The 57,671-nt window shown below is 47.3% G+C and carries 45 protein-coding genes and 1 pseudogene (1 of these 46 running past the window's edge); 16 read left to right on the top strand and 30 right to left on the bottom strand.

Going from position 1 to position 57,671, the window contains the following annotated elements; all coding sequences use genetic code 11:
• Positions 1-140 precede the first annotated feature (140 nt).
• Genes M2404_RS08635 through upp form a run of 3 tightly spaced genes read right to left on the bottom strand, consistent with a single transcriptional unit; the run spans position 141 to position 2,834 of the window.
• Positions 141-1,247, bottom strand: coding sequence for an META domain-containing protein (locus M2404_RS08635; RefSeq protein WP_259239325.1), 1,107 nt, complete (start codon positions 1,245-1,247; stop codon positions 141-143).
• A gap of 59 nt (positions 1,248-1,306) precedes the next feature.
• On the bottom strand, positions 1,307-2,197 hold the full coding sequence (locus tag M2404_RS08640; RefSeq protein ID WP_259239326.1) for an alpha/beta fold hydrolase: 891 nt from the start codon (positions 2,195-2,197) through the stop codon (positions 1,307-1,309).
• 10 nt (positions 2,198-2,207) lie between these two features.
• On the bottom strand, positions 2,208-2,834 hold the full coding sequence (gene upp / locus M2404_RS08645) for a uracil phosphoribosyltransferase (RefSeq protein WP_259239327.1): 627 nt from the start codon (positions 2,832-2,834) through the stop codon (positions 2,208-2,210).
• A gap of 117 nt (positions 2,835-2,951) precedes the next feature.
• Between upp and M2404_RS08650 the strand changes: the two genes are divergently transcribed.
• Complete coding sequence (locus M2404_RS08650) at positions 2,952-5,171, top strand: S9 family peptidase (RefSeq protein WP_259239328.1); 2,220 nt, start codon at positions 2,952-2,954, stop codon at positions 5,169-5,171.
• A 35-nt stretch (positions 5,172-5,206) separates the two neighbouring features.
• Here the strand turns inward: M2404_RS08650 and M2404_RS08655 are convergent, their stop codons facing one another.
• The gene (locus M2404_RS08655) at positions 5,207-6,463 is read right to left on the bottom strand and encodes a cyclic di-GMP phosphodiesterase (RefSeq protein WP_259239329.1); all 1,257 of its coding nucleotides are present in this window, start codon (positions 6,461-6,463) and stop codon (positions 5,207-5,209) included.
• A gap of 184 nt (positions 6,464-6,647) precedes the next feature.
• On the opposite strand from M2404_RS08655, the gene psrA reads away from it, so the two are divergent.
• The 5 genes and pseudogenes from psrA to M2404_RS20330 form a co-directional block, all read left to right on the top strand.
• Positions 6,648-7,334 carry a TetR family transcriptional repressor PsrA gene (psrA, locus tag M2404_RS08660; RefSeq protein WP_259239330.1) on the top strand — a complete coding sequence of 229 codons (687 nt, stop codon included), beginning with the start codon at positions 6,648-6,650 and terminating at the stop codon, positions 7,332-7,334.
• Between the two features lies 1 nt (position 7,335).
• Positions 7,336-9,651: an acyl-CoA dehydrogenase gene (locus M2404_RS08665; protein WP_259239331.1), complete on the top strand. Its 2,316-nt coding sequence runs from the start codon at positions 7,336-7,338 to the stop codon at positions 9,649-9,651.
• 74 nt (positions 9,652-9,725) lie between these two features.
• The gene (locus M2404_RS08670; RefSeq protein ID WP_259239332.1) at positions 9,726-10,223 is read left to right on the top strand and encodes a GNAT family N-acetyltransferase; all 498 of its coding nucleotides are present in this window, start codon (positions 9,726-9,728) and stop codon (positions 10,221-10,223) included.
• A gap of 134 nt (positions 10,224-10,357) precedes the next feature.
• On the top strand, positions 10,358-11,140 hold the full coding sequence (locus tag M2404_RS08675) for a PEP-CTERM/exosortase system-associated acyltransferase (RefSeq protein WP_259239333.1): 783 nt from the start codon (positions 10,358-10,360) through the stop codon (positions 11,138-11,140).
• Positions 11,137-12,012 (top strand): annotated as a pseudogene (locus M2404_RS20330) (ThiF family adenylyltransferase); the annotation flags it as partial. The gene M2404_RS08675 and the pseudogene M2404_RS20330, both read left to right, overlap by 4 nt.
• A 1,188-nt stretch (positions 12,013-13,200) precedes the next feature.
• On the opposite strand, the gene pepA reads toward M2404_RS20330, so the two are convergent.
• The 4 genes from pepA to M2404_RS08700 form a co-directional block, all read right to left on the bottom strand.
• Positions 13,201-13,962: a flocculation-associated PEP-CTERM protein PepA gene (gene pepA, locus M2404_RS08685; RefSeq protein WP_259239335.1), complete on the bottom strand. Its 762-nt coding sequence runs from the start codon at positions 13,960-13,962 to the stop codon at positions 13,201-13,203.
• 242 nt (positions 13,963-14,204) lie between these two features.
• Positions 14,205-16,961 carry an XrtA/PEP-CTERM system TPR-repeat protein PrsT gene (gene prsT / locus M2404_RS08690; protein ID WP_259239336.1) on the bottom strand — a complete coding sequence of 919 codons (2,757 nt, stop codon included), beginning with the start codon at positions 16,959-16,961 and terminating at the stop codon, positions 14,205-14,207.
• A gap of 31 nt (positions 16,962-16,992) precedes the next feature.
• Positions 16,993-18,237: a UDP-N-acetyl-D-mannosamine dehydrogenase gene (gene wecC, locus M2404_RS08695; RefSeq protein WP_259239337.1), complete on the bottom strand. Its 1,245-nt coding sequence runs from the start codon at positions 18,235-18,237 to the stop codon at positions 16,993-16,995.
• 64 nt (positions 18,238-18,301) lie between these two features.
• On the bottom strand, positions 18,302-18,544 hold the full coding sequence (locus M2404_RS08700; protein ID WP_259239338.1) for an acyl carrier protein: 243 nt from the start codon (positions 18,542-18,544) through the stop codon (positions 18,302-18,304).
• Positions 18,545-18,700: 156 nt separating this feature from the next.
• On the opposite strand from M2404_RS08700, the gene M2404_RS08705 reads away from it, so the two are divergent.
• The 5 genes from M2404_RS08705 to M2404_RS08725 are packed head-to-tail and all read left to right on the top strand — an operon-like array spanning position 18,701 to position 25,042.
• Positions 18,701-20,293, top strand: a complete 1,593-nt coding sequence (locus M2404_RS08705; protein WP_259239339.1) for an acyl-CoA ligase (AMP-forming), exosortase A system-associated — start codon at positions 18,701-18,703, stop codon at positions 20,291-20,293.
• Positions 20,290-21,549, top strand: coding sequence for a pyridoxal-dependent decarboxylase, exosortase A system-associated (locus M2404_RS08710; protein WP_259239340.1), 1,260 nt, complete (start codon positions 20,290-20,292; stop codon positions 21,547-21,549). Before M2404_RS08705 ends, M2404_RS08710 begins: the two co-directional genes overlap by 4 nt.
• A gap of 30 nt (positions 21,550-21,579) precedes the next feature.
• Positions 21,580-22,632 (top strand): SGNH/GDSL hydrolase family protein, encoded by a 1,053-nt coding sequence (locus M2404_RS08715; protein ID WP_259239341.1) that lies wholly within the window; start codon positions 21,580-21,582, stop codon positions 22,630-22,632.
• Entirely contained in the window at positions 22,629-24,020 is a 1,392-nt protein-coding gene (locus M2404_RS08720; RefSeq protein ID WP_259239342.1) for an MBOAT family O-acyltransferase, read from the top strand. Before M2404_RS08715 ends, M2404_RS08720 begins: the two co-directional genes overlap by 4 nt.
• 59 nt (positions 24,021-24,079) lie before the next feature.
• Positions 24,080-25,042, top strand: coding sequence for a sulfotransferase (locus M2404_RS08725; RefSeq protein ID WP_259239343.1), 963 nt, complete (start codon positions 24,080-24,082; stop codon positions 25,040-25,042).
• 14 nt (positions 25,043-25,056) lie between these two features.
• Here M2404_RS08725 and M2404_RS08730 read toward each other — a convergent pair whose 3' ends face one another.
• Genes M2404_RS08730 through M2404_RS08745 form a run of 4 tightly spaced genes read right to left on the bottom strand, consistent with a single transcriptional unit; the run spans position 25,057 to position 30,392 of the window.
• Entirely contained in the window at positions 25,057-26,340 is a 1,284-nt protein-coding gene (locus M2404_RS08730; RefSeq protein ID WP_259239344.1) for a hypothetical protein, read from the bottom strand.
• 7 nt (positions 26,341-26,347) lie between these two features.
• Positions 26,348-28,678 (bottom strand): VanZ family protein, encoded by a 2,331-nt coding sequence (locus M2404_RS08735; RefSeq protein WP_259239345.1) that lies wholly within the window; start codon positions 28,676-28,678, stop codon positions 26,348-26,350.
• A 48-nt stretch (positions 28,679-28,726) separates the two neighbouring features.
• A complete protein-coding gene (locus tag M2404_RS08740) occupies positions 28,727-29,569 on the bottom strand; it encodes a hydrolase 1, exosortase A system-associated (protein WP_259239346.1) in 843 nt (280 codons plus the stop codon).
• Entirely contained in the window at positions 29,562-30,392 is an 831-nt protein-coding gene (locus M2404_RS08745; protein WP_259239347.1) for a serine aminopeptidase domain-containing protein, read from the bottom strand. Before M2404_RS08745 ends, M2404_RS08740 begins: the two co-directional genes overlap by 8 nt.
• 183 nt (positions 30,393-30,575) lie before the next feature.
• On the opposite strand from M2404_RS08745, the gene M2404_RS08750 reads away from it, so the two are divergent.
• Complete coding sequence (locus M2404_RS08750) at positions 30,576-31,625, top strand: DegT/DnrJ/EryC1/StrS family aminotransferase (protein ID WP_259239348.1); 1,050 nt, start codon at positions 30,576-30,578, stop codon at positions 31,623-31,625.
• A 30-nt stretch (positions 31,626-31,655) separates the two neighbouring features.
• Here M2404_RS08750 and M2404_RS08755 read toward each other — a convergent pair whose 3' ends face one another.
• The 7 genes from M2404_RS08755 to M2404_RS08785 are packed head-to-tail and all read right to left on the bottom strand — an operon-like array spanning position 31,656 to position 39,841.
• Positions 31,656-32,660, bottom strand: a complete 1,005-nt coding sequence (locus M2404_RS08755; protein WP_259239349.1) for a GNAT family N-acetyltransferase — start codon at positions 32,658-32,660, stop codon at positions 31,656-31,658.
• Entirely contained in the window at positions 32,657-33,697 is a 1,041-nt protein-coding gene (locus M2404_RS08760) for a GNAT family N-acetyltransferase (RefSeq protein WP_259239350.1), read from the bottom strand. The genes M2404_RS08755 and M2404_RS08760 overlap by 4 nt, the downstream gene beginning before the upstream one ends.
• 22 nt (positions 33,698-33,719) lie before the next feature.
• Positions 33,720-34,664: a polysaccharide deacetylase family protein gene (locus M2404_RS08765; protein WP_259239351.1), complete on the bottom strand. Its 945-nt coding sequence runs from the start codon at positions 34,662-34,664 to the stop codon at positions 33,720-33,722.
• Positions 34,654-36,465, bottom strand: a complete 1,812-nt coding sequence (locus M2404_RS08770) for an asparagine synthetase B family protein (RefSeq protein WP_259239352.1) — start codon at positions 36,463-36,465, stop codon at positions 34,654-34,656. Before M2404_RS08770 ends, M2404_RS08765 begins: the two co-directional genes overlap by 11 nt.
• A gap of 45 nt (positions 36,466-36,510) precedes the next feature.
• The gene (locus M2404_RS08775) at positions 36,511-37,485 is read right to left on the bottom strand and encodes a glycosyltransferase family 2 protein (RefSeq protein WP_259239353.1); all 975 of its coding nucleotides are present in this window, start codon (positions 37,483-37,485) and stop codon (positions 36,511-36,513) included.
• Between the two features lies 1 nt (position 37,486).
• On the bottom strand, positions 37,487-38,392 hold the full coding sequence (locus M2404_RS08780; protein ID WP_259239354.1) for a polysaccharide pyruvyl transferase family protein: 906 nt from the start codon (positions 38,390-38,392) through the stop codon (positions 37,487-37,489).
• Between the two features lie 15 nt (positions 38,393-38,407).
• Positions 38,408-39,841 carry a lipopolysaccharide biosynthesis protein gene (locus M2404_RS08785; protein ID WP_259239355.1) on the bottom strand — a complete coding sequence of 478 codons (1,434 nt, stop codon included), beginning with the start codon at positions 39,839-39,841 and terminating at the stop codon, positions 38,408-38,410.
• A 158-nt stretch (positions 39,842-39,999) separates the two neighbouring features.
• Here M2404_RS08785 and M2404_RS08790 point away from each other — a divergent pair, with 158 nt between their 5' ends.
• Positions 40,000-40,719, top strand: coding sequence for a tetratricopeptide repeat protein (locus M2404_RS08790; RefSeq protein WP_259239356.1), 720 nt, complete (start codon positions 40,000-40,002; stop codon positions 40,717-40,719).
• A 50-nt stretch (positions 40,720-40,769) separates the two neighbouring features.
• Here the strand turns inward: M2404_RS08790 and M2404_RS08795 are convergent, their stop codons facing one another.
• The 11 genes from M2404_RS08795 to M2404_RS08845 form a co-directional block, all read right to left on the bottom strand.
• Entirely contained in the window at positions 40,770-42,119 is a 1,350-nt protein-coding gene (locus M2404_RS08795; RefSeq protein ID WP_259239357.1) for a putative O-glycosylation ligase, exosortase A system-associated, read from the bottom strand.
• 79 nt (positions 42,120-42,198) lie between these two features.
• A complete protein-coding gene (locus tag M2404_RS08800) occupies positions 42,199-43,557 on the bottom strand; it encodes a phenylacetate--CoA ligase family protein (protein WP_259239358.1) in 1,359 nt (452 codons plus the stop codon).
• Positions 43,554-44,597, bottom strand: a complete 1,044-nt coding sequence (locus M2404_RS08805) for a glycosyltransferase family 4 protein (protein WP_259239359.1) — start codon at positions 44,595-44,597, stop codon at positions 43,554-43,556. Before M2404_RS08805 ends, M2404_RS08800 begins: the two co-directional genes overlap by 4 nt.
• A gap of 58 nt (positions 44,598-44,655) precedes the next feature.
• Entirely contained in the window at positions 44,656-45,861 is a 1,206-nt protein-coding gene (locus M2404_RS08810) for a TIGR04063 family PEP-CTERM/XrtA system glycosyltransferase (RefSeq protein WP_259239360.1), read from the bottom strand.
• Positions 45,858-47,753: an XrtA/PEP-CTERM system amidotransferase gene (locus tag M2404_RS08815; RefSeq protein WP_259239361.1), complete on the bottom strand. Its 1,896-nt coding sequence runs from the start codon at positions 47,751-47,753 to the stop codon at positions 45,858-45,860. Before M2404_RS08815 ends, M2404_RS08810 begins: the two co-directional genes overlap by 4 nt.
• A gap of 2 nt (positions 47,754-47,755) precedes the next feature.
• Complete coding sequence (locus M2404_RS08820; protein WP_259239362.1) at positions 47,756-48,913, bottom strand: glycosyltransferase; 1,158 nt, start codon at positions 48,911-48,913, stop codon at positions 47,756-47,758.
• Positions 48,906-50,369, bottom strand: coding sequence for an exosortase A (gene xrtA, locus M2404_RS08825; RefSeq protein WP_259239363.1), 1,464 nt, complete (start codon positions 50,367-50,369; stop codon positions 48,906-48,908). The genes M2404_RS08820 and xrtA overlap by 8 nt, the downstream gene beginning before the upstream one ends.
• Positions 50,366-51,586: a TIGR03087 family PEP-CTERM/XrtA system glycosyltransferase gene (locus M2404_RS08830; RefSeq protein WP_259239364.1), complete on the bottom strand. Its 1,221-nt coding sequence runs from the start codon at positions 51,584-51,586 to the stop codon at positions 50,366-50,368. Before M2404_RS08830 ends, xrtA begins: the two co-directional genes overlap by 4 nt.
• Positions 51,583-52,611 (bottom strand): FemAB family XrtA/PEP-CTERM system-associated protein, encoded by a 1,029-nt coding sequence (locus M2404_RS08835; RefSeq protein WP_259239365.1) that lies wholly within the window; start codon positions 52,609-52,611, stop codon positions 51,583-51,585. Before M2404_RS08835 ends, M2404_RS08830 begins: the two co-directional genes overlap by 4 nt.
• A gap of 15 nt (positions 52,612-52,626) precedes the next feature.
• Positions 52,627-53,475 (bottom strand): XrtA system polysaccharide deacetylase, encoded by an 849-nt coding sequence (locus M2404_RS08840; RefSeq protein ID WP_259239366.1) that lies wholly within the window; start codon positions 53,473-53,475, stop codon positions 52,627-52,629.
• A gap of 5 nt (positions 53,476-53,480) precedes the next feature.
• Positions 53,481-54,890 (bottom strand): TIGR03013 family XrtA/PEP-CTERM system glycosyltransferase, encoded by a 1,410-nt coding sequence (locus M2404_RS08845; protein ID WP_259239367.1) that lies wholly within the window; start codon positions 54,888-54,890, stop codon positions 53,481-53,483.
• 186 nt (positions 54,891-55,076) lie between these two features.
• Here M2404_RS08845 and M2404_RS08850 point away from each other — a divergent pair, with 186 nt between their 5' ends.
• The 3 genes in view from M2404_RS08850 to M2404_RS08860 are tightly spaced (at most 39 nt apart) and all read left to right on the top strand, a layout consistent with a single transcriptional unit that may run on beyond the window.
• Complete coding sequence (locus tag M2404_RS08850) at positions 55,077-55,712, top strand: XrtA/PEP-CTERM system exopolysaccharide export protein (RefSeq protein ID WP_259239368.1); 636 nt, start codon at positions 55,077-55,079, stop codon at positions 55,710-55,712.
• Between the two features lie 39 nt (positions 55,713-55,751).
• Positions 55,752-57,347 carry an XrtA system polysaccharide chain length determinant gene (locus M2404_RS08855; protein WP_259239369.1) on the top strand — a complete coding sequence of 532 codons (1,596 nt, stop codon included), beginning with the start codon at positions 55,752-55,754 and terminating at the stop codon, positions 57,345-57,347.
• On the top strand, positions 57,344-57,671 hold the 5' end (the start) of the coding sequence (locus M2404_RS08860; RefSeq protein ID WP_259239370.1) for an XrtA-associated tyrosine autokinase. 623 nt of this gene lie beyond the right edge of the window; the window shows 328 of its 951 coding nt (coding positions 1-328); its start codon is at positions 57,344-57,346; the stop codon falls past the right edge of the window. The genes M2404_RS08855 and M2404_RS08860 overlap by 4 nt, the downstream gene beginning before the upstream one ends.

Raw genomic sequence — 57,671 nt, forward strand, 5'->3', positions numbered from 1 at the left:
AGAAAAGGCCTCATCTGGCCTTAAAATACAAAACGCCCGATGAAGTTCACCGGGCGTTTTAAACTGAAATAAGTGTCAACTTACTTCAGGACTAGTCACTGGCAGGATCTATTGAAGAAGTCGTGCGATTGCTGCTGCGGTTAGTTAACCGCAGGCTTGAATTGCAAAATAAGCTGATTATTTTTAAACAGCTGTAATTTATCGCCATTTACTTCTGCGCGGTCAGCCGATTGCAGTGACTGGGTAAATTGTTGCTCCAGCTCGCTGCTTTCAGCGCAGAACTTCCGCGTACTTACCAATGGTTGCACGGTTAACTGATTAGAGCGCTGCTTGTAGTTGCCGTTAAAGTTATTACAGCCGGCAAAACCATATAAACGGTCATTCTGATCAAAAATCACTCTGACATTTAGTTGCTGCGGCACATAACGCTCGGTTAGCTTTTCTGCGCGCCAGACAATACCCTGCATTTTGCCAGGTTGGATTTGATCGGGGCAGGTTGCTCCCGGCCAGAATTGTTCAAACTTATCAATAAACAGAGTATTGGTTTGCTCGTCCTGGCCTCGGCGGCCAACTAGAGTAGCAATAACGGCATTGCCATTAAAACGGGCGTCTTGTTGATACTGGCGCATTACCGGCAAGTGATGCTGGGTATTAGCCACATTTAAGTTGTCGCCACTGCGGCAACTGGTAAAGGTTGCCTGATTATTGCTCAGCATATACAAGCCAAGCATCGCCTGGCGGGTATCAAGTTTTTTAAACTCGGTAGCGCGTTGTAACTGATACTGTTGATTATTGCTGATGGGTTTGCCGCTTAAATCCAGCATCGTTAATTGGCGGTTAGATAAAAAATGAAAGGCGGGCAGAGTTTGCTGCTGATTAACCAGATGCAAGCTGCGGTTCTCCAGTAACCAGATCCCTTTTACCAGATTAACCTGATTACGCTCCAGATACTCCTGGCGCGCTTCAAAACGGCCATCACGGTACAGGTTAATATGATAGCTGATACCCGGGCAGTCGGCACAGGGCAGAGTGCCGCTGAATGTCATATCGCTATCAACAAAGATATGTTCAAAATCGGTGGCGACAGATTCTGCCGTGTCAGAATTTTCTATTACTATCTCTTCAGGCTCAGACACTGCGGCAGGCTGTGGTGGCACATTAAGAGTAGTTGTGTCTGCAGGTCGCTCAGACGGTAAATGGCTACAGGCAGACAGTAGCAGTGCGGTAACTAATAAGCGCTTTTTCATCTGGGGTTCCAGGTTAATATTTTCGCCATTATAACGGAATTCGGGCTGCGCATTAACAGCTATTTCAACCGGCAATTCAGTTCTTTAACCGCAAGCTGAATATACTGTGCTGCCGACTGCGGATCTTCCTGCATAAAGCAGTGGCCGCCGCTGACTTGCTCAACACTGACCGCTGCATTACGTTTTTGCCATTTACGTAGTGATTTGCCAATAAAGTCATAACTTTTATCACCATAAATGACATGAACCGGTGGGCATGGCTGTGCCAGTTGTTGCCAGAGTTTATGCGGGTAAGATGCAAAAATCTCGGCTTCGCGTTGCGGTAAACATTTTAAGCTCAGGCCATGCTCTGACGGTTTTAGCGCATGGTTGATATAGGCTGCCAGTGCATCGGGGTGCCAGTTGGCGAACATGCCTCTATTATTCAGGTAATGTAGTGCGGCGTCTTTATCTGGCCAGTGCTGGCGCCGTCGCAGTGCTGCTTTAGCCAGCGGGTTTTTATGGTACAGCCGTACACCGTTTAATGTGCTCATTACGGTTAGCATACCGGGAGTAAATAGCACCGGATCAAGCAAGATAGCACTGGTAAAGGGGCTGTAGGCAGAGGTGTGTATTAGTGCGGTTAAAATGCCACCAAAGCTATGGCCAACGCCATATACCGGTACATTCGGATAGTTGTTTTTGTGCGCCAGCCAGGCTTCGGCTGCTAATGTTGCGCTGTTATTCCAGCCAACAAAAGTGCCGCCGTGATCACTGTCGCCGTGGCCCTGAGCATCTGATAAAAACAAGTCATAGTCTGCTGCCAGTAATTGCAGCATAGGTTGGTACATCCGGCTGCAAAAGCCATTGCCATGCAGCATATGCAGCACTGGCTTACCGCTGGCTTTGCTGCGATAGCCGCGCAGGGTAAAGCCTTGACGGGTATGATAAGACCAGGGAATTAACTGCACTGTGTTATCCTTATTTAGTGCCAAACAGTTTATCACCCGCGTCACCCAGGCCTGGCAGAATATAGCCTTGCTCGTTCAGGCAACGGTCAACTGCGGCGGTATACAGCTCAACATCTGGATGTGCCTGGCGCAGTGCCGTAATGCCTTCCGGGGCGGCTACCAGCACCAGGGCTTTGATATGATTGGCGCCGTGCTGTTTTAGCAAATCAATGGTCGCGATCAATGAGCCACCGGTAGCCAGCATAGGATCGACCACTATTGCCAGTCGTTGATCGAGGTCTGATGCCAGTTTTTGAAAATACGGTACCGGTTGCAGGGTTTGCTCATCACGGTAAATGCCCACAACACTGATACGGGCACTGGGTAGCAGTTCCAGTACGCCATCAAGCATTCCCAGTCCGGCGCGCAGTATCGGCACTATAGTGACTTTTTTGCCCTGGATTTGCTCAATTTGTACCGGGCCACTCCAACTGTCGATAGTAACGGTTTCGGTTGCTAAATCTTTAGTGGCTTCGTAGGTTAGCAGGCTACCCAGTTCAGCAGCCAGTTGGCGAAATTGCTTGGTACTAATATCAGCGGCACGCAGTAAACCAATTTTATGCTTTACCAGCGGGTGGGTAACTTCGGTCAGTTTCATTTGTCAGGTCCTCTTTTTATCGCAGCCAGGCATAACGCAAGCGGCTTTTTCTTGCAGTTTAGCCTGAAGCATTATACAAACGGCAAGCAAAATTCAATCAAAGTCGCAGGGACAATAATGCACGTTAAATTACCACGTTTTGTACTGGCACTGTGTTTACTATTCGGAGGCAGCAACATGCTTAATGCGAAGCAACTGGAGTTAGAGCGTTTATTTGCTGATCCGGCATTAAGCGGCGCCACACCACGCTCGTTGAGCATGGCACCGGATGGCAGTCGGGTAACCTACCTTAAAGGCAAGGCAGAGGACGCTAACCGCCTGGATTTATGGCAGTATCATATTAAAGAAGGCAAGCACAGCCTGTTGGTTGACGCCGACAGCTTAATCAGCGGTGCTGAAACCTTATCTGATGAAGAAAAAGCCCGCCGTGAGCGCATGCGGTTATTCGCCTCAGGTATTATCAGTTACAGTTGGGCGAAAAACAGTGATGCGCTGTTATTTCCGCTCAACGGTGATTTGTACTACTACCAACTTAGCAACAAAACGGCAAAAAAACTCACTGATACCAGCGAGTTTGAAACTGACGCTACTATTTCACCTACCGGGCGCTACGTGGCCTTTATCCGTGGGCAGAACCTGTTTGTGCTGGACATTGCCAACGGTAAAGAAACACAGCTGACGACTGATGGCGGCGGTGATGTTAAAAACGGTATGGCAGAATTTGTTGCTCAGGAAGAAATGGGCCGTATGACAGGCTATTGGTGGGCACCGGATGATAGTAAAATTGCCTTTACCCGTACCGACGAAAGCGGTGTAGCGGAAGTCGTGCGTAACGAGATTTATGCCGACGAAATTAAGTTGTTTAACCAGCGCTATCCGTATACCGGCACTGCCAATGCCAAAATTCAGCTTGGTGTAGTAACGCTTAAAGACGGTAGTATTAACTGGCTGCCACATGGTGAGAACGAAGATATTTATATCCCACGGGTAGAGTGGACCAAAAACGCCCGCTATTTAAGTTACCAGTGGCAAAGCCGCAATCAACAGCAGTTAGAGCTACGCCTGGTTGATTTGAGCAATAATCAGCAAAAAGTATTGCTGAGCGAAAACAGCAATACCTGGCTGAACCTGCATGATGATTTACATTTTCTGGATAACGAACGGGGCTTTATCTGGGCCTCTGAGCGGGATGGTTACAAACACCTGTACCACTTTGATTTTAACGGCAAGTTGCAACGTCAGCTAACCAGCGGTAACTGGGTAGTAGATGAGCTGGATGCGGTAAACGAAAAGCAGGGCATGGTATATTTTACCGGCCGTAAAGATACACCGCTGGAGCGTCATCTGTATCAGGTTAGTTTAAAAGATGGCAATATCAGGTGTTTAACCGAAGCCGGCTTTGACCATGCTCTGGTAATGGCTAAAGATGGCAGCAGTTTTATCGACAGCTTTTCTAATGTCAGTACGCCAACTAAAGTGGCACTGCGCGGCTTGGATGGCAAGGTGCTTACCTGGCTGGAACAAAACGAGCTGAACAGCAGCCATGCACTTACGCCGTACCACGCTGAACTGACAGCGCCGCGTTTTGGCACCTTAGAGGCTGAAGATGGCCAGACGATGCACTACCGTTTGTTTGCACCAAAAACACTACAGCAGGACAAAAAATACCCGGTGATTGTCAGTGTTTACGGCGGCCCGCATGCCCAGCGTGTTACCAATAGCTGGAGCCCGCGCGACTTATATCTGCATTATCTGGTACAGCAGGGCTATCTGGTATTTCAGCTTGACAACCGCGGCTCTTATAACCGTGGTAAAGCCTTTGAAGATCCCATTTACCTAAAGCTGGGTGAAGTAGAGTTAAATGACCAAATCCGCGGTGTAGAATACCTGCGCAGCTTGCCCTATGTTGCTGCCGATAAGATTGCTATTTATGGCCACAGCTATGGTGGTTATATGGCAATAATGGCAATGTTTAAAGCCGGTGATTACTTCACTGCCGGTGTGTCCGGTGCACCGGTTACTGATTGGGCGCTGTACGATACCCATTATACTGAGCGCTACTTAGGCCACCCTGCACAAAATGCTCAGGGCTATACCGACAGTGCGGTGTTTCCTTATACCGATGGCTTAAAAGGTAATTTGCTGATTTATCACGGCATGGCTGATGACAATGTATTGTTTACTCACAGCACCAAGCTGTATAAGCAGCTACAGGATAAGGGTTTACTGTTTGATATGATTAATTACCCTGGCAGTAAACATTCGATGTTTGGTCAGCCGGTGCAAACGCATCTGCATAAAAGCATTACGCAGTTTTTTGACAGGCATCTGAAGTAATAAAACCAAGGCCGGTATTTTACCGGCCTTTTGCATCAGGGTTTGCCCTGAATATGGTAACTGACCTGAGCTCTTGGGTTTAAGTATTCTGCAACATGTTGCGGGAGCGACTGAATTTTAATGACCTTGCTGATGCTGAGTTTATCCGGCTCTAATGTCAGGATCGGCGCTTCCAGTCTTGGTACATCGGCATCATATACCAGCACATTCGGGCACAGCAGGCTCTCACTATTGACCGACATAACAATACCCAGCCGTTGATCTGACAATAAAACAATGGTGCCGGGCGGGTAAATGCCCATCATTTTAATCATCACTTTCATCTCGCGATCCGGCAGTTTGCCTTTCATACTACGGTACATATACGACAGTGCATGGTGTGGCGAGCGTGATTTGCTGATGTCCAGCGGGTGGCACAAGTTGTCAAATGTATTGACCACCGCCACAATTTTAGCTAATGCATCAATTTGTGGCTCTTTCAAAGCATTAGGATAGCCACTGCCATCAATATACTCGTGGTGTTGCTCAATAATGGGCCAGGCTTCCAGCGGAAAGGTATCGGTTAAAGCTGTTAACTCTACACCATATTTAGTATGTAGTTTCAGCAGGTTTTGTTCTGGTGCTGTCAGCTCTGTGGTTTTGCGTAAAATCTGGCTGGGTATTTTAATTTTGCCAATATCATGGAATAGAGCGCCAATGCCGACAGTTTTAATTTGTGCTGCTGGTAAATTAAGGCTTTTTGCCAGCATCATCGACAACGTAGCCACATTTAATGAGTGATAATACAGGCCTTCCTGCTCTTTAGCCGCGCCGGAAATTAAATGCAGTACCAGTGAGTCGGCGCCGAGCAGAATATCTGTCATAGCGTTAATCAGGCCGCTTGCTTCGTCTATAGCATTGAGCGGGCGGCTGGTAATTTTGCTCATCAGGTTTTTTACCTGCAACAACGACTGAGCAAAAGCTTTTTCGGTTCGCTGTAAATCACGCCGGTGTGCTTTTGCTTGCTCAATACGCTGCATTTTCTCCTGCTGCATTTTCAGCTGAGCTTCGCTGGCGGCCATATTAAAACTGGCCATATCATCATCATTTAATTCTTCCGGTTGTGTCATTTTTTTGCTCTTACCCGGATAAAAAAACACATAATCCAGGTTGAGCGAGCGGATAATTTGTAGCTGCTGGCTATTTTCTATGATCATATTACCGGACAGGAATGGGTGTTTTAGCCAACCAGCAGGCAGCTTAATGGCATAACCCAGTTTTAACGCTTCAGGTTTTATTTTCAGAACAGACAACCAAAACTCCGGCAACACAAATAAGGGCAAGCCACTAGTTTAAGTTTCAAACAGCATAATACCAATCATGTAAAACAAAAAAGTTGGTTAAACTCGTCAGGTTAGACCAGTTGTTGATTTGCCGCTTGACAGTATTTAAATTCAAACGTACATTTCAAACATGCGTTTAAATATTGGTGGAGTTATGTCAGTTAAGCACAGCACCCAACATAAAATTCTTGATGCGGCACAAACATTATTTGCCGAAACCGGCTTTACCGATACTTCCCTGCGGCAAATAACCAGCATGGCTGAGGTTAATTTAGCCTCGGTTAATTATCATTTTGGCTCAAAAAAAGAACTTATTCAGGCAGTGCTGCAACGTTATCTGGTAGTGCTAATGCCACGCCTGGATCAGGAATTTACCCGTTTGCTTGCTCTGCAACAGCCAAACAGCTTAAGCCAGGTATTGTCGGTTTTTGTAAAGCCACTACTGGAGTTAAACAAAGTACATCAGAACGGTGCCCGAATTTTTTTACAACTGCTGGGCCGGGGTTATACCGACGTGCAGGGACATTTGCGCTGGTTTTTTAACCATAATTATGGCCGGGTACTGGATAAGCTGGTGTTGTTAGTGCAACAAGCCTGCCCGGATCTGCCACCCAGCGAGCTGTTCTGGCGGCTGCATTTTTCACTGGGTACTGTGGTATTTACTATGGCCTCTAATGAAGCTCTGGCTGAAATAGCAGAAGCAGACTTTAATGAAAAGGTTGATATTGAAGGCGTAATTTTACGCTTACTGCCATACTTATCTGCAGCTATTGCTGCGCCTGTTACTACTGTTACTCAATTAAGTCATACCGCGCCTGCGTTGGCGATCAAAGGAATATAATATGTTGATTTTATTAATATTGATTGTCACCTTGGCAATTATCTTCGGCGTTGCAGATATTCGCCGTAATTTAATTACCAAACCTGTCTTTGCCATGTTTAAAAGAATTCTGCCGCCACTGTCAGATACCGAACGCGAAGCGATGGAGGCTGGCGATGTATGGTGGGATGGTGATCTGTTTCAGGGTAAGCCTGACTGGCAAAAACTGCATAGTTTTCCTAAAGCTGAGCTCAATACTGATGAACAGGCCTTTATGGACAATCAGGTAGAAACCCTGCTGAAAATGCTCGATGACTACAAAATTGTGCAGGAACAACGTGATTTGCCTGCCGAGGTATGGGATTTCTTAAAACGTGAAGGTTTCTTCGCGATGATTATTCCTAAATCTTATGGTGGCCGCGAGTTTTCAGCCATTGCAAACTCAACCATAGTATCGCGCATTGCTACCCGCAGTTTAACTGCCGCTGTAACGGTAATGGTGCCTAATTCTTTAGGCCCCGGCGAGCTGCTCATGCACTACGGTACGCAGCAGCAGAAAGACTTCTGGTTACCCGCTTTAGCCAATGGTACCGATGTTCCCTGTTTTGCCCTGACTGGGCCTGAGGCAGGCTCTGACGCGGGTGGCATTCCAGACACCGGCGTGGTGTGCAAAGGGGAGTTTGAAGGTAAAGAAGTCGTTGGTATTCGTCTGAACTGGGATAAACGTTATATTACATTGGCGCCGGTGGCAACAGTACTGGGCTTGGCCTTTAAGCTGTATGATCCGGATAACTTAATAGGTAACAAGGAAGATCTGGGTATTACCTGTGCCCTTATTCCTACCAGCCATAAAGGTGTTGAAATCGGCGATCGCCATTTCCCGATGAATATGGCATTTATGAACGGTACTACTTACGGTAAAGATGTGTTTATTCCGCTGGAGTGGATTATCGGCGGGCCAGATTACGCCGGCCGTGGCTGGCGGATGCTAGTAGAGTGTTTATCTGCAGGGCGGGGTATCAGCCTGCCTGCATTAGCTACTGCTACCGGGCACCTGGCCGCGCGAATGACCGGGGCTTATGGCTATGTGCGCCAACAGTTTGGCTTATCAATTGGTAAGTTTGAAGGTGTGCAGGAGTCTCTTGCCCGTATCGGCGGTTTTACTTACAGCCTTGAGGCGATGCGGGTGATGACTGCCGGTGCTATTGATATGAACTTAAGCCCAAGCGTGGTAACTGCCATCGCCAAGTATCATATGACAGAGATGTCACGTACCCTGATGAATGATGCCTTTGACATTCATGCCGGCCGTGCTATTCAGATAGGCCCTAAAAACTACCTGGCTCATGGTTACATGGGCATTCCGATTTCCATCACGGTAGAGGGTGCGAATATTCTGACCCGCAACCTGATGATTTTCGGGCAGGGCGCAACGCGTTGTCACCCTTATGTACTGGCTGAGCTGGAAGCAGCAGCAAACCCGGATGCAGAGCAAGGTTTAAAGCAATTTGATAACCTGTTGCTAAAGCATGTTGGTTTTGCCATTGGTAATACCTTTGGTGCTCTGTGGCAGGGGCTGACGGCAGGTGCATTTAACACTGCACCGGTATCTGGTGAAACCGCCAAATACTATAGACAGTTAAGCCGCATGAGCCGTGGCCTGGCATTAAGTGCCGATTTTTCGATGTTGATCTTGGGTGGTGAGTTAAAACGCCGCGAAATGCTCTCAGCGCGCTTAGGTGATGTATTAAGCCAGCTGTATATTGCTTCAGCTGTGTTGAAATTTTATGAAGACAATGGTCGCCAGCAATGTGATCTGCCATTTGTACATTACAGCCTACAGCGGGCGCTGTTTGAAATCGGCCGGGCTTTTGATGGCTTTTTTGCCAACTTTCCCAACCGTTTTGTTGCCGGGGTATTACGCATACTGGTATTCCCGTTTGGTATCGGTTACAAAATGCCTGATGACGAGACCGCAATTCAGATCTGTGAAGCAATGTCCAAACCTGGTGTGGTGCGGGATCGTTTAACTCATCTGTGCTACATCGGCGAGGGAGAAGACGATGCAACGGGCTTAATGGAAAGTGCTTTTGTTGCCATGTATGAAGCGCAACCTGTAATGAAGAAAATTTATCAGGCCCAGCGTGACGGTAAGCTGCCACGTAAACAACCTTTGGAGCAAACTATTGAGCAGGCCTTGCTGGCGGAAGTGATCAGCGACACGGAATCGAAACAGCTATTAAAAATGAACGCTCTGCGGTTTAGTGCCATCAGTGTGGATAGCTTTAAGGCCGGTGAGTTGGAAAGCCGGGCTTTAACCTCAGCTGACGCCGTCTAAACAACTTGCTACACTAAAACGCCGACAGAGCCTGAAGCTGTGTCGGCGTTTTTTTATTGCTTTAAGGAGCTGTTATGTCTGATAAAATTCATTTACGTTTAGCCACACCGCAAGATGTTCCTATTATATTAACTTTTATTCAAGGGCTGGCAGAATATGAAAGGCTGTCAGATCAGGTTGTCGCTACTGAAGAAAAACTACAACAGACTTTATTTGGTCACAAAGCTTATGCTGAGGTAGTTATTGCAGAATATGATAGCAAGGCTGCAGGTTTTGCATTGTTCTTTCATAATTATTCAACATTTTTAGCTAAACCAGGTATTTATCTGGAAGATCTGTTTGTACTGCCCGAGTACCGGGGTAAAGGTTTGGGCCGGGTACTGCTGAGTTATCTGGCTAAACTTGCTGTTGAGCGTGACTGTGGCCGTCTTGAGTGGTCGGTATTAGATTGGAATCAGCCAGCGATAGATTTTTACCAGGCGCAGGGGGCCACTATGCTGCATGATTGGCGGATAAACCGGGTTACTGGTGTATCGCTACAGCAACTGGCGGCCAAACATACGGTTAGTTAATATTATTGTGAACGTAATGTGATTCTGAATGGCGAGACATATCAAATTTGCATTGTTAGATAATTTTACTATGTAAAACAAACAAAGAGTGGCTACTATATTTACTGAATCTAATGTATTAACTGGATATCATCATGGATTGTGTTAGCCTGGCCGACAACTTTAGGCAGTATTTTGAAATTAAGTTTGCTGCTTCAACAGCGTTACGGGAAGAGTCTTTTAAGATCAGACACTCAGTTTACTGCGAAGAACTGGGCTGGGAGCCGTTGCGTGAAAATGGTATGGAAACAGATGAGTGTGACGACTACTCTTTTGCTTTGCTGTTGGTGCATAAAAGAACGGGCCAGTATGCCGGCACCGCCAGGCTGGTGATTCCTCCGGCACAGAATCCATCGTGTCAGCTGCCGTTTGAACAGCACTGTTTATCTTCAGTCAGAGCCGATTTAATTGACCTGTCTAAGTTTGAACGCGGATCATTCAGTGAAATTTCCCGGCTTGCTGTGCCAGAGGCATTCCGCCGCCGTTTAGGTGAAAAAAATACGCCTTATGTGATTAATGAGATTAATCTGGAAAAAGATGTATTTTCAGAAGAAGAACGCAGGAATTTTCCTAATATTGCCATAGGCTTGTATCTGAGCGTTATAGCACTGGTGCAAATGTGTCATCACAAGGCAATGTTCGTTGTGGTAGAACCCAGGCTAAAGAAACGCCTTGAGCGGCTGGGGCTGGCGTTTGAGCAAATTGGCGATGAAATGGATTATCACGGTACCCGTGCATTGTTTTACCTTCCTGAGCATAAGTACATTTCAGCACTTAATCCGGAAATTCTACAGCTGTTTGACATGCTCAAAAGCCAGTTAGCTCCGCAATTGAGGCTTTATCCTTATTTAATCCGGCAAGAAGGAATAATCGCATGATTTCAGCCGACTTTGACTATTACAAAGCATTTTCGCGCAATATTGGCTGGCTTACTTTAGCAGAGCAGCAACTGCTGGCCAGCAAGCGTGTGGCAATTGCCGGTATGGGAGGGGTTGGGGGAGCACATTTACTAACGCTGGCCCGGCTTGGGGTGGGCCGGTTTCATCTGGCAGATTTTGACAGTTTCGATATTGAAAACTTTAATCGCCAGGCTGGCGCCAGGTTATCCTCTGTTGGCCAGAAAAAGCTCGATACGCTGGTGGCAATGGCGCTGGATATTAACCCGGATCTGGACATTACTACTTTCGCAGACGGTGTGACTGAAGACAATATTGATGCTTTTTTACAGGATGTTGATGTTTATATTGATGGCCTTGATTTTTTTGCGCTAAAAATCAGAAGCCTGATGTTCAGAAAAGCCTATGATGCGGGTATTCCTGCTGTAACCGCTGCGCCTTTGGGAATGGGGGTGGCTAACCTGAATTTTTTGCCCGGCAAAATGACATTTGAGCAGTATTTTCTGCTTGATGGCTGTGATGAAAATGAACAGTATTTGCGCTTTTTTGTTGGCTTATCGCCAGCCAGATTACACAGCGCCTATTTAGTGGTGCCAGAGAGTATTAACTTACCTGAGCGTAAAGGGCCATCTACTATAATGGCCTGCGAGCTTTGTGCCGGTGTTGCCGCAACACAAGCCTTAAAGCTGATGCTCAATCGTGGGAAAGTTATTGCTGCGCCCAGAAGCTTGCAGTTTGACGCCTATCGTAATAGCTATAAAGTTAGCTGGCGGCCTTTTGGCAATGCCAATCCGATAAACCGGCTGGCACTTCATCTGGGGCGGAAGTATTTTTTGAATCAGCCTGCGCAGATAGCACCGAAAACCGCACCGGAGCAAGACCCGCTACGTTATGTATTAGATAAAGCCCGCTGGGCACCGAGCGGTGACAATGCCCAATGTTGGCGTTTTCGGCCAACATCAGCATTAAGTTGCGACATTCTGGGTAACGATACCCGCCACGATGTAGTGTACGATTTAAATGGCTTTGCCAGCAATATGGCACATGGTGCTTTGCTGGAAACGGCCCGTATTGCCGCCTCAGAACGTGGTTACCGCCTCGATATCACTGATATTGACCGTTCAGCACCAGAGCATCCGGTATACAAGGTGGCGCTGGTGCCGGATGACACTATTGTGGCTGATGTGCTGGCGCCTTACATTGAAACCCGAACTGTACAACGCCGGCCGATGGGAACCACTGCATTAAGCGCAGAAGAAAAGCGCCAGCTTGAAATGGCCTTACCACCTGGCTTTGCAGTGCACTGGTTTGAAAGTACAGCAGAGCGCTGGACTATTGCTAAGTTGCTATATGGTAATGCTTACACCCGGCTAATAATGAAAGAGGGCTATGATGTACATAGCAAAATCATTGATTGGGGTAAGCGGTTCAGCATAGATAAAATTCCTGAGCAGGCTCTGGGAGTGGATGCAGCCACGGCAAAACTGATGAAATGGGCGCTGACAAGTTGGGAGCGCTTTGAGTTTATGGCTAAGTATATGGGGGGGACCATTGCCCCCAGATTGCAGCTGGATTTATTACCGGCATTACGCTGTAGCGCACATTTTGTGCTGTATAGCACTGCTGAGGCGCCACTAACATTAGAGCAGCAAGTTGCAGCCGGTAGTGCTTTACAGCGTTTTTGGCTAACTGCAGCCAGATTAAAATTAGGTTTTCAGCCTGAGCAGACACCGGTTATTTTTTCCGGTTATTTGCGCGATAATCTGCAATTTACTACTAACCAGCAGGCTTTTGACAATGCTATCGCGATGGACAAAAAACTGGCTGCGTTGTTACCGCCACAGGTATTTGCCAACAAGGTGTTTTTTGGCCGACTGGGTCGTAGCGAGCAACCGGCTTCGCGCTCGTTGCGGTTTAGCCTGGAACAATTATTGGTAGAGTAAAGCCGGGATACAACAAAAAAACGCTTAGTTAGCAGGCACAGCATAAAAGACAATAAAAAAGGGCATCATCAGATGCCCTTTCTAATTAGCCTTGATAAATCAGGCTTTGTTACGACGGTTCAGGCGTAAACCTAACAGACCTAAACCTAACAAGGCTAAGCTTGCTGGCTCTGGTACAGTAAAGGTTTGGTTACCATCGTGACGGATTTGGAATTCCTGGGTAGAACCTGGAACGCCGTTATAGTTTGGTGATAAACCAATAATGTTTTGCACAGTAACAATCAGTTGTGAATACACAGCATTGTTGCCAGCGATATCATTACCGTTGTAGTAGAAGTAACCTGGGTTAGCGTTAAATTTCATGGTGATATCACATGCACCAACACCGGCAACACTAGTCATACAGCTGCCGCTTGCCAGAGAGAAAGTACCTAAAGCAGTCGCGGTACCTGCATCATAAGCACCGTTTACAGTAGTGTCAGCCCATAAAGTGGCAGAACCACCGGCAAATAAAACCTGTATTAAACCGCCAAAATCAGGGAAGGCTTCTGCTGTACCATTAAATTCATAGTCCAGAAATACTTCGTATGCTGATGGTAAAAAGTTTGGCATACCTGTTTGTTTGAAGTTAACCATTAATGTCTGGCCAAACTCCATAAAATCGTCCTGACCACCAAAAATTGAACCATTGCCGTTAGTGTCAGTTTGTTCAACATTCGCCAGATCCGGATCCCAGTCAATTTCGTTGAACATGGTAGAACCTGTACCGCCAAATGAGCTGTCGTCAAATGTAATTACTGACGCGCTGGCGTTAAAAGCCGTTGCTCCAGCTAGAACTAGTCCTGCAAGTAATTTTTTCATTTTCATTTCCTTAGTGAAGTTTCCACACAAGTCTGTTGGGTTGTCCTGCAGACTTATCCTCAAGCAATCGACTTATGTATAAGCACTTTTGGTGCCAACTTTTTTTATTGTTATTTATTAGCGGGTTATGTGCTTGGTGGTGGAGTTTAAAACTAAGGTTGTAAAATTACATGACAGTGGCAGAGCTATCGTATGAAGGGAAGGGAGAAGCTGTGCTGCGTTGCTGCAGCACAGCTGTGTTATCACAACATGCTATTAATGGCTTCAACCCGTTTAACAACTTCAGCATCGCGGCTTTTTACATTGGCCAATATGGTTTTAGCTTTGCTTTTATTGTCAGAGCGCACCAGTGCTTCTGCATAATTTAGCTTAACCAGATCATTATCCGGTCTTATTGCCAGCGATTGCTCAAAGGCTTTTATTGCGTCAGGCAGGTTATCCATTTTCATCAGCACTTTGCCGTAGGTGTCTAATACATCAGGATGTTTTGGAGCCTGCTTTATCGCTTTCTCAATATGTTGTTTGGCTTCAGGTAACTGGTTTTGCTCTGCCAGGATCCAGGCATAGTTATTCAGTATGATGTAATTGTCAGGGGATGCCTGCAAAATTTCGTCATAAAGTTCAAAGGCTTTTTTCTTATCAGATTCCAGCAGCAAGTTAGCATAAAACAGTTTCAGATTGCCGCTGGCCGGGTTTTTACTGAAATGACCGTCTAAAAACTCTACCGCACGCTGATGCGAGTAGTCTTTTGAATAAATTTCAGCAATAAACATGGCTGTCTGATCGGTTGGGGCTAACTGATAGCTTTGATTAAAAGCTGCAACTGCTGGTGGGATCTGGCCATTTAAGAACAGTATCCGGCCTTTTAAAAACTGCATTTCAGCCGTTGCAGCGTCAGCGTCTGTCAGGTTTTTAAAGCTATCTAAGGCTTTGGCATAGTCTTTCGATTCAGACAACGCCATGATTTTACTGCGCAGCAGCATTGGGTTTTTCGGATGTTTAATCAATAGCTTATCGGCAACCTTAATTGCTTCGGCATGGCGTTTAGCCAGGCTAAGGCTGGTTGCATAGAAGTACGCAGCCCGCAGGTTTTCCGGCTCTTGCTGGTACCAGCGCTCGCTTAATGCCAGTACCTCTTTCTGATTACCAAGCTGAGCATGGGAGTCTATTAATGTCAGCCAGTAAGCGGCGGTGGCATTAACCATATTTACTGATGGATCACCAATAACCTCTATAGCTTTTTTAAAGTCCTGTTGCTGGTAGTGCATACGGGCCAGTGTTAACCGCAGCGCGTTGTTAGCGGGGTTATCTTTTAAAATAGCACTTGCCCGTTTTATTGCGTCAGCACCTTTGTCGTCATCTTTACTCAGCGCATAATATTGCTGTAAGGCTGGCAGGTAAGTTGGATGTTTCTCTATTGATCTGATCAGAAGTTGCTTTGCTTGCACAAAATCACTCTTTGAGCCGGCAACAAGGGCCTGCAATAGCAAAGTAAAAGGCTGGTCAGGAGTAGCTTGCTGCGCTTGTTGCAGAAAGACTTCGGCTTCAGCAAACTGCTTTTGCAGCATAGCGCCGTAAGCTTTCAGATTGTAGCCAACAACAGCCAGCTTTTCGTCTGATAACCATTCGTCAACTATGGCTGATGCTTTGTCATACTCTTTTTGTCTGAGGTAACTGATAGCCAGCACCACACGGGTCTGATCATGGTTTGGGTCCAGTTGCAAAGCCTGCTCAAGATCCCTTAAGCCGCTGGATTCCTGGCCATCAATGCCCATTTTTAACAACCCTAAAGTTGTCATTGATGTGACATCTTTACTGTTTTCACTTAATTCATATTTGGCAATCAGCTCCTGCGCCGCAGTAGCCGAACCTTGTTTAATGAGTTGAAATGAGGTTGCGGCAAGTAATTTGTAGTCCATTGCCTGCGGATCCTGATTCGCCAGAATCGCTTGTGCCTGATCAAGCTGACCAGACTTTAATTGCAAAGAGGCATAAAGATTTTGTAACGGCGGATATTGCGGCAGTTGGCTTTCTATCGCACTCAGGTGGTTTAATGTCTGACTTTCCAGCCCCAGATGCAGTGATGCTAACGCCGCAATAACACGTGCGCTGGTATTACGCATGCCGTTGTTGATTGCTTTCTCAATATGCTCTTTGGCCAGAGTGTAGTTTTCACGCTCATACTCCAGCACCGCTTTTAGATAATTCGTAAACGGCTGGTTTGGAAAAGCTTTTAATAGCAAGGCTAATTCTTTATCTGCTAAATCAAATTGCTCTGTGCTGACCAGGTTTTGTGTCAGCATCAGACGGGCTTGCAAGTTATTGGGTACCATGGTCAGATAGTTGCGCATGCTTTCAATAGAAGCAGCATACTGCTCTTCTGCCAACTGGGTTCTGCCTTGCAGAAATAATGCTTCGGCATAAAGTAAGCTGTCAGGCTGCACCTGTTTAATGATTTCAAGTGCCTGGGCGTTATTGCGGTTGGCAATAAGTAAATGCGCCTGAGCATAAACTGCGGCGTCGCTGAAGTTGTTTTGAGTTGCCAGTTGGTCAAAAAGTGCTATGGCAGCATCAGCATCGCCGAGCTCTAACTGAGCCAGAGCACGGTATACGTCAATATAAGTTTGCTGTTCTGGTGGCAGTGTCTCATCAGCAAAGTGCGCCAGAACTGCCTGATAATCAGCAGCCTGATAGCTGCTGCGAACCAGAGGTAAAGCGACTTTATCTTTATCGCTGCCATAACTCAGTGCACGTGCCAGCTCTTTCTCAGCAGATACGCTGTCACCAATCTGTAACTGGAGTAAACCAAGAGCCAAACGGTACTCTGCATTCTCCGGTTCCTGTTGTACGGCTGATTTCAACTCGATCACAGCTGCACTGTATTGTTTATTCTGAATAAAACCCAGTGCATCACTATAATGCTCTGTCGCATCTTTACTGCCACAACCGGAAAGCAGCGCCAGCATAACGGCGCTGGCGAGCAGGGTAGTTTTTTTCATGGTTACACTCCTTGTAGTGAAATGGTTTTCGTTAACCGAAAATGCCCCGGGTATCAATAACAACTTTAGTTGCTACATCTACCGGATGCAGGGTTTTAAACTGCTTATGGTCGACCAGTACCACTAATATATTGGCTTGTTCTAATGCCTGTGGCAAAGAGGTTAACCGGCTATTGTGGTCAGCATATTTTTTCGGTAGCTGTTTAATATTAGGCTCTACCAGCAAAATTTCGCCAATATTGTCTTCTAATAACGACATTGCGATATCCAGCGCCGGGCTTTCACGCAGGTCGTCAATATCGGCTTTAAACGCTAAGCCTAAGCAAGCTATAACCGGCTTTTTAAACTGATCAGCGGCCTGCTTTATTTTATTAATCACGTAATGCGGTTTGCTGTCGTTAATTTCACGCGCCTTGCGGATAATCTGCGCCTGCTCTGGTGCTGAGTCAACAATAAACCATGGATCAACGGCAATACAGTGGCCACCTACACCCGGGCCCGGGGTTAAAATATTAACCCTTGGGTGACGGTTAGCCAGTTTGATCAATTCCCAAACGTTAATTTTTAAGTGATCACAAATCATCGACAGTTCATTGGCAAAGGCAATATTAACATCGCGGAATGAGTTTTCTGTCAGCTTAGCCATTTCTGCTGTGCGGGCGTTAGTTAATAAACATTCGCCGCGTACAAACAGGTGATACAGGGCAACGGCTTTTTGTGCACAACGCTCGGTAATACCGCCGATGATCCGGTCATTGCTAACCAGCTCTTGCAAAACGCGACCCGGCAATACGCGCTCCGGGCAGTGGGCAATAAACACATCGGCTTTGTCAGGGTCCTGATGCGGCATAACCAGATCCGGACGCAGTTCAGCCAGCCAGGCTGAAATTTTATCGGTAGTACCAACCGGAGAGGTCGATTCAAGCACAATAAGGTTACCTTTAGCGATCACCGGAGCAATATTTTCCAGCGCAGCCTTGATGTAACTTAAATCAGGGGTTTTATTTTCTTTAAACGGCGTGGGCACGGCTATCATAAAAGCTTCTGCCGGTTCCGGCGTTAAAGACGCTTTTAATTTTCCGGTGGTAACGGCAGCTTGTACCAGCATATCCAAATCAGGTTCAACAATATGAATTTTGCCCTGATTAATGGTGTTAACCGCATGCTCTGACACATCAACGCCAAGCACTTCCACCCCGCGGGAGGCGATAACTGCGGCGGTAGGTAAACCTATATAGCCCAAACCTATTACTGATACACGGGAAAAACTCTGCATATTGTGTCCTTTATACCTGAGGTTTTACTGTCTGACGCTGTACCATATAAGGCATAATGCGATGTCAGGCAGCTTGTTTTTGAGTGACGAATTTACTTAACTGGCCAAAGTTTTCAAACACGTCGGCGGATATTTCATCATCATTAATCTGGATACCCAGTTGCTCTTCCAGTTCGGTTATTACAGCAATAACTGCCATAGAATCAAACTCAGGAATCGCACCCAGCAAGGGGGTATCGTCATTAAATTGTTTATCTATTTGCAAGACGGCGCGTAAGATATCAGCGAGAAGTTGCTGGTGTGGCATAATGCTTCCTTAAAATAACAGGTAGTTCCCTGATTTGCGTAAAAGGTGCCGCTGCGGTTAAACTACACGGAGTAGATAAATTACAGTCGGATTTTCCGCAAAACTGTTTTATTATTGCACACAAAGGGATAAAAAGTGAAAGGTCTGAAGGATACTATGACCAAAAATCTCCACGATATCGTTACCCAGTCTGCTGCGCGTTTTCCTAAACGACCTGCACTGTACTTTAAAAATACCGCCTTAACTTATGCTGAACTTGCTTCAGGCGTAACAACAACTGCTATGCAGTTGCAAGCGCAGGATATTCAGCGTTTTGACCGGGTTGCGGTGTACCTGCCCAAACAATTTGAAACCGTGTTCAGCCTGTTTGGCTGTGCTATGGCCGGTGCGGTATTTGTGCCGGTGAATCCGGGTTTAAAGGCGGCGCAGGTTGCTCATATCCTGCAGGATTGTAATGTCCGGGTGCTGATTACCAGTAAAGACCGGTTGGCAACGTTAGAAGAAGAGCTGCATATGTGCAGTGATTTGCATACGGTGCTGTTAACGGACGTTGCTGAAGATATGAACCCTCTGGCGCATATTCAGTTAAAGTCATTCTATGCTGATGTCAGCCACAGAACACTGCAGTTATATCCGCATGCAACCGATCAGGATATGGCCGCTATTTTGTACACCTCGGGCAGTACCGGTAAACCCAAAGGGGTGGTGCTGTCACATCGTAATATGCTGGTAGGTGCGCAAAGCGTATCAAGCTATCTGAATAACACACCCGATGATGTTTTACTGGCATTGTTACCTCTGAGTTTTGATTACGGCCTAAGCCAGCTAACTACCGCATTTTTAACCGGCGCCAGTGTCGTGTTACTGGATTTTTTTCTGGTGCAGGATGTCGTACGCACAGTGCAGCAGTTCGGCGTAACAGGTATTGCTGCGGTACCGCCGTTGTGGGCGCAACTGGCCAAAGCTAATTGGGTTGAAGGCAGCACTGACACCGTGCGCTATCTGACTAACTCTGGTGGTGCTATGCCACAAGCCTTACTGCAGCAGTTGCAACAGTTATTTAATAAGGCAGAACCTTATTTAATGTATGGCTTAACCGAGGCATTTCGTTCTACTTATTTACCGCCAGCTGAACTGGAAAGACGGCCTGGCTCTATGGGCAAAGCTATTCCGAATGCTGAGATTGTTGTAGTGCGGGAAGATGGCAGTATCTGTGCCCCCAATGAGCCGGGAGAGCTGGTGCATCGCGGGCCACTGGTGAGCATGGGTTACTGGAATGCCCCGGATAAAACAGCAGAACGTTTTAAGTTTGACCCTGTAGCGCCCAAAGGCATTCAGCTACCTCAACTTGCGGTGTGGTCTGGTGATACGGTGCGCTATGACGAAGACGGCTTTTTGTATTTTATTGGCCGGCGCGATGAAATGATTAAAACCTCTGGCTACCGGGTAAGCCCAACAGAAGTAGAAGAGGCTGTTTACCAACTTAGCCCGGCACTGGTTGATGTTGCTGCCATTGGGGTGCCACACCCGGAACTTGAGCAGGCAATTTTGGTGTTATTTGCCTGTAAAGAGGGTAGTGAGCCTGATATTGCCAACTGGACAACTCAGCTAAAACGTAATTTGCCTAATTTTATGCAGCCCAAAGCGTTAATTTTGCAGGTGGGTTTACCAAAAAATGCCAATGGTAAAATTGACCGTAAGCTATTATCAGAGCAGTACCGGGGTTATTTTAGTGAGGCATCCAGATGAGTAGTACCCTGAATACCGAAACAAAACCTCAGGCACCACAGCATGAGCTTATGTCGCAATTTAGCTGTCAGGGCGATAACCTGTTGCTGGGTGGGTTCAGCCTTAATGCCATCAGTACTCTGCTTGGCAAAGCCGTGTTTTATGCTTATGACCGCCAGGTAATTAACCGGCAGATCCAACGTTTCAGGGAAGCAATTCCTGGCAGAATTAAGCTGCACTATGCGGTAAAAGCCAACCCTTACGGGCCTGTTGTGCAACATATGCGCCCTTTAGTAGACGGTTTTGATGTTGCCTCGCAAAAAGAAATGCTGCTGGCGATACAAAGCGGTATGCCGGTAGCCGATATCAGCTTTGCCGGGCCTGGTAAAACTGATACTGAGCTGGCCTCGGCTATTACAGCAGGTGTAACGCTGAATGTAGAGTCAGCCACTGAGTTGCGGCGTATTTGCCGCTTAGGCGAACAGCATCAGGTCACACCGCAGGTGGCTCTGCGGGTTAACCCGGCGTTTGAACTTAAAGCGTCAGGTATGAAAATGGCTGGCGGTGCTAAGCCTTTTGGTATTGATGAAGAACAAGTATTTGAATTGCTGACACAGATAGCCGCCATGCCGGTTAAGTTGCGCGGTTTTCATATTTTTTGTGGCTCGCAGAATCTAAAAACCGAAGCACTGACCGAAGCCCATCAGCTTACATTTGCTCTGGCGGCTAAACTGGTTGCCGCTTGCCCATACCGGCCGGATTTAATCAATTTGGGTGGCGGTTTTGGCATTCCTTATTTTCCCGGTGAAAAACGGCTTGATTTACAGCCTATTGGTTTATCGCTTACGCAGCTATTACAGCAACACGAACAAGCGCTTGCCGGTATTGAGCTGGTGATTGAGCTTGGCCGTTATCTGGTGGCAGAAGCTGGTGTTTATGCTTGTCAGGTGGTTGATAAAAAAGTGTCCCGTGGCACAACTTATCTGGTGTGTAACGGTGGTTTACATCATCATCTGGCTAACTCCGGCAATTTTGGTCAGGTAATTCGCAAAAACTACCCGGTGGCGCTTGGTAATAAAATGCAGCAAGCTGTCGTTGAACCGGTAACAGTGGTTGGGCCTTTATGCACACCACTGGATATACTGGCAGATAAGGTCAGCCTGCCACAGGCTGACATCGGAGACTGGATAGTGGTGTACCAGTCCGGGGCTTACGGGCCTACTGCAAGCCCACAGGACTTTCTTGGCCATGCCGCAGTGGCAGAGATTTTACTGTGATGGGATAACCACTAAGCAGAGAGCGTTAACATGGCTAAGGATAGTCAGATATGGAAAACGTTATTGCTGGCCCTGATTTTATTTATGCTGATGGAGTTGTTATTACAACTCAGGGCGCAGCTGAAGTTTGGCAACAGTATTTTTACCACGGCCTATGCTGATAAAGGCGCGCAAGGCTCATTGTTTGTGCAGCGCAATGGTTATCAGCTGCTGGCGCCGGATATTGAGTTTGCCGGCAGCAGTATTAAAGTACAAAGTAACCAACTGGGGCTGCGTTCTGCGGCTATAGAGCCGAAAGTAAACGGCACTGTCAGAGTGATTGCACTGGGAGCCTCCAGCACTTATGGCGCCTATGCAGCGACTAACGCTGATACTTTCCCGGCGATATTACAACGCATCAGTAGTGATATACCGCTTGAGGTCATTAATGCCGGTATACCGGGAAACGACATCAGCAGTCAGTATTTGCTGTATGCAGAGCAACTGGCGGGGTTGTCTGAAGATGTGTTAATTCTGTATTCCGGTTTGAGTAACGATGTGGGCCGTTTGTGTCAGCGAAACCGCACGGCTAAAAGTTACGCTTTACCACAGTTACAGGCGCCAAAATGGTTATTAAGCGTGGATTTGCTGTTGAAAAACAGTACAAATTTACGTTATGTGCCCTACAAATATTCGCCGATGCCCGATCTTGTCCCTTACCTGCAGCAATATGCTGCTTCGCTGCGACAGATAGTCGTTCTGGCACAGCAGAGACTGGTAAAAACGATACTGTTTGCTGAAAATTTGCGCTCTTTTCGCAGCGAACAGCCATTGCAGCTACAGCAGCAACTGGCCGCTTCAGCACTTTATTACACGCCTTGTTTAACAGTCGGGCAGTTTTCTGAAGTATTTGAACAGTACAACCGGGTGCAACAGCAAGTAGCGGCTGAGTTTGCCGGTGTGCATTATGTCAGTTTGTCGGGGCAGGTGCCTGGCGGGCGCAAATACTTTACCGACAGTGTGCATTTTTCGGCAAAGGGTGAGCAGGCCATTGCCGCAGCTCTGGCACAGGCGTTAAAAAACACACGGCAGGTGGCGCCATGAGTTTTACGTCATTTCATTTCTATGTGTTTTTAATTGCTTTGGTTATTTTGCTGCGGCTTATTCAACATAATGGCCAAAAGAAAATGTTGTTGTTGCTGGCCAGTTACTGGTTTTACATGAGCTGGGATTGGCGTTTTGGTGCCTTACTATTTGCCATGACGGCCGTTAATTTCTATTGTGGCCGGTTAATGTACTACTCGGCAAGGCCCAAAATCTGGCTGGCGGTATCGCTGTTGTTTAGTTTGGGTGTGCTGGGGCTGTTTAAGTATTTTAATTTCTTTCTCACTAACCTGGATGCTGTCGCCTCCATGCTGGGGATGTCATCGCATATTAATATCCTGCATATTATTTTGCCGGTGGGGATCTCGTTTTACACCTTTCAGGCGCTGTCATACACGATAGATATTTACCGGCGGCAGTTGGCACCCGTTGACTCACTGGCTGATTTTGCGTTGTTTGTGTCGTTTTTTCCGCAGCTGGTTGCCGGGCCAATAGTACGGGCCAGTTATTTCCTGCCGCAACTGGCCCAACATACTTGTGCCGACAATGCTGCGCAGCAGGAAGGTGTGCTGCTTATTATCCGTGGCCTGATCAAAAAAGTATTGCTGGCAGATGTGCTGGCGCTGCATCTGGTAGACCCAGCCTTTGCTGACTATGCTAACCAGTCGTCTGCGTTTTTAGTATTGGCATTAATTGGCTACAGTTTTCAGGTGTACCTGGATTTCTCGGCTTACACCGACATTGCCAGAGGCTGCGCCCGTTTATTGGGTTATCAGTTGCCGGTGAATTTTAACCGGCCTTATCTGGCCGACAGTATTTCTAATTTCTGGCAGCGTTGGCATATTTCAATGTCGTCGTTCTTTCGCGACTACCTTTATCACGGGCTGGGTGGTAGTAAACACGGCAATGTTTATGTAAATTTGGTGTTAACCTTTGTTGCCATTGGGGTATGGCACGGCGCTGGCTGGAATTTTCTGCTGTATGGGTTGTGTCATGGTGTGCTGGTTGCGTTTGAGCGCTATATGCGTAACTACGGTTGGTTTGGCAGGCAGACAGGCTGGCGCTGGGCGCTGGCAGTGCTGAGAACCTTTTTCCTGGTATGTTTGCTAAGGGTAATGTTCAGGGCTGAGGATCTGTCTCATGCCGGTGGTTACCTGCAAGCTATCTGGCATAACACGGCGTTATCATTTCACCTTACTGCTGCTGGCGCGGTTGCGTTACTGGTAGCCGTAATATTGCATATGATCCCACAGCATTATATAGCGTTATGGCAACAGCGTTATCTGACCACTCCACAACTGTTACAGGCCTCCGTTATAGTGCTGTTACTTTACAGTATGCTTATGCTGGGGTCGGGCGAAGCGCCTTTTATTTATTTTCAGTTTTGAACAACCAGTTGTTCTGGTGTAGATACCAGGCAATATAACCGGCTAATAAGGATATTTTAATGACGGGTAAACACTGTATTTTGTTATTTGGCATGCCCCGTTCAGGTACTACCTGGCTTGGTAAACTGTTTGATGCGCAGCGCCAGACATACTATTTGCATGAGCCAGACAGTGTGCAGCCCAATATGGCTATTCCGTTATTGCTAAAGGCAGACGACGCCACACAGTATCCGCTGCAATCACAACTTGAGTTATGGTTTGCCAGTAAAGCCGAAAAGGTGATTGCCTCGCGGCCGTTTTTTGCCAAAGACTACCTTAACCCATTTAGCTGGTTACTGTTTCTGGGCAGTGCTTATGCTACTAAAATAACCGGCCGCTTAGGTATGCGGCAGTTTATTGAGCCGTTACGGTTACAATCTGCACAGCAGCAAATTGTCTGGAAGTCAATCGAGTCGCTTGGCCGTATGGCCGCTATCAAGCAACTGGTACCAGGTCGCAGTATTCATATATTGCGCCATCCGTGTGGCCATATTGCTTCTACGTTAAAAGGGCAGGACGCTGGTTTGTTTGATGGTGGCTTGCCAATTTGGGAAGACTGGGATCTGTACAGCAAATTACTGCAGCAAAGCGGCGAGCAGCGCTTTAGTCTGGATAGCTTAAAGCAGATGAGTAAAGAAGAGCGGCTGGCCGTACGCTGGGGCATTATTAATGATTTTGCGCTTGCGCAATGTGCTGGTGATAGCAGCAATATGGTGCTGGTGTATGAGAACTTATGTAAAAAACCACAAGAGGTATTTCAGCAGTGCCTGGCATTTTGTGGCTTAAAAGCTGATCAACAATGTCTGCAATATCTGGCGCAGTCGGTTCATGGCAGCGACAACAGTGCTTATTACAGCACCACTAAAGACCCGCTGCAATCTGCTTATAAATGGCGTAAACAACTGCCTGACGATGTGCAGTTGCGGATAAAAAATATTGTGCAGCAGTTTAATTCCGGGCGTTATTATCGCGACGATTTCTAATTAACAGTCTGTTATTACTGGCTGTTATACAGCTTTAATGCGTTAACGCGCCCGGTAATTTCCTGCTCCAGTTGTTTAAAGCCGGCACCGTTGTAGCCACCAAGTTGTTGTTGTAATTGCTGTTCAGTTAAACCTTCTGGCAAATCCTGTGTTGGCGGCATTATCGCTTGTTCAAAGGTCAGGCTGTTAAACCGGTTTAACTGTTGTGGCGTTATTGATGGCAGATGCTCAGCAAAGTGGGTGCCTGCTCTGTCAGCTGCCAGATCGACAAAACTAAAGCCTGAGCCGCCGCTGTCTCTGTCTGCATCCATAATTTCTTTCAGATTGCCAATTTGCTGTGATAGCTGAGTATTGCCCAACATTTGCAGCACGGCTGAATACAGAAAGTGCAGAGTAAGATCGCGCCGGCCATTTAGCAGCATAGGGGGCATATTCGGTACCTGATGTAGTTTTACGCCCGGGTTGGCGTAATAAATAAATCTTTTGCTGGCAAATGCTACGGCCAAAGCCCATAGCGCGTTTTTATACTCGGTTTCTAAATTGCTGTTGTCAGCACGGTTTGCTGCTACCTGCAACAGTTCATGGGCAAAAAATGCCAGTCTGCGCTCGCGTTTATGCTGGCGCTGTAGCTGTTTTAACTGCTGCAGGTAAAATTCAATATCTGCCGCTGCAGCGCCTTGATCCGCGCCAAAACCAAAAGGCCGGTAAATTTGCGGATGCAGGCTTAGTTTAATCGGGCTGGCATTGGTAGCTTCAAAGTGCAGGCGGTTATTTATCAGCTCGCCTCTGGCAAACAATGCCAGCAGCTGTTGATCTGCCGGTTCAGCAATGACAGAGCGCACTATCAGCCTGAGCAGCGGGTTAGCAATCCAGCCCGGTAAGGTTATTGCGCCCAGTTTACAGTGTTCAATTGCGAAGCCTTTGTCTGAGGGCATAAACAGGCAAGACATCTGAACACCGCGCCTGGGCCAGTTTAGCGGCAGGTTTGCCTGAGCATGCAACGCTACGCCAAACGGATTAAGTATGCCGCTAAATTCGACTTGAGGCAGGGCATAGCTGGCTACGTTCATTAACGCATCTAACTGTTTCTGTTCAAAAACCAGTTTTATATTGCCATTGTGCTGGGCCAGATGTTGCACCGTGTCTGACAGCACACGCTGCGCTGTGGTAACGTCGCTGGCTTCTATAGTGCGCTGTGATGATACCGGTTTTGACGTGATCAGAAAAAACAACGCTACGGTAAGTACTGCCAACAACAATATGCTGCGCAAAAAATAGCGCGATAACCTATTTAGCATGGAATGGTTAAGCCCCTGAACCCGAAAATTTTATATTGCGCCGCAGCGCTATGGCCGGAATAAAAAACCAACACAACAGCCCAATCAGTGTGATAAAAGCCAGGCTGTAGCGTATAAATAATTGCAGCGGAGCGGCATACTGGGTTCTGTCCGTGCTGAGCAAAAATTGTAACGCTGAGTAAGCTTGCTGGTATTTAACGATAACACTTTCAGTGGCATTTTGCAGCAGCCACCAGGACAGTGGCAGCACAAATAAGATAAGTAGCGGTATATATTTCCAGCGGGTGTGTACCGGGGCGCTGCACTGCTGAGCTAAATAAGCAGCGACACTGAATAACAGCATCAGCCAGGCGGTAAGTGCTGTTATGGCAGCCAGGCTGCCTCCGTCTGCCAGTAGCTCAACAATATTGTCAGTTGCTGCCAGCTTTACGACTACGACATACCACAGCAGAGCCATAGCGACATTGGCACCCAGCCATAAAATGGTAGCAGTTACTTTGTTACGGCTATAAATAAGCTGCAATGCCGCCATGCAGTTAAACTGGATCAGGCAGAAAAAGCCGCTAAAACGCAGCATTAGCTCAATGGCCTGTGGCAGCATTGTCACCGGTGCACCAACAATGTCATACAGTGATTCTGTCGGCACAGTGGCATAGAGCAGCCAGAATATAACAATGCCCTGCACCAGACACAGTAGTGGCGCCCAAAGAATAAAACGGGCGTAGGTGTTAAAGGTAAAAGCAGCGGGTAAAGCCAGCAGGTACAGCATCAGGCATAAGCCCACAATAGCGCTGAAGTTATCACTTAACAGTTCACGCAGGTTGTACGGTAACGCCGGGACCCTGCTTAATAAAAACATGGCCAGTATAGATACCGCTAAATGGGCCGCCAGCCTGATATAAAGCCCTGTTACCACTTTTTTAGCGGCTGGCACAGCTGATATGCCTGTTAATGCGGCTTCGGGCAGAGAAGCTGCTGGAGTATTTTGTTGCTGCAGACGGTTAGTGAAAAAAATTGTAAAACCAAAACCTGCTGCAGCGCCACCAATTTGCAGTATGGCGTCGGTAATATCCACGGTTTTACCGGGCAAAGCCAGTTGCATGGTTTCGCATAATAATGCCAGGCCAATCACATAAATGCTGCCTGCAATCTGCAAGCTTTGTTGCTGCCAGCGCAGCGATAACTTGCGTTGAAACAGTGCCAGCATTACTCCAAGCGGGAAAAACGCCAGTAGCTTTTGCAACAGTGCAGTTATTGCACGGTACTCAGTGCCAAAGTACAGCGACTCCAGCAGCACTTTACCTTGCGCAACTTGCCACCTTTGGTTGATAAAAGCCCAGTCGAAATTAAAGTTAAATGGATACCAGAATATGATTAAAACAAACAAGCTGTAAGCCAGTATCGCCAGGCTCCACAACAAGCCGTATTTAAGCTGTACTGCGGTAGAGTTTGTTTTAATGGCGGGCTTTTGCTGCCACAGGAGCAATAATGTGGTGCTTAACCAGGCGGCTATTAAGGCACAAAGCACATCACTGATATCAGTAACCCTGCTGTAAACAAAAAGCTGGCAAAACTCCAGCAGCAGCGCCAGTAACAACACCTTGCTATATAGCCGGATGCCAGCCTGTTGCTGTTGCAGATAAAGCAGCACGGCGATAGGGCACCAAAGCAGAATATCGCTTAATACCGCATAGGTAATTTCAGCAGTTGAACCGCGGTAACCGGAAAATGGCAGTAACACAATGCGGCCTTCACGCCATTTCTTATACAACTCGACCGGGCTTAGGGTGAGATCCAGCGGTAACAGGTTGTACAGGATAAAAATGGCAATGTAACCAATCAGCAGATAGGTAACAACTGACGCCTGGCCGCGAATAAGTGGCAGCGAAGCCAAAAACTGTTTTAACTGATGGCCTCTATAGTAGTACAGAATGATACCCAGCATGGCACCGGAGGCTTCAGCAATAATGTCGTTGATGGACACTGTTCGCTGGGGGAAATACAGCTGGGTAAATTCTATACTGATGGCCAAAGCAGCACAAAACAACCAGATAGCGACAGCCAAAAACCGGTTTAGTGTTGCTGCTGGGCGGAAACTAAGCGCACAAAGTAAAAAGGCGAGCGGGATAAACAGCAGAATATTGGCTACCCAGTCTGCTCTTGATCGTATGCCAAGCTGCAGATAGGGAATATGCCAAAATTGCTCTACCGCTTCGTCAAACGGCAGGGCGACATAATGCAACGGCACCAGGCTACCGTAAATAATAAAAGCCAGATATAGCAAACAAACCAGCAGCAACCATTTGTGCAAAGCGGAGTTGTTGTTATTGCTGTGCATAAGCATCCTGCTCCCTGGTGCTATTTAGCCAAACAGTGTTACCAGTTCTTAATTTATAGTCTGCACAAAATTATAGCTTTGCTGCTCAACCTGCTCGCGCCAGAGCGCTGTAGAGAAGGTATGGCTGGCATCGCTGATATGACAGTGCCCGGCCGCCTGCAAACACTTGCCCCAGGCCGGGGTGTCGGCACACAGTTGCAAAAACTCCTGTGCGGTTAAATCGTTACCACTACTGATCAGTAATACTTTACCGTTAAATTGTTGCCAGCCGCTAAGCATAGCTGCAACATAGTTTTGCTCTGTTACTGTAAGCTGGGCAGGCGTTGCATCAGTGTGGGTTTTGCTGGCCTGTAGTGTTTGCCAGAACGAGCCCAGGCTGCGCCGTAGTGCCAAACCGCCACTAAGCGCCTTATGCCAAAATTGCCGGCTTAGCAGACGCTTTAAGTAATAGTGCTTTAACATGGTTTTGGCATGGCTTTTTTGCTGGCGTACCCAGGGGTTTAGCAGTATTACGCCACTGATGCGTGGATCGGGCCGGTTGAGTTTAATCAAAATGGCACTGGCAGCATCGCAAAGGCCCCACAGTACCACTTGTGTCAGATGCGGGCACTGCTGAAAAAACGCATCAATCGCCAGCTCTATATCTGCTGTTTGCTGGTAAAATGCGGCTTTGCTGCCGCTGCTGTCGCCCATACCGGCAGTATCCAACCGCATTGAGGGAATGCTGTGCGCGGCCAGATAGCGGCTTAGCTTAACAAACTGCCTGTGGCTGCCAACACGGTATTGTGGCCCGCCCACAATCAATAACACGCCGGTTGTTGCTGTGGCCTGATGCAAAATGGCACTTAGCTGATAACCGGTGCCTGCCAGGCTGAGATAGTGTTCAGTCATGCTGCGAGCCTTCAGTTAAGTGCTGTAGTGTCAGGGTAATGAGCTGTTCTGCACTGGCCAGTTCGGCTGTTTGCCAATAGGGCTCGGTTTTTAGCTGGGTATAGTTTAGCTGGCAGTGTTGTTGTAATTGTTCACGCATTTTTTGTACCGGCAAGGCTATGGTGTCCAGTTGCGAGGTTTCCAGCCAGTGTAGATTAACGTTGTTTAACTGCGTCGGAAAGTTGCTATTGATATTCAGCAGGCTGTGATAAAACAGCGGGCTTATCGGGTAACCGGCAATTTCAATATTGGTGCCACCTGTTAGCTGTAGCTCCAGCTCTTTCTGGCTGGTTTTATTGCCGACAGCCATGGCTTCTGCCACTTTTAAGCGTACAAACTGTTGCCAGAATTTACTGACATCAAATACTGGCTGCCATAACACCAGTTGTTGCACTGGCAAGGGTAAAGGGTGTTTATTTAGCAAGTCGAACAGTTGTAATACACCAAAGCGTACGGCAATAAAGCTGACGCTTTGGTAACCCTGTTGCTGTAACAGCAGCAATAGCTGGTAGAGATCATCGCGCCAGGTATCTGTACTGGCCTGATCCAAATCACCTTCGCTGTCGCCGGTGCCATAGTTGTCCAGCATAAAGCAGCCATAACCGGCGGTGGCCAGTTGGCGCATAGCTGCATTGATTAAATGGCGGCATTTATTCATTTCTTCGGCAAAAGGCGGAATAACCAAAATGGCATGGCGGTTGTCGGTACTGCCTTGCACGGCGCGAAGAAATAACTGCCGCTGCTGTAGTTGAATAAAACCGGTACTAAGGGGGTGTTGTTGCACTTTGCCTTCCTTGTGCTTAAACCTGAGCAGACCATATGATACCCGTTGCTGAGACGATGACCAAGGCTGTATCTTTATACTTTTTGTATTTACGCAGCTATGGCAACGACAACTATTTGCGATGTTGTTTGTGCAGTGTTACTGCTATAGCATAGTGCGGGTGTGAATTCATGGATTGAGTCAATGTCAGTACAATTTTCTGCTCCGCTGATGGATGCCAAACATTTCCCGCCTTCGCTGATTAAAGCTCAACCTGGCTTTAGTTTAACAGGTAGTAGCTTACGGCGGAACGTGCTACCGGTTAACGATGTCAGCACTTTCAGCCGGGCCCGATATGCATTGGCAGCAGCAGCTTTGCAGTTAAAGCAGAGCTCACAGCAAAATACCGTATTGTTACCGGCGTATCATTGCCCGGCGTTAGTTGAGCCATTTATTTATGCCGGTTATAACATTGTGTTTTATCCGCAGTTGGCCGATTTAAGCACCGATCCGGCTACTTTTAGCCACTTACTTACCTCGCAGATAACCCATGTGGTGGTGGTGCGTTACTTTGGTTTTAGCCAGAATGCTGATGATCTTATTCAGCAGGCGTATGCCGCAAACAAACGGGTAATTGAAGATAACGCGCACAGTCTGGTGCATTTTTGGCAAACCTGCGAGGCACAACCGCCAGCTATCAGCGCCAGTGTCAGCAGTGTTACTAAAACGCTCGGCAGTGCAGATGGCGGCGTGTTATATCTGCCTGGCTATAAGGGGTCTGCACAGGTTGCACCGGATTTTATAACAGAATTAAAAGCGCTACGCTCCGGTAACCGGCCGCTTAGCAGCTCTGTTGATGCAGGTTTACGTTATTTTCGTCCTGCAATGCAAGCAGCCGATTGTTTGCGAGCCAGCCGCTGGCTGATGTTACGTAGTAATTACGCTGCCATTAGCAGACAACGGCGGGACAATTATCAGTATCTTGCACAGCAGCTTAAGCACAGCAGTGCAGGGCAGGTATTATATCCGGCGCTGACACAATATGATGTTCCTTACGTACTGCCATTCTTACTGCATGACGTTAATAGCTTTACGCGATTACGGCAGCAACAGATCCAGGTGCTGCGCTGGGAAGAACTGGCAACACCAGCAACCGGCATTGCCAGCAGCTACCAACAGCATTTGGTACAACTGCCAGTGCACCAGGCTTTGTCAAAACAGCACCTGCAACACATAGTTAAAGCATTAAGCTGATTTTGCGGGCGGGTGATAAAACTGGTGTGATTATTTCGGCGCGGGTTTGTGCTTAAAATTGCCCGCATAATTTGTCAGGGCTCTTAATTTACCGCGCCATGTCCGCATATTGCATAACTGAATACCATAAAGTGGCCGTTTTGCTGACATCCAGTCTTTTTTATAATCGTCATTGCCGGTAAGAAAATCTACTGTGTTAACGTTGTCCCTGCAAATTACATGCTCAAGCAGTACGGCTGTCAGCACTGTTCCGGGGCTGAAGCGGGTAAAGTCGTTGTTATAAGCGAGCTTGAAAATAGCGGCAGTTTTGTCATAAACAAACCAGATTTGTGCCGCTATTGGTTCGTTATTGTAGTAAACGACGCCAATACGCAAGGTATTAATCTGCCAGTTGTGCTGGCATATGCTGTCGATAAAAGCCGGTGTGGGCTCAGATCGTTTCCAACTGCGATAATACACCTGATGGTAATCAATCAGCGCTTGCATCAGTATTTCTGCCGAACCTTCACTGTATATTTTAACGGTGAAGTTACCGTCTTTATGCATCAGCTCCTGTTTACGTTTCAGCGTATTTTTCAGCTGGCTGGGCCGGCGTTGCCAGTACTGCGCTAAGCTAGTGATATTGGGTTCGTACCAGTTTACCGAGTGTTGGTAAATAAAGCCTTTAAAGCCTAAGCTGGCAAAGCTTTGGCACCATGCCTGCGCCTGGCTGCTGTAAAGTGGCAAAATATTAATATAATCGTAGGCTGAAAATACGCTGGCGTGTTGTTGCAACGTTGCCGCACAGGGCGGCGTGGCTATAGGCTGCCCAGCAATGCCGAAAATTGGCGAATAGTAATTGGTCATACTGTTCAGGCTGTTGCCCGGCAGGCTTGGGGTGCTGCTAAAAAAAGCGACGCCAGCCTGCCCGGTTAAAGGCAGGCTAAAGTTGTGTTTGTTATGGTTTACATGCTCAGCAAAAGCACTGAACCAGTAGTCGCTGACAAATACCGGCGGTAAAGCTGAGGAACCAGGTTGCACTGTGAGCTCTGTCATGGCTCTGCTACCTCTGCAATGGGTTTTTTCTTCAGTTTTTGCTTGAGCTGGGTTAATAATTGCAGCGTTTTGCCCGCGATTTTTTCCGCATACACGGTACCGTTGTAAATAGAGCGGGTGTCGGTGGCCCATTCAAGCTGTTCTGCTGAAGCATTAGTATAAAAATCGACTACTTTTACACTGTTGTTGTCAAACAGCGTATGCAGGATCTGCTTGAGTAAGAGGCGGCCCAGCGCGAAGCTTTTAAACTCTTCATCAAAAGTTGTTTTCAGAATAATCAGCATATCGTGTTTGATGCAGCAAAGCCGGGAAGCAACGAGCCGGTCTTTTATGTAGTATTCATAAACCATGGCATTGTTCTGCTGTGCTAACTGATACAAAAAGTCACGGTAAAATTGGCCTTGCCGGTTACTGGGGTGCAAGGCTGTACCGAGTTTACCTTTCCAGCCTTTAGACTCGATCATGCCATAGCGATCTACAGCAGCTTTAATATGCTGCGCGCTACTGATCTGGCGAAAATCGATAGTTGTATTTTCGCGTTGCAGGCGGTTTTCATAGCGCGACATATTTTTACGCAGGTTTTTTGAGCGTAACTGCCAATAGCTGTCAAAGCCGTCTTGTAGAGTTATCTGCATATTGGTGGCATAAAATGCCAGCTGTTGTTCATTCAGAGTATTGATAAGTGCCTGGTGTTCTGCCGGATCCAGGCTGAGAAAATCGATACGGGCTGCTATGCCGGGTAATGCCCGCAGTAATGCCGTTATATCTGGTGTAAAGGCTGGATTGATAAGCAGCAAGCCAACCTGAGCCTGGCTGGGTTTATACAATTCCCAAATCAGTTTGTTCCGCTGTTTGAGCAACATCAGGCATTGCAATTGCCCCTGCCGGATGGCGTGCACCTGGTATAACGGTGTGTGGTTAAAATAGGCCAATAATGAGGTAAGAAACTCGGTGCCGAGTAATTGATTATTGCCATGGTAACTATTACTTAATAGGGTCCAGTCCGCAAAAAACTGCGGATCGTTTCTGTCAAACAACTTTACTTGCCAGCAAACCGGGTCAGACATGTGCAGGCTTGGTATAGTTAAGGATTAGTCGGCAGTGGAATTTCAGCGGGCTTTTATCCCAGGGGGTAAAGCGGTTTAGCAAATGGGGCGGGGTAGCTGCCGTGCAAATACCCCAGTTGGTAATCACCGCACTGCTAAAACCGGCTTCGGCGACCAGCTTTACCGTAGTGTCATCAAAATCGGTGTCTTTTACCCCGTTAGGGTAGGCAAAGTGCTGTGCGGGTTTGCCCAGCCAGTTTTCCAGTTGCTGCCTGGATTGTCGAATTTCCTGTAACTGCTGCGCTTCAGGCAATACTTTTAAAATAGGGTGGTTTACCGTGTGGGCGCCAATGGTAACACCACTATCCGATAGCTGTTTTATCTGTGCCGGTGACATCATCAGTGGCTCTTGCTCAGTGGCATTATTTTGCTGATAAAACTGGTCAATTTTTTCCAGCCGCTGCGCGACAGGTAAGTATTTTAATTTTTTCAGCCATTGCTGTGCTTTACTGCGCCGGTCTTTGGCATCAGTTAAGGTTAATTGCGTATCGTCCAGCAGCAGTTGCTGGCGCTCAGGTTGCGAGAACAGATAAATCAGCCGGTCATTCCACATATTGCTGCCCTGGCTAAACGCTGTGGCAACATATACTGTGGCCGGGATGCCGTATTTAGCCAGAATGGGCTGGGCTACTGTCAGGTTATTCAGATAACCATCGTCAAAAGTGACACACACTGCATTGGCAGGCAAAGTATTGTTTTGCAGGTGTTGCAGGGCATCCTGTAATGACAGTGGGGTAAAATAGTCGCGTAATAAGCGCATTTGCCAGTCGAATACCTCTGCGGTAGGTTCGCTTGGCCGCATTGGATCGGGCTTTGCCAGTATCTGATGGTAAATCAGAATACTCAGCTTGCTGCGGCCCAGTAATTTACCGGTAATTTGCAGTATCTTATGCAGCATAACCGGCCTCATGTTGTTGTAGCCACAGTTCCAGCGTAACCATAATCCATACCAGTTCACCATAATAACCTGAATGGCCCTGTTGATAGGTCGCCAGAGCCTGGTCAATAAAGGCTGGTTGAATAATATTGCGCTGTTTCAGGCAGGCCAGGCTGTCTGCTGTTATTTGCTGCAGTTTAGGTTGTTGCTTCATCCATACGCCAAACGGCAGGCCAAAACCATGTTTGCTTTTGCTTAGGGTGGCATTGGGCAGAAAACCGGTAAAACTGCGTTTGTAAAAATCACGCAATTTTTGCCCCGGTGCTTTAACACCGGCGCTGATTTTGCAGCTAAAATCGACCACTTCTTTTTCAAACAACGGGTAACGCACTTCAACCCCGGCCAATTGGCACATGCTGCTAACCTTAACCAGGTCGTTATCTGCCAGGGTAAACTTCCAGTCCAGATACATCATGCAGTCAACGGCATCAGCAGAGCGGCAGGCTTTATAACGCTGTTGCTTTTGTTGTAGTGGCAGTTGGCTATCAATACTGGCGATAAATTCCGGACAAAACATTTGCTTAATATCAAACCGGTTTAAAAAGTTGTAGCTGTCCAGCCGGTCCGGTAGGGCAACTTTGGCCTGATTAATGTAGCTATATGCTTTTTTCAGCCCCGGCAATTTCGCCGCATAAATGTTGTAAAAACATAAATCCAGTGATGATTGTAGTAAGCCCGGCAGGGCGCGGTAATGTTCAAAAGTTTTTTGTTTTACGTAACGCTCATTACCGGCAAATATTTCGTCACCGCCGTCACCGGCTAACAGCACTTTTATACCATCTTCTGCTGCTACTTTGGCGCAGATATAGGCTGCCATGGCAGAAGAATTACCAAAGGGCTCATTAAACGCAGCTGCCACAGTACTGAAATGTTGTGTAATCTCTTCCGGCTGCAGGTAATGTACTTTATGTTCGGTGCCGAAATGCTTCGCTGTGATCAGGGCATAGGCTGTTTCGTCGTAACCTTTGGCTTCAAAACCAATAGAGTAAGTTTTGGCACTGACACCGGTATTGGCGCTGTGCTTTGCCAGCATACCGGCAACAGTTGAGCTATCCAGCCCGCCACTTAAAAAGGCGGCGCAGTCGGGGCTGATATTACGCGCAACGGCTTCGGATATCAGTTGCTGACATTGCTGCTGTAATACCTGCTGCGGTTCGGCTGACGGGGTGAAATCCGGCTGATAATAGGTTTCGCTGTGCAGGTTGCCGTCATTACCTATTGTAAAGACGACGCCCGGTTCCAGTTTTTTAATCTGCTGATATATCGCATCAGGCGAAGGAATGCAGTGAAAATACAAATAATTATAAACTGCCTGAGTATCCAGGTTTACGCTGGGGTTGTGCTGGCGTAATAACGACAGGCTATCGCTGACCAGCAGTGTACCGTGCTGCCTGCTGTCGATAAAACAGGGCACAGCGCCGACATGGTCATTAACTATCCGGATAGTGCCCTGGCGTTTGTCGGCAATAATCAATACAAAGAAACCGGCGATCTGCGGATAAAACTGATGTGGCTGTTGCTGATACAGCTGTAGAAACCATTGCGCGGCACCGTCTGGCAGATAATCCTGATTATATGGCCTTACCCGGCCCAACAGGCACACCAGCGTGTGTTCATCTTCTGCAAGCTGTAACGGGAGCCGGCTGAAAATATGCAGGGTATTCAATGCACCTGTACCATTAAGGGTAAGCATATTGGTGTGCGGTGTAATAGCACCGGCATCAGTTGCTGTAGAGGTGTAAGTTCCTGCATGGCGCCACATTGTTGTATTCCTTACGTTATTCACAGTTAACAATCATTGTTTCACTTAACTGGTTGCGGTTTTTTTACGCAAAAACAGTTTATACAGCTGCGGTACGGCACATATCGTGCTGAGCAGTATCGCTTTACCCAACCGGTAACGGTACCGAATGCAGCCTTTAAACGATACCAGTGCTTTATCCCGGTGGCCTTGCATCATGGCATTATAACCATAGGTAAAATGCCGTGCGCCCAGATAATGGTTTACAACAGGCTGAGATGCTTGCTCACCCGAAGGACACTTCAGACCGTAGTTGGCAATAGCGGACTCAAGTACCAGTAAACTGAAGTTTTTCGCGTGCACTTTTTTTGTTGTGCTGTCAGGGTTGTCGCGGTACACCGCATAGGTTCGCGACAGCTTGGCCATTTGATATCGTTGCGATATCCGCAGCCATAAGTCGTGATCTTCGCCAATGCGATATTCAGTGTTAAACATGCCAATGTTGTCTATTACGTCCCGGCGCAGTACGGCGGTGATGGTATGAATAACTGAATCTTTCAGCAGCTTCAGATATAACCAACCACTGTAATAGGTATCTTCAGTTGTATCAGCCGGACCGGTACTGGCAAGTTGAGCGGAGATTTGCTCCAGCGATGTTTCACCATGCCAGATTGCCCAGCCGCAATAGCATAAACCGATATCAGGATGCTGCTGTAAATAAGAGATCTGCGCAGTTAATTTACCGGGTAACCATAAATCATCGCTGTCATTAAACGCAATAAACTGGCCGTTGGCGATACGCATGCCGGCATTTCGGGCTGCGGCTGGCCCTTGGTTAGCCTGCTGCAGCACGATAATTTTGTCACCAAACTGGCGCAAAATATCAATGCTGTTATCGGTTGAGCCATCATCTACTACAATGACTTCGATATTGCTGTAATCCTGCGCCAGTACGCTGTCAATCGCTTCGCTAATATGCGCAGCACTGTTATAGCACGGGATAATCACACTAACTAGAGGGTTCGCTGTGTCTGATACCATCTCAAATACCAAAGTCCTGCTTAAACTGGTGTACCTTTTCCTGCAAGCGGGCAGTGTTGTTATTAAACACGGTATTGCTGCTCAAGTGCGGCGGCGTGATCCTGGCAATGTCTGCCAGCCTTGCAGCAACCAGGTCAATATGTTGCCGCTCAGACTGGCGTGGTGGAGGTGCTCCCCAATCTGAGCGCCATAGCGGTGTATTTTGCAGGGTGCGTTTAAGCATGTTTTTCAGCCGCACAGTCTTTTCAGCTGTTTCATCGCCGCGCCATACCGGCGGAATAGTGGCAAAGTCTGCGGTTAGCTGTACCGATTGCAGCCAGTCTTGCCACTTGTATTCGGATATATGCGGATAGGCTTTTACCGGGATCCATGGCACACGAAACGAGTCGGCAAGTATGGCACCATGCATCGCTTCTGTTAGCAGCAACTCGGTCTGGCGAATTCCGTCAAACACCTGCAAAAAAGGTTTTCTCGGATCAAGAAAGTGGATACCTGCCTGCTGACATACTGTCTCCCAGTCACCCAACCGGGCGCTTTCGCAATGCGGCATAAAACTGACTTTATAGTGTTTTTCTACAGCCGGTGTATACAGCTGTGCGGATAAAGATGCCGGATCGGTAATTGCCAGCTCTGCGGGCAGCCCCAGTGCTTTTGCGGTTAACGGGCCGCGGACACAATAGAACTTCCAGTTTGCATTAATGGCTGGTAACTGGCCATAACCGTGGCCGGAACCAAAAACGGTTACTGCTGGCGCCGGTGGAATACGGTGGTTTAGCAGGGTGCCTACACCAACAAACAGCTCGGCAGCATCGGCACGGAAAAAATCCGGGAATAGCTGCTGCCATAACCAGGGGTTAAGATCGTCGCCGAAATTACCTTCTTTGTCTTTAAAATAATAAAGCTGCAAAATACTGTCCTTGTATCAGAGTCTGAATTTCAGGGCTTCGTTAAAACGTTCTTTAAAACACAAGCGCAGAGCAAGCGCATAAAACACTGCGCCAGCCACTATCATGATCACCAGCCGTAGTAGCATTGCCATATCAGCCAATAGCAGTTGCTGCATAGCATACAATAGCCCCAACATCGTGCAGGATAACAACAGGGGAGGCATTACTGCCCCGATAATTGCCATGCTGCTGATGCCAGCGCGCGAAGCGCATAAGTATACCGCAAACAGAAAAAACAGCGGGGTGGTAATAAGCCAGGACGCCGCCACTGCAGTAATGCCGTAACCGGAGGCAAAATAAATGGCAATAGCAGTAAGCAGCAGTGAAAAACTAACGTGAATAAGCCCGGTAGACGGAAAGCCGAGTGCTTTCATCAGAGGGGTAAACAGGTTTGAAATAATACGCAGCGGTATCGTCAGCAGTATCAGTTGCAATGGCAACACGGCATGGCTCCAGTGCTGGCCCAGTATCAGTTGCACCAGTTCATCAGCCGTGGCGGCAAAACCATAAAATAACGGAAAGCAGAATAATGTAATAATACGCAGCATATAGCAGAATACCTGCTGATATTTTTGCTTGTCATGCCCGATAGCGGCATACATAGGGTAGGCCACTTCATTAATCAGCGGCATGGCTTTTGTCATGGGCATTAATGCCAGATGCATAGCCACGGCGTAATATCCCAACTGGTTTGCCTCAATAAATCTGGCAGCAATCAGAATGTCGGCTTTCATAAACAGAGTAAAGAGTATGCCGGTAGCCATCAGTGTCAGGCCAAATTTTAACGCTGGCAGCATGCCGCTGAACTGAAACAGAGGTAAGTAAAACCGGCGCAGCGCCACGTTATAGCCAACAGCACGAATAAATACCACCGCAATATTTGACAGTATTAATGACCAGAAACCAAAACCGTAAAAGGCTAACAGCAATGCCAGCGCACTGCCGCTGAGGGTTGCCACAAAATCAATTTTAGAGCGGCTTTTAAAATTCATTTCTCTGGCAAGCAGGTTAGATGACACTGTGATCCATGGCATAACCAAAAACACCGTGGCCGATGCGTACAGCACATATTGCAAAGTGGGTTGCTGGTAAAAAGCCGCTACAGTGCCGGCAAAACTGAGCTGCAATATGGCAAGGCCACCGTTTAGCAGCATGAGTAAGCAGAGAATTTTTCTGATGTAAGGCTCATCCAACTGCTTTTGCCGCACCAGTACGTCACCGAGCCCGGCACTGGCAAATTGCAATGCCAGCATCAGCACCATTTCAGCAATAGCAACTATGCCATAATCAGCAGGAGTAAGCAGACGGATAACTAACAGAGATGCCAGCCAGGTGAATACCTGTGACAGCAGGCGTAAACTCAATGTCCATCTGAAAGCCGTACGGGCCCGGCTGGATATGCTATCCATGCAATCCTCTTGAATTGTTGCCATAACTTTTACGGCAATGCGCCATTCTAACGTCTGACGCGCTAAAGTTAAAGCCGGATAATCACTAATGCTAAATTGGCAGGATTTTGCTATGGTTAACGCGTTTTCGCGTTTAATAATATTTATCAAGGATGGTAATGATGAAAAAATCAGCTTTTATTTATACCGCAGCACTAATATTACCAACCTCTGTTTTGGGTTTTGACTTTACGCCTACGCAGGCAGAGTTCAATACCTGGGATCAGCGCTGTAAACTAGCCTATTCGGCCACCGGTGCCGCGCGTAAATCTGGCTTGTATCCTAACCTGAATAAAGCCGACAGTACTAAAGCCCTGGCTTTCGCCGAATCTGCCGGTGGAGCCTGGCACTATTGTGCCGGCGTGGTGTACCTTAAACGCGCTGAGGCAAGTTCGGGAAATTTGCGTGAAGCCAGTTTAAAACGGGCTTTGAGTGAAATTCAGTTTACGGCACGTAATATCAATAAAGACCACAGCTGGTACCCGGAAATTTATATTGATATGGCTAAGGTTTACTTTGAAATGGGTGATAAAAAAGCCGGTTTTGAGACACTGCGGGGTGTATTAAAAACACACAAAAATAACTCATTGTCTTATACCGCTTTAGCTTATTACCTGAAAAGAAACGGCGATGCTAAAGCTGCACTAAAAGTGTTAAAGCAGGCACCAGAGAGTTTGCAGGCCGAATCAGCTGAACTTAACTACTTTTTGGGTTGGTACTCACTTGATGCCGGGCAAACTGATGATGCCGTGCAGTATGCCACCAGAGCTTATCAGCTTGGTTATCCTGTGCCGGGGCTGAGAAATAAACTGCAGGCGCAAGGCAGAATAATACCTTAAAGCATATCTGCGCTTACTTAAGCGCAGAGTTTTTGCCATTCAGATGCTATTTAGTAGGTCAGCTTTGGCCGGTGGGAAGTGCTTTCTGCTGCGACACTGTTTTGGGCTGGCGGCTGCTCCGGCTGATATAGTTTGTATATCGATATAGCCGAGACAATGCCAGCCAGAGCATAGAATAAGTCAAAATAGGCCAAACTAACATTAGCGCCGGTAACACAAAAACCTATCAGGGATAATGATATTGCCGAGCTGAGTTTTTCGCACCAGAGCTGTTGATATTTTTTGGCTTTTAACCGGCTACTTCGGTTTACCCACAACATGCTCATCAAAATCATCAGGAAGATGCTCAGGCCAACATAGCCGTGGTCACCCAATACCTGAAAATAAATATTATGTGCGGCTTTAGGGGCTGAACCTTCGGGGATCTCCGGTGTTTCAATCGGACCAAAAAATGGTGTAAAAGGTGCATAGCTGTGCCAGACCAAATGGTCTGTTGCGCCCATAAAACCGGCACCTGTAATAGGGTGGTCGCGCGCTATCATAACTGCAATTTTCCAGGCCCATAACCTGCCGATAAAAGAGGCATCATCTGTGGATGCGGTTTCAATAGTGCTTTGTCTTTCCCGCCAGTGCTCCGGTGTTGATTGGTAAGCTGTGGGCAAAATGATAATAGCTAACAAGGCCCAAAGTAGTTTACGTTTAGATTTCCACCAGAAAGCTAATGCCAGTATTGTCAGGCCAATAAAACCACCGCGCGAACCCGTGCCAACAATAGCCAGAATGTTCATTAGCAACAGGCCCCATAAACCCAGTTTTAAGTAATAATGCCGGGTGGCGTAGATCAGATAAACAATCAATGGAATACACATATTAACCGCAACGGCAAAATCGTTGCGATCGCGGATGGCGCCCGCACGGCCTGTAACCATGTGGCCACCACCTGACAAGATAAACTTAACCGATTCCATGGCTGCATAGGATGAAATAGCCAGCACAATGGCCCATATCAGGGTATCAATATGTAATTTTTTATTAATAATCAGAGAGATAAAGAAGTAAAAAATTAATACCTTAATAAACTGTTGCCAATAGTCAGTGGCGTACGTTGAGATACTGTGCAAGCTGGTAAAAGAGGTGATTAATGTCCAGATGCCAAATAGCAAAATCCAGAAACTTATTGAGTTAAAAGCAAATGTCTTGCGCTTTTGCACCACTATATAAGAGATAACCGTAACCAGCACTATAGTCAGGTTAAGCCGGAAACTGCTGGAAAAACCAAACGCCCAGTTTGCCGGAGCCATCAGTGAGATCCAAGCCCAGGATGCAATACCCAAAAATGGCCGCTTAAAACAGAAATAAATCGCGACAAATAAAAACAGAACCAATAATAAATCGCGCATCAGCTTTTATCCTGCCTGTCAGCCCAATACAGCAGATAGCACACCGCGATGATGGCAGTTAACAGATACAAGCTATCTATCATACCGCTGTTACCTTGCTGATAACGTAGCGATACTTGCCTGACTTTTCTGGTTTTATTTCGCTACACTGTTGCACATCAATGTCCACATTTTGTCCCAGCCTGGCTTTTAGGCCACTACTGATTTGCTGGTGTACTTCAGCAGGGAGTTCTCCCTGCTGCCATACCACCTGCACCGATGTCAGGCTGAGTGATTCCTGCACTATTTTAAAGGCTTTTATACCACTAATATCGCGCAGAATATAAATCAGTGCCAGGCCGTGCATCATAGTGCCGTCTGCAGCTTTAACAAAATCGGTACTGCGCCCTTCAATTGATTCCAGCAGTGGCAAACTGCGGCCACAACAGCAACGTTCTGTCGCAATAGTGCCAACATCGCCTGTACGGTAGCGCACAAAAGGGAACTCAGACGTTGCCAGATGGGTTATCACTATTTCTCCGGCTTGCCCGGCAGGCAGTACCTGGCCCTGAGCATCAACTATTTCTACAATGATGTCTTCGTAGGATAAGTGCATACCGCCGTGCGGGCACTGATGGGCAATAAAACCGGCATCGCGGCCACCATAGCCGTTGGCTACCGGCGCACCAAATACGGTGCTTATTAACTCACGCTGATAAGGGTAGAGCCGCTCAGAGGTAACAAAAACCACTTTAATACCCAGGTTGTTCATGGCAATGCCGTGGCGCTGTGCCGTTTGTGCCAGCAAGTGGTAAACCGACGGATAGCCAAACAGCATACGGGGTTTAACATCGCGTATTTGCTGTAAAAAGCTTAGTAGTTTCTCTTCAGTTAAATCAAACGCCGGTACCAGTTTTGAGCGAAACAGCCGGTCGCGCCAGATACGGGCTTTGTCCTGGGCATTAAGCTCAATGGGTGAGCCCCAGGCAACAATTTCTTTGTCACCAATATCCACACCCCACCAGCGTGTTGCCCGCCATTTGGCTGCTACATCGTGTGATACCCGTTCGTTGCCGAGTAAAAAAATCAGGGGCTGCCCACTGGAGCCGCCGGTATTAAAGCGTTTCAGCTCACCGGCGTTGCCCGCTTTTAACTCAGTAAAATGCTCGCTTACCAGCGCTTTAGTTAAAAATGGTAATTTGCTTAATTCGGCCGCAGTTTGAATATCATCAGGTGTAAGACCGTGTTGTTGCATCAGATTACGGTAATAGGGCACCTGCTGGTAAAGTTGGGTAATAAAGCGCTGCAGATTGTGGTTTTGCAGTTGCTGCAGTTTTTCCGCTGCTAACCACTGGCTTTGTTCTAACTGACGGCGGCGGCGTACGCTGTCATGCTTTTTAAAAAATTCCTGCAACGGAAAAATAACAGCTGAGATAAATCGGGTATAAAGCGCTGTCATGCCTGATGCTCCATGGCACGTATTGCCGTATTGTAATGTCCGGCCAGTTGGCTGCCGACAATGTGCCAGTGGAAGCGGCCGCTGTTTAGCAGGCCATTTTGCACTAAATGCTGGCGTAATGCCGGAGAAGTCAGCAGTTGTTGTGCATACGTAAACATAGCCTGATAATCGCCCGGCTCTGTTAGCAGAGCGTCAGTTTTATCGGTTACTAAACGAGGAATACCGCCGACGTTGGTGCTTATTACCGGTACTCCGCAGGCCATGGCTTCAATAACCGAATTAGGGGAGTTATCAACCAGGCTGCTGTTTAGCATAATATCGGCACTGCGGTACAGTTTGGCCATTTGTGTTGTGTCCAGCCTACCGGCAAAGTGTACCGCCCGGGTTAGGCCGCTTTGTTGCACCTGTTGTTGCAATTGTGCTAGCAAAGGGCCGGTACCGGCAATGGTTAACGTTGCCTGTGGATACTGCTGATAAACCAGTTCAAAGGCTTTTACTGCCGTAGCCACATCGTAAATGGCTTCCAGATTACGGGTAACAATAAAGTGCGGTGCTGTTACCGGCGCTGTGCTGGCTGCAGCGGCCGGATAAAACAACGTATGGTCAAGAATATTGGGTACTATCGCAGATGGCTGATCATAGCTGGCAAATACCTGCTGTAAAAAAACAGATGGTACCAGCACGGCACTGGCCCGGCGCAGTGAGAAATGCACTTTGCGCCAACTGGCGGCAAAAAATGTTTCGGCGTGTCCGCCACGGTAATTTACAATAACCGGTGTGCGCCGCAGATAGCTTATCCAGATAGCGGGTGCAGCAAACAAATGCCATGACCAGCCAGAGTTAGCCATAATATGTACTACCTGTGCTCTCCCAACGGCCTGATACAGGCTAATAATATAAGGTATCAGCCTGAACAGGGCTCGCAGCCCCGCAATACGGCAGACAAATGCCGGGCGGTACGGTGCGTTTACCGCAACCAGCTCAACGCTGGCACCATCTTGCTGCAGCAGTGCTTTGAGTTGCCGGGTTTGGTTTGCCATGCCTCCGGCAGGCGGCGGGATAGGACCAACAAGGCATATATGTAAGTTGCTTACACTATCAGACACGAGCCAGCCCCGCATAAACATCTGCATAACGGCCCACAGATACCGCCCAGTTGCGTTCTGTCTGAACATAGTGCAGTGCATTATCAATAATGCTGTCGTTGGTGCTGAAATTTTTTAGTGCTCTGACCGCTTGCTCGGCCAGATCATCAATATTATCGCGCTGAAATAACCAGCCGGTTCTGGCGTGTTCAATCAGCTCTAAATGGCCGCCCACATCAGATGCCAGCAGCATCATACCTTGTGCCATTGCTTCCAGCGGTTTTAATGGTGTTACCAACTCTGTTAAGCGCATGGCTTTACGCGGATACACCAATAAATCGACCAGGCTGTAATATTGCATCACATCGCGGTGTGCCACCCGGCCAGGCATAATTACAGCGTCTTCAAGCTGAAGCTCGCTAACCAACTGCTGCAATGCTTCGTGTTGTGGCCCGCCGCCAACGAGTAACAACATGGCATCCGGCACTTTTTGCCTGATCAGGGGCAGAGCTTTAATCAAAAGATCCAAGCCTTCATAGGCGTAAAACGATCCAAGAAAGCCCAGTACTGGCTTATTTTGCAGCTTAAACTGTAACTCAAGCGCGTTGTTTTTTTCACGAATAAGCTGAAACTGCTCAGGGTCTACTGCATTAGGGATCACCGTTATTTTTTCTGCGTTGATACCCCGGCTAACTAAATCCTGTCTCAGGCCTTCGCAAATAGTGGTAACAGCATCTGCTTTTTCCGCCACGTGGGTTTCCAGCGATTGCGTCATGTTATAACGCAGATCACCTTCTATGCAGGTACCATGGTCAACTGCGGCATCTTCCCAAAACGCACGTATTTCATATACTACCGGCAGTTTGGCTTTCTTGGCTGCCCACAATGCAGCCAGGCCGTTTAATGCCGGTGAGTGTGCGTGCAGTATGTCGGGTTTCTCCAGGCTGATAATTTCTAAGATGCGCTTTTTCAGCGCCAGTACCACAGCCAGCTCTTTTAATACCGGTAAACTCCAAAACCAGCTGCTATAAGGCAAAGTACGGTAAAAGCTGAAGCCTTCGGCTTGTTCAGTACCTTGCTCTTCGGTTGGGTGTTTCGGGCTGGTTACATGGCATGTTTGGTAGCCGAGTTTACGTTGCTGCTGCAAAATAGCGCGTGAGCGAAACGTATAACCACTATGTAATGGCAAAGAATGATCAAAAATATGCAGGATCTTCATTTGTTGTTGCGCTCCAGAAACGCTGAAAACATCAGCAGTGTCCATAGCGCTGCGCTGTTATCCTTCAGTGCGCGTTTATGATCGTCAATCAGCTGTTTTAACTCGGCAACATTAAAGTAGCCGCTGTTAATCATTACGTCGGACAACAATTTATCCTGCAGCTTTTGCTGCAATGGCCCGCGAAACCATTCAGCCAGCGGAACGGCAAAGCCCATTTTTTTACGATACAGCACATCATGCGGTAAATGCGGTTCGAGGGCTTTTTTCAGCGAGAACTTACCGACGCCATTTTGCAAATTAGCACCTGATTCAGCGGTAAAAGCCCACTCGACAAATTTGTGATCTAAAAACGGCACCCGTACTTCAAGTGAGTGTGCCATTGAAGCACGGTCTACTTTAGTTAAAATATCGCCCACCAGATAGGTTTTCATATCCAGATACTGGGCTATTTTCATCGGGTCCAGATGTTGTACTTTGCTACCGTAACGGCGAAATACTTCCAGTGAGCTATAACCGTTAAGGCGCTGCTTAAACGCTGGTGAAAATAGCCTGTCGCGCTGATCCTGGCGCAAAATAGCAATAGAGTTGTGGTAGCCGGCAACAGTGTCCATTGCCAATGACTGAAAGGTGGTTTTTGCGCGTAAAAAGCGCGGAGCCCAATCCAGTTTAGGGTAAATTTTACCCAGCAAGCCGAAAACAGGTTTTCTTATTGCCAGTGGCAAGCAGTTACGAAACCGCTCTTCATTCAGATGCAGCTTATAGCGGCGGTAGCCGGCAAACAGCTCGTCGGCACCATCACCGCTTAATGCCACCGTAACATGCTGACGGGCCATCTGGCACACACGATAGGTAGGTATTGCTGAGCTATCAGCATAAGGCTCGTCGTACAAATCTGCCAGTTGGTCCAGTAGTTCAAAATCATTCTGGCTAACGATATTTTCATGGTGGTTAGTGTTATAACGCGTGGCAACCTGACGGGCAAATTCGGTTTCATTAAATTGCGGGCTGTCAAAACCAATAGAGCAGGTATTAACCGGATCTTTTTGCAGGCCGGCCATCATGGCGACAACGGCGCTTGAATCGACACCGCCGGATAAAAAGGCTCCCAGCGGCACTTCTGCTACCAGACGAATATCAACTGCTTCACGAAACCGCGTGATCAGCTCTGCGCTTAGCTCCTGCTCTGTTACGGCAGTTTGCCACTGCGTCGGGACATCCCAGTACTGTTTGGGCTCGCTAAGCTGTGTCTGGCCGTGTTGCAACAACAAGATATGGCCCGGCGCTAGCTTATAGCTGTGTTGGTAAATAGTATAAGGCTCTGGAATATAGCCAAAGCTGAAATAGTCTTCGATAGTGCTGTCGCGCAGCGTGGTAACAAAATCCGGATGGTTGCGCAGTACTTTAAGTTCTGAGCCAAAAATAAACTGGCCATCATCAAGCAGCGAGTAAAACAGTGGTTTAATACCAAGACGGTCGCGGGCCAAAAACAGGCACTGACGGCTGTTATCCCAGATAGCAAAAGCGAACATACCGCGCAGGTGATGCACGCAGTCTTCACCCCATTCGAGCCAGGCATTGAGGATAGTTTCGGTATCACCGTTGGTATTAAACTGATAGCCCTTACCAAGCAGCTCCTGACGCAGTTCACGGTAATTGTAGATTTCACCGTTAAACACGATACAGGCCTGTGCATTGGCGCTTTGCATGGGCTGCGGGCTACCGGCAATATCGATAATGGATAACCGGCGGTGTGCCAGGCCAACTGTTGGCTGAAAAAAGTAGTCTCCGGCGTCCGGCCCGCGGTGCCACTGGCTATCGTTCATTTTAGCCAGAACTTGCGACTCAGGCGTGGCCTGGGTTTTCAGCTGATAAATTCCTGCTATACCACACATGGTTAACTCTGCATCCTTGTCATTTCATAAAGCTTTTGATATCGCTGTACCATCGTATCTATACTAAAGTTCTGATGGCAATGGTTTTTTACCAAATCTGCGTCATAAGCCAGCGCTTCGCGCTGTTGCAGATAGCGTAGCATGGCGTTCGATAACTGCTGCGGGTTATCTGAATCTACCAGGTTTGTCTTAAGTAGTGCCGCAGGCAGTAAATCCGGGTTGCCACCCACTGCGGTGGCAATAACTGGTGTACCGGCCGCCATGGCTTCGAGCAAAGTATTAGAAATACCTTCTGCCAGCGAGGGCAGCACAAATACATCGAAGCGCTGCATGAGCTGTGGAATATCCTGCCGGTTGCCGGTAAATACCACCTGTTCGCCTAGTTGTAAGGTATCGCGCAGTTGTTCCAGCTTTTGCCGACAGGGGCCGTCACCGACAATAATCAATGCACTTTCTGAGCGGTACTGCGGATATTGCTGTAGCAATAAACTGTAAGCTTGCAGCAGCAATGCCTGATTTTTAACACTGGCCAGGCGGCCCACTGTGGCAAACGCAATGGGAGCTGGCGAAGTAGTGCCAGGCGGCAGAGTAAGCTCTGCCGGTGTAGCATTGGCATACTTAGCGGTTTCTACACCGTTGCAAATGCGTTCAACCCGGTTTTTGTCTAATTTAATAATGTCAGTCAGATAATGTTCCGCTTCAGATGACAAACAAATAAAGCGCTGAACAAAGCCTTTAAATATACGGCGTATCAGGCGGTTTTTTTTATTACAGCCGCCAATGTCATGGCTGTCCCAGCCGTGCTCTCCATGCAAACGCAGGGGTACTTTACGCCACCAACCGACAACCTGCAGTTCCAGTGTTGCCAGGTTCCGGCTATGCAGTATGTCCGGCTGCAGGTTCTGTAACAGTATATTTAACCGGCTGAATGTCCCCCAGTCATGGCCTTCGGCTTTGTTCAGACAGTACAGTTCGGCATTATTTGTTTTTATACGTTTAACAAACTGCGGGTCGTGGCCGATTAGCGTAATAATACTGTGGCGGAATTTGTCCTGTGGCAGATGGTTGATCAGGTTAACCAGGCCATTTTCCAGGCCGCCGGTGCTAAAGTGCCAGACAAGATGGGCAATATGTACGGGCTGTTGCTGACGCTCAGTCATCCTGGTCTCCGTCAACGGCCTGATCAGTACCGGTGTGGGTTTGTGACAACAGGGCTGCGGCTTGTTGTAACACTGCCAGATTTTGCTCTGAGGCCTTACCATTTACTGATACCGCAAAAATATAGGCGGTGGACTGATCATCAGCCAGGTAACTTAATGCCTGGCGTACTTTTACTTCCAGTTCGGGTACTACCCGTTGTTCGTCAATCTGGTACCAATACAGTACAGTGCGTTGTTCATTTGTCAGGCTTCTTAGCTGCAATATGGCGCTGTCGGTGCCGGTAATGCGTTTTTGTATCTGCCAGCGTTGTTTATCAAACAGATTATTTTGCCAGTTAATCAGTTCGCCATTTTGCTGCTTATTACCATAACGGGCGGCGAAATACTCGGTTCCTGCCGTGTCCTGAGTGTGGCTTTGGGCAAGGCTGTCTACAAAATTGATGCCCCAGTTACTTTTTTCTACCGGCTCACTGGTAAGAGGCATGGCAAGATTTTCTACTGTGGCAGATTCTGTTATGACATTTAGCGATAACCGGTAGCTTAGGGTCATCGCCACAATTGCTGTTGCCAGAATCAACATTGCAGGTTTGGTTTGTAAGCTAAAATGTTGTTTGCTGCGCCGCTCAAGCTTTTGGACAGGATCTGAAAACTTTGCCCCTAACCAGAAACCTGCCATTAATACCAGGCCGAAAAATATCCAACCATATAAATAGTGATCAGCACCAAAGCCAAAACGCATATCGGTTTTTTCACCGATATAAACCAGCATAAAAGCACGCACGCCATTGGCCAGCACAGATAACAAGGCCATAAACACGACAAAACTGATTTGTTTCCAGATTTTGTTGTAGTGCAGGTAAGCAAACAGCGCTGAAATAGCCAGAGACGCAATAAGAAAACGTAAGCCTGAACAGGCTTCTGCAACTTCAAATAAACCTACCGGCGTGGCCAGATAAAGCCCCTCCCGGTACACCGGAATACTGACAGTCTGTAGCATCACTACAGTGAGATCGGCAGTAATGTTCTGTAAAAACGGCGACAACTCTTCGCCAAAAGGTACCAGAAATATCAGATAAGTTATGGCAAACCAGTGCAGGCGGCTGTTAGTGCTACCCAAAACAAGCCATAACAGTGCCTGTAACGACATTACGGCTGCAATATGCATTAGCAGGGCAATGTCTGCCGCATAGCCAAACAGCCAAATCAGTTGCAGTAATATCAGGCCAAGTGCAGGCAGCCATAGCCAGGAGCCTGGCACTGAAGGTGTAATAAGTGGTGTTTTAGCCCGGTAAAAAAAATACAGGCAGATGGGCAGAATAAGATAGCAATGATTATAGGTGGCAGAACTGCGCCACACCCGCTCCATATCCAGCCAGGTTGAGCTATACAACACCACATAAGCGAGGCCGATAACAGCCACGAACAAAATATTGAGCTGGCGGTTTAACGGAGTCATGCCGGCAACTCCGGACGGATAAAACTGTTTAACCGTACTAACGTTTGCTGCCAGGTGAAATGCCGTAAAATCCACTGCCGGTTGACAGAGGGCGTTGAAGTGCGCTCCAGTTGCTGTTTACAGGCGCGGATAAAACCCTCCACGCCATCGGCAATTACTGCATCTTCGCTGGCAGGTGCATTAATGCCTTCCATTGCCATAGCACTGCACACCACTGCTTTGTTCATTGCCATCGCTTCAAGCACTTTATTTTGTATACCGCGTGCTATCAGCATAGGCGCTACTGCAAAGAGGGCATGGCTGATATAAGGGCGTACGTCGTCTACACGCCCGGTAACAACTACACCAGCTTGCTGGCTAAGAGCACGCACCTCAGCACTGGGTTTGCCGCCAACTATCACAAAATATAACTGTGGGTATAACTGTTTCAGCCGCGGCCAGATGTTCTGACAAAACCAGCATACGGCATCGACATTAGCCCAGTAATCCATGGCGCCGGTAAAGACAATATATTGCTCAGGTAATGTCTGTTCTACGCGGTGTTCTGCAGTCTCAGGTGAGAAATAGTCAGTGTCAACGCCATTTAATATGCTGTGTACTTTGTGCTGCAACTCAGCAGGCAGCATGGCACGAAAGGCACTGGCTTCATCGTCTGACACAAACAAACTGCTGTTAAAACGCTGACAAATCTGTTTTTCGTATTGCAGCAGTAATCGGGCTTCTCGCTGATAGAACCAGCGTTTTACACCTCGTGATTTTTCAGCATATTGGCGCCATTTATCTGAGTCAATATCAACAAAGTCTATAACCCTGCTTAATGACTGATACTCGGTTTTATCGACGTACTGCGCCATAGAAGATGAGTACACCAGCACCTTTGTAATTTTATGTGTGCTAATAGTAGCTTTTACCCAGGCTGCCATAGCCCGGCTAAAGTAATAGGGCAGGGTAATGGCCTGGTTTTTCATAAAACCGCTTAAACCACACAGCTTTGCCTGCCACTTGGTTTGGTTTACACAAAATGTGGTGGCGCACCACTGGCTGAGAGCGTTTATATACTGCCGGTCAAAAGGATCATCAATAAAACAGCCCAAATGCACGGTGTAGTGTTGGCTTAGCGCTTTCATTAAGTTAAAAGAGCGGATCTTATCGCCCTTATTTGGCGGATAGGGAATACGATGTACCAGCAACAGTAAATCCGGTTTAGTAGTTGTCATCCCAGATACCTCGACAGGGCAGGGCCAAGCCACTGGCTTACGGGTAGGGGCAGTTTTTGCCATAGCCGGATAAACAGCTGATATTTAGGATTATTAGGGCTCAGATTTGGCAATTGTTGGGCAGTGATCAATTTATACTGGTAATGCAGCTCTGTCGCTGCCATGCCCCAATGCTTTTTATACTGATAGGCGCCAGATTCCAGTTTGCTGCGGCCAAAGTCATAACGCTGGCAGTTTTTATCCAGCCTGGCGTGGCACATCAGTTGGTAATACATATAGTCATTACTTTTTAGCGACTTAGCTTCGCTGATGCCACCGCCATAATAAGGCAGTACTTCGCCTTTATAATAAAAGCTCAGCACCGAGGATACGGCTTGCTGCTCTTTACGCACCGTCAGAATTTCAGTCTGTGCAGGAAATACCTGCATGATTTTCTGGAAAAAAGCTTTGCTGAATACCGGAGTACCCAGATTGCGTACACTTTCTGAGTAAGTCTGATAAAAATCGTTTGGGTTTGTGTCCAGCGTGTAGTGTAAAGGCTCGTTCAGCGCATGGCGGATAACTGCGCGTTGCTTTTTCTTTACGTTCGCCAGGATCTGTTCAGCTGTTTCAGCCAGTTCGCAGGCAAAGTAAGCATGCTGGCTGCGGGTGGTAAAGTCATTGTCCTGTGCTGTTTTATAGCGCAGTTCAATATGTTTTACCTGCAGTGAATTAGCAAGTTTTACGGCTTCCTGCTCTAAAAACCGTTTAACGGCCGGTTCGCCAACAGCACCGCCATAAACACAAAATGGCGTAGACACCAGCGCATCGCCAAACAGCATACTTTTAACGCGGGCTAACGGCAGTACACCAACAATCTGGTTATTCTCGCTAGCATACAGGTAATAACAACGATGACCGGCATCAGCTATAATTTGTTGCCAGCCGGATAAATGAAAAAAAGTTGCTTCGTCACTGGCTGTTACAAAATTATCCCACGCCACTGCTTGCTCGTCCCTGAGCGACAATGTATTCAGTTGATACATCCGGTTCCCTTCTGTTTAAGCAAAATATGGTTGATATACTTCTTTGACGCTACGCCACTGATAGTCTTGCAGCAAGCGCACCAGTTTAGCTTCCATGCGGTTTAAGTTAGTGTAGTGCCTGAATTTTGATTTAAACGGTGCTTGCTCAAACCGTGGCTGATGCGGATCTATTTCCCACGGATGAAAATAAAACATGTAGGGTGCATCACTTTGCTTCAGGTAGCTGTCGATACACTTTTTACTAAGCCAGTATGGCAGCAGGCGAAAGTAACCACCGCCAGCGATGGGCCACTGTTTGCCTGCTTTATTTAATACCGGCATCGGGCATTCCCAAATACCTTCTGTGCGTTTATAGGGTTGTTGCGGCCAATCAGGAGTACCGTATAAGTCGTGCACTACAGGGTAAGTGCTGGAACTGTAAAGGTATCCGGCCTGTTGGAGTACATCAAATGCCCATTCATTTGTTTTTCCGATAGAAAAACTTGGCGCGCGATAACCAACCACTTCAGCGCCGGTAATGTCTTCCAGAATGGCTTTGGCACGGCTGACATCCTGCAAAAATTCAGCTGCAGTTTGCACAGAAGCTTTGGCATGAGCATAGCCATGACTTGCAACTTCGTGGCCTGCGGCATGTATCTGCCTTACCAGCTCTGGATAGCGTTCGGCTACCCAGCCCAGGATAAAAAAGGTCGCGGTAGCCTGATGTTTGTCAAACTGTTGCAGCAAAATTTCCGTATTACGGGCCACGCGTTGCGGAAAATCAGGCCACTGCGCCGGAGACACAGTGGCATCAAAAGCTGCGACATGAAAATAGTCTTCAACATCTACAGTAAGCGCATTACTTCTTAACCGTGCATACTGCATTGTTATTAACGCCCTTTGCCAAAAAGTACAATTTCTACGGTTCTGACAAGAATCATCAAATCCAGCATCAGGCTGCGATGTTTAATGTAGTACAGGTCAAATTTGAGTTTTTCCTGTGCATCTTCAGCGGTAGAGCCATAAGGGTATTTAAGTTGAGCCCAGCCTGTCAGGCCAGGTTTAACATTATGCCGCTGATTGTAATAGGGGATGTCTTTTGCCAGTTGATTAACAAACTCTGGCCGCTCTGGCCTGGGCCCGACAAAGCCCATATCACCGGATAATACATTCATTAGCTGCGGTAGTTCATCTATACGGTATTTGCGGATGATGCGGCCTACACGTGTAACCCTGTCATCGTCAGCTGTTGCCCAGCGGGCACCGTTTTTCTCTGCGTCAGGCCGCATACTGCGGAATTTAACAATATAAAAAGGCTTGCCGTCATATCCCACTCGTATCTGGCGGTAAAATACCGACGCACCAGTTTTGCGGCCGTCTTCCAGATAAATAAGCAGGGTGGTAATGAGCATAATAGGCCAGGTAACCGCCAGTAACAAAATGGCCAGCACAACATTAAGTTTGTAATCTAGGTTGGTTTTAAAGCGCTGATTTAAATCCAAACCGTTAGCATAAATTACCCAGCTCGGATAAATCAGGTTTACTGCGATCTGGCCTGTTTCACGCTCGATAAAATCAAGAATTTCGATGACGTCAATGCCACGTGTTTTGCATTTAAATAAATGCTCAACCGGCAACATATTACGCCGCTCGTCACAGGCAATAACCAACTGATCAATCTTGTGTTCAACAACATACTGATAAAGATCATTTTTATAGTCGAACTTTGCCAGCTTATGCTCAGCGATACCGGCGTCTTTATCACCCTCAATCGGAGCAAAGCCGACAATTTCAAAATTGCGCTTATCAACATTCCGCCGCATGCGCCTTTCAATAATGGAAGCCCGCTCACCCGCACCTAATATTAATACCCGACGTCTGCTGATGCGGGTAATGTCGTTGTAGTGAAAAAAAGCACGGAATGCCGATACGCTGATTGCAGAAAGTACAGAGGCCATAGCCAGATACAGCGTACCGATATGCAGCGCTGAAAACAGCTGGAAAATAATCAGCTCAAGCAAAATTGCGTTAAACAGCAGCGTAATAACGACACGCTTGATGATCCCTTTTTGCCCCTCGCGCAGTTTCTGGTCATAAAGACCTACTGACAAAGCACACAGCATTACTGAAGCCGCAAATAATGCAGCATTAATCAGGCGGTGTTCAAAAGATACAGGAGACAGGTAATAACTGTAGGCATAGCTGGCAAGTAAACTGGATAACACTAGCAGTGTTAATTCACCCAGCAAAAACAGCTTGTCTGCAATCGTATTTCGTCCGTAACGACTTGCTTTACTCATAACGACATCCTTGTTGCATCCATTGCATTTAAGCTATCACCACCACCGAAAAGGTCGGTGAGGCAAAACCAAGCGCACTAATTATACTATTTCTACAGCAAAACAAAAATTAAATTTTCAATTTTTACATCACAAGGGTAAATTTTTAAGTTATATTATGAGGGCGTCAGTAAAAGGATGAGTAATATGATGGCTACACCAGCGAAAGGATATTGCGGTTTAACGTTGATTTTAGGTCTGTTTTTAGCAGGTTGCAGCAGCAACTCCACGTTGCCTCCGGCAACGGTGCAAAACTCTTTGACTACCTCCGTTGATAATTATCAATATCTTATTGGTCCAAATGACACCGTTGGCATTTTTGTCTGGCGAAACCCGGAGCTATCCGGCACTTTTATCGTTAGGCCAGATGGCAAGGTATCAACATCTTTGGTTGAAGATGTTCCCGTCAGTGGTAAAACTCCAACTCAGGTTGCCCGTGATATGGAGGCAATTCTCAGTAAATATATCCGCGATCCGGTGGTAACGGTATCGGTAACCAACTTTGTTGGTCCATACAGTGAACAGGTACGGGTAATAGGTGCTGCAGCCAACCCCCAGGCGATCAGCTACCGGCAGTATATGACGGTACTTGATCTGATGATTGCAGTTGGCGGTTTAACTGAATTTGCTAACGGTAATGGTGCTAAGCTGGTAAGAACGAAAGATGGCCAGCAAGTAACATTTAATATCAGGCTGGATGACCTTATCCGTGATGGCAAAATTGCTGCCAACGTAGATATGTTGCCTGGCGACGTTGTAATTATTCCGGAAGCATGGTTTTAAGCAGCGCGGATACGCTGGTTAAGGTTCAGGGAGTGACTGATGAAAGAACTGCAACAAGCGATTGAGCAGGTACGTACCTATATTCAGGGTGTGTGGCTGCGCAGACGTTATATCGTAATTACTGCCTGGCTGATTTGCCCGGTAGGCTGGGTGTATGTGTACAACATGCCACCTACATTTGAAGCTAATGCTAAGTTATATGTAGAAACCAGCACTGTACTGGAACCTTTGCTGCGCGGCCTTGCCTTGCGGACCAATTCTGAAGATGAAATTAAGCTGATGGCGCGTACCCTGCTAAGCAGGCCAAATCTGGAGAAAATTGCCAGAGCGACCGATCTTGATATTCAGGCGAAAGACGAAAAAGCTTTTGAAGACCTTATCAATACTCTGCAAAAACAGATAAAAATATCGGCATCCGGACGGGAAAATATTTACGTTATTGCTTACAGTAACCCGCAGCCCCAAATGGCGCTTAAAGTAGTGCAAGAAACGCTGAACAACTTTGTTGAAGGGCGAATAGGTTCAAGCCGTGCAGACTCTCAGACCGCAGAACGTTTTTTGTCTGATCAGATATCAGATTACGAACGCCGCCTTATTGAGGCAGAGCTGCGGTTGTCAGACTTTAAAAAGCACCGGATGAATATGTTGCCGGGCAATCAAAGTGATTACTACAGCCAGATTAGTGATGAAAAGAAGCGCCTGGAAGAAGCTAACCTGGCCCTTAAAGAGCTGGAAACCCGGCTTGCGTCGTCTAAAAGCCAATTACTGGGTGAAGAGCCGGTATTTGGTGTTATGCCGTATTCTGGCAGTGCAAACAGGCCTGCAACCCAGTTTGATGAACGTATAAGAACTTTACAGTCACAATTAGACAATCTGTTGATCCGTTATACTGAATTTCATCCTGACGTGTTGGAAACTAAGCGATTGCTGCAACAGTTGGAGCAACAGCGTGACAGTGAGTTTGAAGCTCTAGCGCAAATGTCGTCAGAAAACCCGGGCCAGAGCAGTAACCTGAATCAGAATGCTGTTTATCAGGAACTACGTATCAGTGTCTCACGGCTGGAATCTGAGGTGGCGTCTACACGGGTGCGGGTGCAGGCTTATCAGGATCGGGTAACGACACTGGAAAGCAGGCTTAACCTTATCCCTGAGATTGAAGCTGAATTTACCGGTCTGAACCGTGACTACGATATTACCAAATCCAAGTATGAAGCTTTACTGGCCCGCAGAGAGTCAATGGAGCTGTCCCGCCGTGCAGATGCCTCATCTCAGGATGTACAGTTTAACGTGATAGAACCGCCGCGTGTACCTTTAACGCCGTCAGGACCAAACCGGGGATTATTTTACTCGCTGGTGTTGTTAGTGGGGCTTGGTGCCGGAATATTTATGGCGTTTGTTCGCAGCCTGATTTCGCCTGTATTAACCAGCGCGCTGCAATTGCAAAGCATCAGTGATTATCCGGTGTTTGGTGTGGTATCTCATACTGACAAACACGCTATTCTAAAGCAGGTGCGGTTACATTTTCTGTACTTTGCCATGCTTAGTGGTGGCTTATTACTGTGCTATGCCGCATTGTTAAGTAATGAAATGCTGTTTGGCCGCTCTGCCGAGCTGTTGTTGAGGGTGATCCGGTGAGTATTATTGAAAAAGCCATAAGAAAACAGTCTGATGTATCCGCCAAACAAGCGGATACTACGCTGGAGCGTTCACAACAGGTAGTTGCACCGTCTACGGATCTTTCCTTACAACAGGAGGTTCCTGTATCTAAGCGGGAGCCAGCATACAGTGCAATAGCAGAAGACAATAGTGCTACAGACACTCAGGCCACAGCAGAGGATTTGCAGGGACATAAACCTTCGGTCACGCTGGACCTGAGATTACTGGAACAGAAAAACTTTGTTTCGTTGTCCAGTGAACGTCGGCTTATTAATGAAGAATATCGTGTTATCAAACGCAAAC

The organism is Rheinheimera pacifica, from assembly GCF_024809855.1.
Lineage (GTDB): Bacteria > Pseudomonadota > Gammaproteobacteria > Enterobacterales > Alteromonadaceae > Alishewanella > Alishewanella pacifica_A.

Excerpts from the sequence above, each read along its gene's own strand:
- M2404_RS08830 (WP_259239364.1), bottom strand. The coding sequence starts at position 51,586 with ATGACAACTACTAAACCGGATTTACTGTTGCTGGTACATCGTATTCCC.
- M2404_RS08835 (WP_259239365.1), bottom strand. The coding sequence starts at position 52,611 with ATGTATCAACTGAATACATTGTCGCTCAGGGACGAGCAAGCAGTGGCG.
- M2404_RS08840 (WP_259239366.1), bottom strand. The coding sequence starts at position 53,475 with ATGCAGTATGCACGGTTAAGAAGTAATGCGCTTACTGTAGATGTTGAA.
- M2404_RS08750 (WP_259239348.1), top strand. The coding sequence starts at position 30,576 with ATGTCAGTACAATTTTCTGCTCCGCTGATGGATGCCAAACATTTCCCG.
- M2404_RS08670 (WP_259239332.1), top strand. The coding sequence starts at position 9,726 with ATGTCTGATAAAATTCATTTACGTTTAGCCACACCGCAAGATGTTCCT.
- M2404_RS08715 (WP_259239341.1), top strand. The coding sequence starts at position 21,580 with ATGGCTAAGGATAGTCAGATATGGAAAACGTTATTGCTGGCCCTGATT.
- M2404_RS08795 (WP_259239357.1), bottom strand. The coding sequence starts at position 42,119 with ATGCGCGATTTATTATTGGTTCTGTTTTTATTTGTCGCGATTTATTTC.
- M2404_RS08765 (WP_259239351.1), bottom strand. The coding sequence starts at position 34,664 with ATGCTGCATAAGATACTGCAAATTACCGGTAAATTACTGGGCCGCAGC.
- M2404_RS08710 (WP_259239340.1), top strand. The coding sequence starts at position 20,290 with ATGAGTAGTACCCTGAATACCGAAACAAAACCTCAGGCACCACAGCAT.
- M2404_RS08635 (WP_259239325.1), bottom strand. The coding sequence starts at position 1,247 with ATGAAAAAGCGCTTATTAGTTACCGCACTGCTACTGTCTGCCTGTAGC.
- M2404_RS08730 (WP_259239344.1), bottom strand. The coding sequence starts at position 26,340 with ATGCTAAATAGGTTATCGCGCTATTTTTTGCGCAGCATATTGTTGTTG.
- M2404_RS08805 (WP_259239359.1), bottom strand. The coding sequence starts at position 44,597 with ATGGCAAACCAAACCCGGCAACTCAAAGCACTGCTGCAGCAAGATGGT.
- M2404_RS08725 (WP_259239343.1), top strand. The coding sequence starts at position 24,080 with ATGACGGGTAAACACTGTATTTTGTTATTTGGCATGCCCCGTTCAGGT.
- M2404_RS08735 (WP_259239345.1), bottom strand. The coding sequence starts at position 28,678 with ATGCACAGCAATAACAACAACTCCGCTTTGCACAAATGGTTGCTGCTG.
- psrA (WP_259239330.1), top strand. The coding sequence starts at position 6,648 with ATGTCAGTTAAGCACAGCACCCAACATAAAATTCTTGATGCGGCACAA.
- M2404_RS08665 (WP_259239331.1), top strand. The coding sequence starts at position 7,336 with ATGTTGATTTTATTAATATTGATTGTCACCTTGGCAATTATCTTCGGC.
- M2404_RS08755 (WP_259239349.1), bottom strand. The coding sequence starts at position 32,660 with ATGACAGAGCTCACAGTGCAACCTGGTTCCTCAGCTTTACCGCCGGTA.
- M2404_RS08720 (WP_259239342.1), top strand. The coding sequence starts at position 22,629 with ATGAGTTTTACGTCATTTCATTTCTATGTGTTTTTAATTGCTTTGGTT.
- M2404_RS08815 (WP_259239361.1), bottom strand. The coding sequence starts at position 47,753 with ATGTGTGGTATAGCAGGAATTTATCAGCTGAAAACCCAGGCCACGCCT.
- xrtA (WP_259239363.1), bottom strand. The coding sequence starts at position 50,369 with ATGACTCCGTTAAACCGCCAGCTCAATATTTTGTTCGTGGCTGTTATC.
- M2404_RS08790 (WP_259239356.1), top strand. The coding sequence starts at position 40,000 with ATGATGAAAAAATCAGCTTTTATTTATACCGCAGCACTAATATTACCA.
- pepA (WP_259239335.1), bottom strand. The coding sequence starts at position 13,962 with ATGAAAAAATTACTTGCAGGACTAGTTCTAGCTGGAGCAACGGCTTTT.
- M2404_RS08850 (WP_259239368.1), top strand. The coding sequence starts at position 55,077 with ATGATGGCTACACCAGCGAAAGGATATTGCGGTTTAACGTTGATTTTA.
- upp (WP_259239327.1), bottom strand. The coding sequence starts at position 2,834 with ATGAAACTGACCGAAGTTACCCACCCGCTGGTAAAGCATAAAATTGGT.
- M2404_RS08820 (WP_259239362.1), bottom strand. The coding sequence starts at position 48,913 with ATGACTGAGCGTCAGCAACAGCCCGTACATATTGCCCATCTTGTCTGG.
- M2404_RS08775 (WP_259239353.1), bottom strand. The coding sequence starts at position 37,485 with ATGGTATCAGACACAGCGAACCCTCTAGTTAGTGTGATTATCCCGTGC.
- prsT (WP_259239336.1), bottom strand. The coding sequence starts at position 16,961 with ATGAAAAAAACTACCCTGCTCGCCAGCGCCGTTATGCTGGCGCTGCTT.
- wecC (WP_259239337.1), bottom strand. The coding sequence starts at position 18,237 with ATGCAGAGTTTTTCCCGTGTATCAGTAATAGGTTTGGGCTATATAGGT.
- M2404_RS08705 (WP_259239339.1), top strand. The coding sequence starts at position 18,701 with ATGACCAAAAATCTCCACGATATCGTTACCCAGTCTGCTGCGCGTTTT.
- M2404_RS08770 (WP_259239352.1), bottom strand. The coding sequence starts at position 36,465 with ATGTGGCGCCATGCAGGAACTTACACCTCTACAGCAACTGATGCCGGT.
- M2404_RS08855 (WP_259239369.1), top strand. The coding sequence starts at position 55,752 with ATGAAAGAACTGCAACAAGCGATTGAGCAGGTACGTACCTATATTCAG.
- M2404_RS08675 (WP_259239333.1), top strand. The coding sequence starts at position 10,358 with ATGGATTGTGTTAGCCTGGCCGACAACTTTAGGCAGTATTTTGAAATT.
- M2404_RS08785 (WP_259239355.1), bottom strand. The coding sequence starts at position 39,841 with ATGGATAGCATATCCAGCCGGGCCCGTACGGCTTTCAGATGGACATTG.
- M2404_RS08740 (WP_259239346.1), bottom strand. The coding sequence starts at position 29,569 with ATGACTGAACACTATCTCAGCCTGGCAGGCACCGGTTATCAGCTAAGT.
- M2404_RS08845 (WP_259239367.1), bottom strand. The coding sequence starts at position 54,890 with ATGAGTAAAGCAAGTCGTTACGGACGAAATACGATTGCAGACAAGCTG.
- M2404_RS08650 (WP_259239328.1), top strand. The coding sequence starts at position 2,952 with ATGCACGTTAAATTACCACGTTTTGTACTGGCACTGTGTTTACTATTC.
- M2404_RS08810 (WP_259239360.1), bottom strand. The coding sequence starts at position 45,861 with ATGAAGATCCTGCATATTTTTGATCATTCTTTGCCATTACATAGTGGT.
- M2404_RS08800 (WP_259239358.1), bottom strand. The coding sequence starts at position 43,557 with ATGACAGCGCTTTATACCCGATTTATCTCAGCTGTTATTTTTCCGTTG.
- M2404_RS08700 (WP_259239338.1), bottom strand. The coding sequence starts at position 18,544 with ATGCCACACCAGCAACTTCTCGCTGATATCTTACGCGCCGTCTTGCAA.